Origin of the sequence: Citrobacter sp. CK188 (genome assembly GCF_030333525.1) — a bacterium.
Lineage (GTDB): Bacteria > Pseudomonadota > Gammaproteobacteria > Enterobacterales > Enterobacteriaceae > Citrobacter_B > Citrobacter_B koseri.
The window spans coordinates 115,194-172,864 of record NZ_JAOWFU010000029.1 but is presented as its reverse complement, the minus strand read 5'-3'; the positions used below and the strand labels follow the sequence as shown (position 1 = coordinate 172,864).

Genomic DNA, 57,671 nt, shown 5'->3' with positions numbered 1-57,671 from the left:
ATTATCGGCTGTCGTGCATCTGCTTGATGAAGCGCTGGGCGACAGCTTCACCCAGCAGGAAAATCTGCCGCGCGATGAGCGTATCCGCGCGATGAATGCGCAGTTATCACCGGTCACTGAGCGTATCACCCGCGCGTTTCCGGGAATTGGCGCGGGCTATTACAATAAGGCGCTGGACGCCATTATCACCTACGCTCCTTCGGCACTGTATCAGAACAACGTCGGGGTCACTATCGCTCCCGATCATCCTGGCCGGGAGGTCATGAGTACCAACGCCCCGGTGGTATTTTCAGGCCGGCAGGTGCGCGGCGATATCCTCAACTCAATGATTCCGATAGCGCGGCATGGCGAGGTCATTGGTTATATCTGGGCGAATGAGTTGACCGAAGATATTCGCCGACAGGCCTGGAAAATGGATGTTCGTATTATTGCCGTTCTGGCGGCGGGGCTTATCAGCAGCCTGTTACTGATCATTCTCTTCTCACGCCGCCTGAGCGCCAATATCGATATCATTACTGAAGGCTTGCCTACTCTTGCGCAGAAAACGCCGGCCCAGTTACCCGATCTCCCCGGTGAACTGGGGCAAATCAGCCGCAGCGTCAACGCTCTGGCGCAGACACTGCGGGAAACCAAGACGCTGAACGATCTGATTATTGAGAACGCCGCCGATGGGGTTATCGCAATCGACAGACAAGGTAATGTCACCACGATGAATCCTGCCGCAGAGACCATCACGGGTTATACGCTGCATGAACTGGCCGGGCGCCCCTACTCAACGCTGTTCGCCGATCCTCATTTTTCCAGCCCTGTGCTTGACACTCTGGAGAACGGCACTGAACATCTGGCTCAGGAAGTCAGCTTCCCCGCGCGTGACCGGACAATTGAACTCAGCGTCACCACCAGTCGCATTCATAACGCTGACGGTGAGTTGATTGGCGCGCTGGTGATGTTTTCCGATTTAACCGCCCGTAAAGAGGCGCAGCGCCGTCTGGCGCAAACGGAGAGACTCGCCACGCTGGGTGAACTGATGGCAGGCGTGGCGCATGAAGTGCGCAACCCGCTCACCGCCATCCGGGGTTATGTGCAGATTATTCGCCAGCAAATCAATCTGCCTGTCCATCAGGAGTACCTGTCCGTCGTACTGAAAGAAATTGATTCTATTAATAAAGTCATCCAGCAACTATTGGACTTCTCCCGACCGCGACAAAGTCAGTGGCAGCAGGTATCCATTAATACACTGATCGAGGAGGCGTTGATCCTGGTGCAGACTTCCGGGGTGCAGGCGCGAATCAACTTCAACACGGAATTCAACGCCGCATTGCCCACGATCGTCGCCGATCGCGAACTGCTCAAACAGGTGCTCCTGAACATGCTTATCAACGCGGTGCAGGCGATAGGCGCGCGCGGCGAAATTCGTATCCGAACCTGGCGCTACACGACCACGCATCTGGCGATCGCCATTGAAGATAATGGCTGCGGTATTGACGTCGCTTTGCAGAAAAAAATCTTTGATCCGTTCTTCACCACCAAAGCGTCAGGAACCGGCCTCGGGCTGGCGTTAAGTCAGCGCATCATCAATGCGCATCAGGGCGACATATACGTTACCAGTATGCCCGGATGCGGCGCGACCTTTACCCTTATTTTACCGATTAACCCGCAGGAAACCTCGTCAGAATGAAAACTCGCTACCGTATTCTCATCGTTGATGACGAAGATAATGTTCGCCGTATGCTCGCCACCGCGTTTTCGCTGCAAGGGCATGAAACCCAGTGCGCCAGTAACGGTCAGACAGCGCTGCAACATTTTGCCGACACGCCGCCCGACGTGGTGCTGATGGACATCCGCATGCCGGAGATGAACGGCATTGAAGCGCTGAAAGTGATGCGCGCACAGCATCCACGGGTCCCCATTATTCTGATGACAGCCTACGCTGAAGTGGAAACCGCCGTAGAAGCACTGCGCAGCGGCGCATTTGATTATGTGATTAAACCGTTCGACCTCGATGAACTGAACTTATTGATTCAGCGGGCCTTGCAGCTCCAGGCCATGAAACAGGAGATCCGCAGCCTGCATCAGGCGCTGAGCACCAGCTGGCAATGGGGACATATCCTGACCAACAGTCCGGGGATGATGGATATCTGCAAAGATACCGCGAAAATCGCGCTTTCCCAGGCCAACGTGCTCATTAGCGGCGAAAGCGGCACTGGAAAAGAGTTGATCGCCCGCGCCATTCACTATAACTCACGCCGGGCAAACGGCCCCTTCATCAAGATTAACTGTGCGGCGCTGCCAGAATCACTGCTGGAAAGCGAACTGTTCGGCCACGAAAAAGGGGCGTTTACCGGCGCACAAACGCGACGCCAGGGGCTGTTTGAGCGCGCTCATCAGGGAACGCTGCTGCTGGACGAAATAGGCGAAATGCCACTGGTGTTACAGGCTAAGCTGCTGCGAATCCTCCAGGAGAGGGAGTTTGAACGCATTGGCGGGCATCAAACCATTCAGGTTGATATCCGCATTGTCGCCGCCACCAACCGGAATTTGCAGGAAATGGTGAAAGAAGGCACCTTTCGTGAAGATCTGTTTTATCGGCTGAATGTGATTCATCTGACGCTTCCTCCTTTGCGTGAGCGGCGGGAAGATATCCCCCTGTTGGCCAACCACTTTTTGCAGAAATTCAGCTCAGAAAACCAGCGGGATATTATTGAAATCGACCCTTCCGCCATGTCACTCCTCACCGCCTGGCCGTGGCCTGGTAATATCCGCGAATTATCCAATGTGATTGAGCGCGCGGTAGTGATGAACACCGGGGCGGTGATTTTTGCCGAAGACCTCCCTACCCAGTTCCGCCAGTCGGTGAGTCACGCCAGCGGAATAAAGCCAGCCCAACCCGGTGAACGGAACCTGAAAGAAGAGATTAAACGCGAAGAACGCCGAATCATTATGGAAGTTCTGGAGCAGCAGGAGGGAAACCGCACGCGCACCGCGTTAATGCTGGGCATCAGCCGACGCGCGTTGATGTACAAATTGCAGGAGTACGGCATCGATCCGGCAGGCCTCTGATACCAGAAGTTGCTATGCAGAATTTTGCACAGTGCGCAAAATTCTGCATAGCGCCTCACGCCCTCTCATCCCCCTTCCGTGAAAATTAATTTTTATATTCATCAGGTTAACCCTTCTCTTCCCGGTTTATTAATCCTGGCATCCCGCTTGCTATTCCCTTTGCGTACCCAAAATGGAGTATGCAAAAGGGAAACATAATGAAAACAAAACTGATTACCTTACAGAACGCCTCAGGCTTCTTTCGTGACGGCATGACCATCATGGTTGGCGGTTTTATGGGGGTAGGCACCCCGCCCCGCCTTGTTGAAGCCTTACTTGAATCCGGTGTCAGGGACCTGACGTTGATCGCCAACGATACCGCATTTGTCGATACCGGCATCGGCCCGCTTATTGTAAATGGCCGGGTGCGCAAGGTCATCGCCTCCCATATCGGCACCAACCCGGAAACGGGTCGGCGAATGATTGCCAAAGAGATGGAGGTTCAACTGGTTCCGCAAGGCACCCTGATTGAACAAATCCGCTGCGGCGGCGCCGGGCTGGGCGGTTTTCTGACCCCGACTGGCGTCGGCACCGTGGTTGAAGAGGGAAAGCAAACGCTTCAGCTCGATGGCAGAACCTGGCTGCTGGAGCGTCCACTGCGTGCAGATCTGGCGCTTATTCGAGCCCACTGCGCCGACCCGCTTGGTAACCTGACCTACCAGCTCAGTGCCCGTAATTTTAACCCCCTCATTGCTCTCGCCGCAGACATCACCCTGGTTGAGCCTGACGAAATGGTTGAAACAGGCGATCTACTGCCTGACCAGATTGTCACCCCCGGCGCCGTTATCGACCACATCGTTATTCCACAGGAGAGCAAATAATGGATGCTAAACAACGTATTGCGCGCCGCGTGGCGCAAGAGCTGCATGATGGCGACGTGGTTAACCTGGGAATTGGTTTGCCGACGATGGTCGCAAACTACCTGCCGGATGACATTCACATCACCCTGCAATCTGAGAACGGCTTTCTGGGACTGGGGCCGGTCACGACGGCCCACCCGGATCTGGTGAACGCTGGCGGTCAACCCTGTGGCATTTTGCCCGGCGCGGCAATGTTCGACAGCGCCATGTCGTTCGCATTGATTCGCGGGGGCCATGTTGACGCCTGCGTACTCGGCGGGCTACAGGTGGATGAGCAGGCAAACCTCGCCAACTGGGTGGTTCCCGGCAAAATGGTTCCCGGCATGGGGGGCGCAATGGATCTGGTCACCGGCGCGCGCAAAGTGATCATTGCAATGGAACATTGCGCGAAAGACGGCTCGGCGAAAATTCTGCGCCAGTGCACCATGCCGCTCACCGCCCAGCACGCGGTGCATATGCTGGTTACCGAACTGGCTGTATTTCGCTTTATCGACGGCAAGATGTGGCTGACAGAAATCGCCGAAGGGTGTGATTTGGAAACCCTGCGGGCAAAAACTGAAGCGCACTTTGAGGTTGCGGCCGATCTGGTCATTCAGAGAGGTGACGCATGATTGGGCGTATTTCACGCTTTATGACGCGGGTCGTCAGCCGCTGGCTTCCTGATCCGCTGATCTTCGCAATGCTGTTAACCCTGCTGACGTTCGGGATCGCTCTCTGGCTGACGCCGCAAACGCCGGTCAGTATGGTGAGGTTCTGGGGCGACGGCTTCTGGAACCTGCTGGCTTTCGGTATGCAAATGGCGCTGATTATCGTGACGGGCCACGCCCTGGCCAGTTCCGGCCCGGTTAAAAGCCTGTTGCGTACCGCCGCTTCAGCCGCTAAGACGCCCGCCCAGGGCGTCATGCTGGTGACCTTCTTTGGCTCGGTCGCCTGCGTGATCAACTGGGGCTTTGGTCTGGTGGTCGGCGCAATGTTTGCCCGTGAAGTGGCCCGTCGCGTGCCGGGTTCCGATTATCCGCTGCTTATCGCCTGCGCCTATATCGGTTTTCTCACCTGGGGCGGCGGCTTCTCTGGCTCTATGCCCCTGCTGGCCGCAACGCCAGGCAACCCGGTAGAACACGTCGCGGGGTTGATTCCGGTTAGCGATACTCTGTTCACCGGGTTCAATATTTTCATCACGCTCGGCCTCATCGTGGTGATGCCGTTTATTACCCGGATGATGACGCCAAAACCCTCCGACGTGGTCAGCATCGATCCGAAACTGCTGCTGGAAGAGGCTGATTTTCAGAAGAAATTGCCGGCTGACGCGCCACCGTCGGAAAAACTGGAAGAGAGCCGCATTCTCGCGCTGATCATTGGCGCATTAGGGATTGCCTATCTGGGGCTTTACTTCGCCGAGAAGGGATTCAACATCACCATCAATACCGTCAATCTGATGTTTATGATCGCCGGTCTGCTGCTGCACAAAACGCCAATGGCCTACATGCGCGCCATCAGCGCCGCAGCGCGCAGTACCGCCGGTATTCTGGTGCAGTTCCCCTTCTACGCCGGGATCCAACTGATGATGGAACACTCCGGCCTCGGTGGCCTTATCACTGAATTCTTCATCAACGTCGCCAACAAAGACACCTTCCCGGTGATGACCTTTTTCAGCTCTGCGCTGATTAACTTTGCCGTGCCATCAGGTGGCGGCCACTGGGTTATCCAGGGGCCATTTGTCATGCCTGCGGCTCAGGCGCTGGGGGCGGATCTCGGCAAGTCAGTCATGGCAATCGCCTACGGTGAACAGTGGATGAATATGGCGCAGCCATTCTGGGCGCTGCCCGCCCTGGCAATCGCCGGACTCGGGGTACGCGACATTATGGGCTACTGCATCACCGCCCTGCTCTTCTCCGGGATCATTTTTGTCATCGGTTTGACCTTTTTCTGACGGCAACCACGCACTTTTAAGGAACAGAAGATGAAAAACTGTGTCATCGTCAGCGCGGCGCGTACCGCAATCGGCAGTTTTAACGGCGCACTGGCAACCACCAGCGCCATCGACCTTGGCGCCACCGTGATTAAAGCGGCGCTTGAACGCGCGCAGCTCGACCCGCAACGGGTGGATGAAGTGATTATGGGCAATGTGCTACAGGCTGGTCTTGGGCAAAACCCGGCGCGTCAGGCACTGCTCAAAAGCGGCCTCGCAGAGACGGTCTGCGGCTTTACCGTTAACAAAGTATGCGGCTCCGGCCTCAAAAGCGTGGCGCTTGCCGCACAGGCGATTCAGGCCGGACAGGCACAGGCGATTGTCGCAGGCGGTATGGAAAATATGAGCCAGGCGCCGTATCTGCTGGATGCCAAAGCCCGCTGGGGCTATCGCCTTGGCGACGGACAGCTCTCCGATGTGATCCTGCGCGACGGTCTGATCTGCGCCACTCACGGCTACCATATGGGGATCACGGCAGAAAACGTCGCCCGGGAATACGGCATCAGCCGGGAGATGCAGGATGAGCTGGCGCTGCTCTCACAGCGCAAAGCCGTTGCCGCTATTGATTCCGGCGCATTCCAGGCCGAAATTGTGCCGGTTAGCGTCACATCCCGTAAGAAAACCGTGGTGTTTGAGCGCGACGAGTTTCCGAAAGCCGATTCAACGGCGGAAGGTCTTGCAGCATTACGCCCGGCCTTCGACAAGGCGGGTACGGTAACGGCAGGAAACGCCTCTGGGATCAATGACGGCGCAGCAGCGCTGGTAGTGATGGAAGAATCCGCAGCGCTGGCGGCGGGCCTGACCCCACTGGCTCGTATCAAAGCCTATGCCAGCGGCGGCGTCGCCCCGGCGTTAATGGGGATGGGGCCGGTTCCCGCCACGCAGAAGGCGCTGCAACTGAGCGGTTTAACGCTTTCGGATATCGATCTGATCGAAGCCAACGAGGCGTTTGCCGCACAGTTCCTTGCCGTAGGTAAGACGCTCGGTTTTGATCCGCAGAAGGTGAACGTCAACGGTGGGGCTATCGCCCTGGGACACCCCATCGGCGCCAGCGGCGCGCGTATTCTGGTGACGCTGCTGCACGCCCTCTCTGCACACGATAAAACGCTCGGGCTGGCCACGCTCTGCATCGGCGGCGGTCAGGGTATTGCGATGATAGTGGAAAGGATGAATTAAGGATTTGCGCCTTTGCCGGGTGGCGGCCTGATAAGGCGTTTACGCCGCCATCCGGCAAAAAAAAGGAGGCGCAATGGCCTCCTTTCACACACGATTTACAACGCCGAATTACTCGTCAGCGTCATCCGCTGCATCGTCATCGGTTTCCGCTTCCGGGGCGATATCCTCGTCCCCTTCCGCTACGCTGCCGTCGATGGAGTCGAGTTCCTCATCATCCACCGGCTCAGCAACACGTTGCAGACCCACCACGTTTTCATCTTCCGCCGTGCGGATGAGGATTACGCCCTGGGTGTTACGGCCAACGACGCTGATTTCCGATACGCGGGTACGAACCAGCGTACCGGCATCGGTGATCATCATGATCTGGTCGGCATCATCCACCTGTACCGCGCCAACAACGGAACCGTTGCGCTCGGTGACTTTAATGGAGATAACGCCCTGCGTGCCACGAGACTTGGTTGGGTATTCGCCTTCCGCCGTACGTTTACCGTAACCATTCTGCGTCACGGTCAGGATAGCGCCTTCACCACGCGGAATAATCAGGGAAACGACGCTGTCTTCGCCCGCCAGTTTGATGCCACGTACGCCGGTCGCGGTACGACCCATCGCACGAACGGCATCTTCTTTAAAGCGCACCACTTTACCGGCAGCGGAGAACAGCATGACTTCGTCGGAACCGGAGGTCAGATCCACGCCGATCAGCTCGTCGCCTTCGTTCAGGTTCACCGCGATGATACCGGCGGAACGCGGACGGCTGAACTCGGTCAGCGCCGTTTTCTTCACCGTACCGCTGGCGGTCGCCATAAAGACGTTAACGCCCTCTTCGTACTCGCGTACCGGCAGAATGGCGGTGATACGTTCATCGGCTTCCAGCGGCAGCAGGTTGACGATCGGACGGCCACGCGCGCCACGGCTCGCTTCCGGCAACTGATAGACCTTCATCCAGTACAGACGGCCACGGCTGGAGAAGCAGAGGATCGTGTCGTGGGTGTTAGCCACCAGCAGACGGTCGATAAAGTCTTCTTCTTTTATACGCGCGGCAGATTTACCTTTCCCGCCACGACGTTGCGCTTCGTAATCGGTCAGCGGCTGATATTTGACGTAACCCTGGTGAGACAGCGTTACAACCACATCTTCCTGGCTGATCAGATCTTCGATATTAATATCGGCGCTGTTAGCGGTGATTTCAGTGCGACGCTCATCGCCAAACTGATCGCGGATCAGTTCCATCTCTTCGCGAATCACTTCCATCAGACGATCGGCGCTGCCCAGAATGTGCAGCAGTTCTGCGATCTGTTCCAGCAGCTCTTTGTACTCGTCGAGCAGTTTTTCATGCTCCAGGCCGGTCAGTTTCTGCAAGCGCAGATCCAGAATCGCCTGTGCCTGTTGTTCAGTCAGGTAATACTGACCATCACGCACGCCAAACTCCGGCTCCAGCCACTCAGGACGGGCAGCATCATCACCGGCGCGTTCCAGCATAGACGCCACGTTGCCCAGATCCCATGAACGGGAGATTAACGCCGCTTTTGCCTCTGCCGGCGTTGGCGCACGGCGGATCATCTCGATGATCGGATCGATGTTCGCCAGCGCAATCGCCAACGCTTCAAGGATATGCGCGCGATCGCGGGCTTTACGCAGTTCGAAAATAGTACGGCGCGTCACCACTTCGCGGCGGTGACGCACGAACGCGGAAATGATCTCTTTCAGGTTCATGATCTTCGGCTGGCCGTGGTGCAGCGCAACCATGTTGATACCGAAAGAAACCTGCAACTGGGTCTGGGAATAAAGGTTGTTAAGCACCACTTCCCCGACGGCATCGCGTTTCACTTCAATCACGATGCGCATCCCGTCTTTATCAGACTCGTCGCGCAGCGCGCTGATGCCTTCAACGCGTTTGTCTTTCACCAGTTCAGCGATTTTCTCGATCAGGCGCGCTTTGTTCACCTGGTACGGAATTTCATGAACGATGATGGTTTCGCGGCCGGTTTTCGCATCAGCTTCCACTTCCGCGCGAGCGCGAATGTACACTTTCCCGCGACCGGTACGATAGGCTTCTTCAATACCTCGACGACCGTTGATGATCGCGGCGGTCGGGAAGTCCGGGCCAGGAATGTATTCCATCAGCCCTTCAATGCTGATGTCTTCATCATCGATATACGCCAGGCAACCGTTGATCACTTCCTTCAGGTTGTGCGGCGGGATGTTGGTGGCCATACCTACCGCGATACCGGACGAGCCGTTTACCAGCAGGTTAGGAATTTTGGTCGGCATGACGTCAGGAATTTTTTCCGTACCGTCATAGTTGTCAACGAAATCCACCGTCTCTTTTTCGAGATCGGCCATCAGTTCATGGGCAATCTTCGCCAGACGGATTTCCGTATAACGCATTGCCGCGGCAGAGTCGCCGTCGATAGAACCAAAGTTGCCCTGACCATCCACCAGCATGTAACGCAGCGAGAAAGGCTGCGCCATACGGACGATAGTGTCGTACACCGCGAAATCACCATGAGGATGGTATTTACCGATTACGTCACCAACAACACGGGCAGATTTTTTATAGGCTTTATTCCAGTCATTGCCCAATACGTTCATGGCGTATAGTACGCGACGGTGTACCGGCTTCAGGCCATCTCGGACATCCGGCAGCGCACGGCCAACAATGACCGACATCGCATAATCCAGATAAGAGCTCTTCAGCTCTTCCTCAATGTTGACCGGTGTAATTTCTCTCGCAAGGTCGCTCATCTAACCGCTATCCCTCTACTGTATCCCGGATTCAAAGGTCGCAAATTATAACACAATCGCAATGAGACAGGTAAATGGAATGGTCTTCTACGGAGGCTTTATTCATCCCGTCGTGCTGATATACTCAGGCGACTTGCCAAATAAGGAGTAAAAGCGCCAATGAATGCCGAAAAACCCCCGGTGACGCATAACGTTGATCACGAAGAAATCGCCAAATTTGAAGCTGTCGCGTCACGCTGGTGGGATCTTGAGGGTGAATTTAAGCCTCTGCACCGCATTAACCCGCTGCGCCTGGGCTACATTGCCGAGCGTTCCGGCGGCCTGTTCGGCAAAAAGGTGCTCGACGTTGGCTGCGGCGGCGGCATTCTGGCTGAGAGCATGGCGCGTGAAGGTGCGACGGTAACGGGCCTGGATATGGGCTTTGAGCCTTTGCAGGTCGCGAAACTGCACGCGCTGGAAAGCGGTATTCAGGTTGATTACGTGCAGGAGACGGTTGAAGAGCACGCGGCGAAACATGCGCACCAGTACGACGTCGTGACCTGTATGGAGATGCTGGAGCACGTACCGGACCCGCAATCGGTCGTCAGGGCCTGTGCGCAATTAGTTAAACCGGGCGGTGAAGTCTTTTTCTCGACCCTTAATCGCAACGGCAAGTCGTGGCTGATGGCGGTGGTAGGAGCGGAGTATATTTTACGCATGGTGCCGAAAGGCACGCACGATGTGAAAAAATTTATTAAGCCTGCGGAGTTGCTGAACTGGGTCGATCAGACCGTGTTGAAAGAGCGTCACATGACCGGGCTGCACTACAATCCGATTACCAACACCTTCAAGCTCGGGCCGGGCGTTGATGTTAACTATATGGTTCACACTACCGCACAAGTTGACTAACTGCGTCTGTAGGCCGGATAAGGCGTTTACGCCGCCATCCGGCAATTTTGCCCGGGGCGCTGCGCTTGCCGGGCCTACAAACCATCACAGGCCGGATAAGGTGTTTATGCCGCTATCCGGCAATTTTGCCCGGGGCGCTACGCTTGCCGGGCCTACAAACCATCACAGGCCGGATAAGGCGTTTACGCCGCCATCCGGCAATTTGCCCGGGGCGCTGCGCTTGCCGGGCCTACGCATCGCCTACCAATCCTGAGTAGGATCGTCGGGGCAATTTTTGCGCCAGATCATAAGAACTTTTCCTGCCTTAGATGAAGAAATCAGCACTCGATCAAATTTTCATTTTTTTTTATGAATTATTGACATGCCCTCCAGGCCTTATAAGACGCGCACTTAGCGATTATCACCCTTTTGCAACCTCAATTTAACCTCAAAATCAACTCTTGTACTGAAAAGAATCCCTACTAGAATACTCACCATATAGCGTTTCATTTATCAGTTACCCCCTATATATAGTATTTATCCACAGACTTAGTCACAACGTGGCATTGTGGATAAACGGGGGATATTTTTTCTTTCACGGACAGGTAAAACCCACATGAATCAGAGTCTGCTGGTGACAAAGCGTGATGGTCGTACTGAACGCATCAATCTCGACAAAATCCATCGAGTTCTGGATTGGGCGGCAGAAGGACTGAATAACGTATCCATCTCCCAGGTTGAACTGCGTTCTCATATCCAGTTCTACGACGGCATCAAGACGTCCGATATCCATGAGACCATCATTAAGGCCGCTGCCGACCTGATCTCCCGCGATGCGCCGGATTATCAGTACCTGGCCGCGCGCCTGGCGATTTTCCACCTGCGTAAAAAGGCTTACGGCGAGTTCGAACCGCCAGCGCTTTACGATCATGTAGTGAAAATGGTTGAGCTGGGTAAATACGACAATCATCTGCTGGAAGACTACACGGAAGAAGAGTTCAAGCAGATGGATTCGTTCATCGTACACGACCGTGATATGACCTTCTCCTACGCTGCCGTTAAGCAGCTGGAAGGTAAATATCTGGTACAGAACCGTGTAACCGGCGAGATTTATGAAAGCGCGCAGTTCCTTTATATTCTGGTTGCCGCTTGCCTGTTCTCTAACTATCCGCGTGAAACCCGTCTCGACTACGTGAAACGTTTCTACGATGCGGTTTCTACATTCAAAATTTCTCTGCCGACGCCAATCATGTCCGGCGTGCGCACCCCGACTCGTCAGTTCAGCTCCTGCGTGCTGATCGAGTGCGGCGACAGCCTGGACTCTATTAACGCCACCTCCAGCGCGATCGTGAAATATGTTTCTCAGCGTGCCGGTATCGGCATCAACGCCGGTCGTATTCGCGCGCTGGGTAGCCCGATTCGCGGCGGCGAAGCGTTCCACACCGGCTGTATTCCGTTCTACAAACACTTCCAGACGGCGGTGAAATCCTGCTCTCAGGGCGGCGTGCGCGGCGGTGCGGCGACGCTGTTCTACCCGATGTGGCATCTGGAAGTGGAAAGCCTGCTGGTACTGAAGAACAACCGCGGCGTGGAAGGCAACCGCGTGCGTCACATGGACTACGGCGTACAGATCAACAAGCTGATGTACACCCGCCTGCTGAAAGGTGAAGACATCACCCTGTTCAGCCCGTCCGACGTTCCGGGTCTGTACGACGCTTTCTTCGCCGATCAGGACGAGTTCGAGCGTCTGTACACCAAATACGAAAAAGACGACAGCATTCGTAAGCAGCGCGTGAAAGCCGTGGATCTGTTCTCGCTGATGATGCAGGAACGCGCATCAACTGGCCGTATCTACATTCAGAACGTGGATCACTGCAACACCCACAGCCCGTTTGATGCGCAGGTTGCGCCGGTACGCCAGTCCAACCTGTGCCTGGAAATCGCCCTGCCGACCAAACCGCTGATGGACGTTAACGACGAAAACGGTGAAATCGCGCTGTGTACGCTTTCCGCCTTCAACCTGGGCGCAATTAACAGCCTGGAAGAACTGGAAGAGCTGGCGGTGCTGGCGGTACGCGCGCTGGATGCGCTGCTGGATTACCAGGATTACCCTATTCCGGCGGCTAAACGCGGCGCAATGGGCCGCCGTACGCTGGGTATCGGCGTGATTAATTACGCTTACTATCTGGCGAAACACGGCGTGCGTTACTCTGACGGCAGCGCGAACAACCTGACGCACAAAACGTTTGAAGCCATTCAGTACTATCTGCTGAAGGCCTCTAACGAGCTGGCGAAAGAGCAAGGCGCATGCCCGTGGTTTAATGAAACCACTTACGCTCAGGGCATTCTGCCGATCGACACCTACAAAAAAGATCTGGATGCGATCGCCAACGAAGCGCTGCACTACAACTGGGAAGCGCTTCGTGAGTCCATCAAAACGCACGGTCTGCGTAACTCCACGCTTTCCGCCCTGATGCCGTCTGAGACCTCTTCGCAGATCTCCAACGCCACTAACGGTATTGAACCGCCGCGCGGCCATGTCAGCATCAAAGCGTCGAAAGATGGCGTACTGCGCCAGGTGGTGCCGGATTACGAAGGGCTGAAAGACCGCTATGAGCTGCTGTGGGAAATGCCGAGCAACGACGGCTACCTGCAACTGGTCGGTATCATGCAGAAATTCATCGACCAGGCGATTTCAGCCAACACCAACTACGATCCGACGCGCTTCCCGTCTGGTAAAGTACCGATGCAGCAATTGCTGAAAGATCTGCTCACCGCCTATAAATTTGGCGTGAAAACCCTGTACTATCACAACACCCGTGACGGTGCGGAAGATGCGCAGGACGATCTGGTGCCGTCTATTCAGGACGATGGCTGCGAAAGCGGCGCATGTAAGATCTAAGTTATTTTTGCCGGGTAGCGCTACGCTTACCCGGCCTACGGTTTTGTAGGCCCGGCAAACGAAGTACCGCCGGGCGATACAATCTCAACAGGACTCACTTCAATGGCATACACCACTTTTTCACAGACGAAAAACGACCAACTCAAAGAGCCGATGTTCTTTGGCCAGCCGGTCAACGTGGCACGCTACGACCAGCAAAAATATGACATCTTCGAAAAACTGATCGAAAAACAACTCTCCTTCTTCTGGCGCCCGGAAGAAGTTGACGTTTCACGCGATCGTATCGATTTCCAGTCATTGCCGGAACACGAAAAGCATATTTTCATCAGCAACCTGAAGTACCAGACGCTGCTGGACTCCATTCAGGGACGTAGCCCGAACGTGGCATTACTGCCGCTGATCTCCATCCCGGAGCTGGAAACCTGGGTAGAAACCTGGGCGTTTTCTGAGACGATCCATTCGCGCTCGTATACCCATATCATCCGCAACATCGTTAACGATCCGGCGGTGGTATTTGACGACATCGTCACCAACGAACAAATTCAGAAGCGCGCGGAAGGCATTTCTCACTACTACGATGAGCTGATTGAAATGACCAGCTACTGGCATCTGCTGGGGGAAGGTACGCACAACGTGAACGGCAAAACCGTCACCGTGAACCTGCGTGCGCTGAAAAAACAGCTCTACCTGTGCCTGATGAGCGTTAACGCGCTGGAAGCGATTCGTTTCTACGTCAGCTTCGCCTGCTCCTTCGCTTTCGCGGAACGTAAGCTGATGGAAGGTAACGCCAAAATCATCCGTCTGATTGCCCGCGACGAAGCGCTGCACCTGACCGGCACGCAGCATATGCTGAACCTGCTGCGTAGCGGCATAGACGATCCAGAAATGGCGGAAATCGCCGAAGAGAGCAAGCAGGCGTGCTATGACCTGTTTGTACAGGCCGCGCAGCAAGAAAAAGAGTGGGCGGATTACCTGTTCCGCGACGGTTCCATGATCGGCCTGAACAAAGATATTCTGTGCCAGTACGTCGAGTACATCACCAATATCCGTATGCAGGCGGTCGGCCTGGAGCTGCCGTTCCAGACGCGCTCCAACCCGATCCCGTGGATCAACACCTGGCTGGTTTCCGATAACGTCCAGGTGGCGCCGCAGGAAGTGGAGGTCAGTTCTTACCTGGTCGGCCAGATTGACTCGGAAGTTGATACCGACGATCTGAGTAATTTCCAGCTCTGATGGGACGCGTGACGCTACGTCTTTCCGGCACCGAAGTGCTGTGTCGGGAAGAACACCCTTCTCTGCTGGTGGCGCTTGAGGCGCATCAGGTTGAAGTGGAGTATCAGTGTCGTGCGGGCTATTGCGGCTCCTGCCGCTGCCGTCTGGTCGCAGGCCAGGTTGACTGGCTGACCGAACCGCTGGCTTTTATCAGCGAAGGGGAAATTTTGCCCTGCTGTTGCAGGGCAAAAGGCGATATTGAGATAGAGATGTAGCCTTGTCGGATGGCGCTACGCTTACCCGACCTACAAAACCGCAGTTCACAGGCCGGGTAAGGCGAAGCCGCCACCCGGCTTTTTAGTGCTTATCCTTCAAAAACACCACCGCTTTATCCGGGAAATCGGTGAACAATCCATCCACACCCGCCTTGTTGTACAGGATGTCATAAAGCTGATTAACATCCGTGGCGTAGTCAGGAAGCTGATCGGCGCGTACGGTGTAAGGGTGTACCACCATCTTGTTCTGCTGCGCCTCTTTCACCATGCCGGTCAGCGTGATATGCCCGACCTTCGATTTTTCATCAATCAGCATATGGTAGTCCGGGCCGATCCCGTCAGCATAGCTGGCGATTTCTTTCATCGCGCCAGGCTTGAACATCCAGTCGTAGTTATAGTTAACCCAACTGCCGTCCGGCTGTTTTTGCTGAGTTTCATTCCAGTCGGTATACGCAATCAACTGCACCAGATTGAGATCCATCCCTCTCTTCGGTTCCAGCTCATTCTTAATGCGCTTCAGCTCCGCGGCATCGAAACACTGCAAATAAACGTTATCTTTTTTACCGGTATAACCATACTTTTTCAGCACATCCAGCGTCTTAGCCGCAATATCCTTCCCTTCCTGATGATGGAACCACGGCGCTTTGATTTCTGGATAAATACCGATATTTTTTCCGGTCGAATGATTCAGCCCCTGAACAAACTCAATCTCTTCCTCAAAGGTATGCACGCGGAAATCTGATTTTCCCATCGGGAAACGGCCAGGGTAAGTCTGTACTTTCTTGCCGTTCTCAATATCAAAACCTTCGGTGAACTTCAGGGATTTAATTTCATCCAGTGTGAAATCAATGGCGTAGTAACGCCCGTCCTTGCGGGCGCGATTCGGAAAACGTTCGGCAACGTCGGTAACCCGATCAAGGTAGTGGTCATGCAGGACGACCAGATGGTCGTCCTTCGTCATCACTAAATCCTGCTCCAGATAATCGGCGCCCTGCGCATACGCCATCGCTTTCGCTGGCAGTGTGTGCTCCGGCAGATAGCCGCTGGCGCCACGGTGCGCAATCACGATTTTATCCGCAGCGATTGCCGCGCTGCTCACGACCATACCCGCCAGCATCAATGCCACGCTGAGATTTTTCAGTGTCGTCTTCATTCACTTAAGCTCCGTTGCGTTTCAACATCAGCTCTTCATGGTGGCGTTTTTCACCAATCATCACGATAATCAGCAGGATAACCGCCAGAACGCTGCCGCCGATCATCACCATGAAGCCGCCGTCCCAGCCGAAGAAGTCAACGGTATAGCCAACAATGGCGCTCGCCGCGACGGAACCGCCGAGATAACCAAACAGGCCGGTGAAGCCCGCCGCCGTACCTGCCGCTTTTTTCGGCGCCAGTTCCAGCGCGTGCAGGCCAATCAGCATGACCGGGCCATAAATCAGGAAGCCGATAACGATCATACAGGCCATATCCACGGTCGGATTTCCTGGAGGGTTCAGCCAGTAAACAACTGTGGCAATGGTCACCAGCGTCATAAAGAACACGCCCGTTGCGCCACGGTTGCCACGGAACACTTTATCCGACATCCAGCCGCACAGCAGCGTACCCGGGATACCGGCATATTCGTACAAGAAATACGCCCAGGACGATTTATCCAGCGCAAAGTGTTTCACTTCTCTCAGGTAGGTCGGCGACCAGTCGAGGATGCCGTAACGCAGCAGGTAAACGAACACGTTAGCAATCGCGATGTACCACAACAGTTTGTTCGGCAGCACGTACTGCATAAAGATCTGTTTTGCAGTCAGCTCTTCTTCCGCTTTTTCGTTGTAATCATCCGGGTAGTCGTTTTTGTACTCTTCAATCGGCGGCAGACCGCAGGACTGCGGCGTATCGCGCATCAGCGCGAAAGCGAAAATCGCCACCAGGATCGCACCAAACGCCGGCATGTAGAGCGCGGCTTTCCAGTCATTAAACCAGGCCATCCCCAGCAGGAACAGCAGCGGAGGAATACCGCCGCCAACGTTATGCGCGCAGTTCCAGACGGAGACGATACCGCCACGTTCTTTCTGTGACCACCAGTGCACCATTGTACGACCGCACGGCGGCCACCCCATTCCCTGGAACCAGCCGCAGAGGAACAGCAGCACGAACATCACGGCAATGCTGGACGTGGCCCACGGCACAAAGCCCATAAACAACATCACGGCCGCCGCCAGAATCAACCCTGCGGGCAGGAAAACGCGCGGATTCGAGCGGTCAGAGACCGACCCCATGATAAATTTCGAAAAACCATAGGCGATGGAGATCCCGGACAGCGCAAAACCCAGATCGCCGCGCGAGAATCCCTGCTCTACCAGGTAAGGCATCGCCAGCGCAAAGTTCTTACGCACCAGATAGTAAGCGGCATAACCAAAGAAAATCCCCAGGAAAATCTGCCAGCGCAGCCGACGATATGCCGGATCAATCTCCGCTGCTGGCAAGCGCGTTTTATGTTGCGCAGGTTTAAAAATACTTAACATATGTAGCCTCCGTGGCCGTGTCTTATTAGAGGTAAACACCGCAGTTCGTTTAACTAACCAACCTCGCTGCTCCCAGTGTGGGCGCGATGTTAAGTAAAGATACCTGTCGTTAATGTGAATTACAGCACAGATTGTTACACATTTATGACAAATGTTCAGAAAAGCGCACGAAATCACGTTTCATTTTCGAATCATGAGCGATTATGCGCGAAATCAAACAAACCATGCTTTTTATGTGGCTAAATGATAAAAAACGAACTGTGAGGGATAACCATGAAAACTCGCGACTCGCAAACAAGTGACGTGATTATCATTGGTGGGGGAGCCACAGGCGCAGGGATCGCCCGAGACTGTGCGCTACGCGGATTGCGCGTTATCTTAGTTGAGCGCCACGATATCGCGACCGGCGCAACCGGCCGTAACCACGGCCTGCTGCATAGCGGCGCCCGCTATGCCGTTACCGACGCGGAATCTGCCCGCGAATGCATCAGCGAAAACCAGATTCTGAAACGGATCGCCCGCCACTGCATTGAGCCAACGGACGGTCTGTTCATTACCTTGCCGGAAGACGAATTATCCTTCCAGGCCACCTTTATTCGCGCCTGCGAAGAGGCGGGTATTCGCGCCGAAGCGATTGATCCGCAACAGGCGCGGCTGATCGAACCGGCCGTCAATCCGCAGCTGATTGGCGCGGTGAAAGTGCCTGACGGCACTGTCGATCCCTTCCGGCTGACCGCCGCGAATATGCTGGATGCCAGAGAACATGGCGCAATCATTTTAACGGCGCATGAAGTCACCGGACTTATTCGCGAAGGCGCGACCATTTGCGGCGTGAACGTGCATAACCATCTCACAGGGGAAAGCCAATCGCTGCATGCGCCGGTCGTGGTGAATGCCGCAGGCATCTGGGGTCAGCGCATTGCGGAATACGCCGATCTGAGCATCCGCATGTTCCCGGCGAAAGGGTCGCTGCTGATTATGGATCATCGCATTAACCAGCATGTGATTAACCGCTGCCGCAAGCCGTCCGACGCCGATATTCTGGTGCCCGGCGATACCATCTCGCTCATCGGCACCACGTCGACCCACATTGATTACAACGAGATCGACAGCAACCGCGTCACTGCGGAAGAGGTTGATATTCTGCTGCGTGAAGGGGAAAAACTGGCGCCGGTGATGGCGAAAACGCGTATTTTGCGCGCCTACTCGGGCGTGCGTCCGCTGGTCGCCAGCGATGACGATCCGAGCGGTCGTAATGTCAGCCGCGGCATTGTGCTGTTTGACCATGCTGCACGCGACGGGCTGGACGGGTTTATCACCATTACGGGCGGTAAGCTGATGACCTACCGCCTGATGGCGGAATGGGCAACCGACGCGGTATGCCGAAAACTGGGCAACACTCGCCCCTGCGTCACCGCGCAAACCGCCCTTCCCGGCTCGCAGGAACCCACGGAAAACACGCTTAAACGCGTGATCTCGCTGCCCGCCCCGCTACGCGGTTCCGCCGTCTATCGTCACGGCGATCGTACTCCGGCCTGGCTCAGCGAAGGTCGCCAGCACCGCAGCCTGGTCTGTGAATGCGAAGCGGTCACCGCAGGCGAAGTGCAGTACGCCGTCGAAAATTTAACCGTCAACAGCCTGCTGGATCTGCGCCGCCGTACCCGCGTAGGCATGGGCACATGTCAGGGAGAACTGTGCGCCTGCCGCGCCGCCGGGCTGCTGCAACGTTTTAATATCACTACCGCCGCTCAGTCCATCACTCAGCTTTCTGCGTTCCTCAATGAACGCTGGAAAGGCGTACAGCCTGTCGCCTGGGGAGACGCGCTGCGCGAAAGCGAGTTCACGCGCTGGGTTTATCAGGGATTGTGCGGTCTGGAGAAGGAGCACCAGGATGAAATTTGATACGGTCATTATGGGTGGCGGTCTCGCCGGATTACTGTGTGGCCTGGAATTGCAAAAACACGGTTTGCGCTGTGCGATCGTCACTCGCGGCCAAAGCGCGCTGCACTTCTCCTCCGGCTCGCTGGATCTACTCAGCACCCTGCCGGACGGTCAGCCCGTCACAAATATCACTGAAGGTCTGAATGCGTTACGCGAACAAGCGCCGACGCACCCTTACACCACAATTGGCGCGTCAACCGTTCTGGAACTGGCGCAGCAGGCGCAAGCGTTGCTGGAAGCGTCTGGCGCGCATTTACAGGGCGATGTACAACAGTCGCATCTGCGCGTCACGCCGTTGGGAACATTGCGCGCCACCTGGCTAAGCTCGCCAGAAGTGCCCGTCTGGCCGCTGGCCGCGCAACGCATTTGCGTCGTCGGCATCAGCGGTTTACTGGACTTTCAGGCGCACCTCGCGGCGGCGTCGCTGCGTCAGCACCATCTCACGGTAGAGACGGCAGAGATCGACCTGCCTGAACTGGACGTATTACGCGATAACCCGACGGAGTTTCGTGCGGTGAATATTGCGCGTTTGCTCGATAACGAAGAAAAATGGCCGTTGCTCCACGACGCGCTCTTACCGATAGCAAAAACCTGCGACATGATCATCATGCCCGCCTGTTTCGGCCTGGCGGATGACAGCCTCTGGCGCTGGCTCAATGAACGCCTGCCCTGCTCGCTGAATTTGCTGCCGACGCTGCCGCCTTCCGTGCCGGGTATTCGCCTGCACAATCGCTTGCAGCGCCAGTTTGTTCGTCAGGGCGGGATCTGGATGCCGGGCGACGAGGTGAAAAAAGTGACCTGCCGTAACGGCGTCGTGAGCGAAGTCTGGACCCGCAACCATGCCGACATTCCTCTGCGCCCGCGCTTTGCGGTACTCGCCAGCGGCAGCTTCTTCAGCAGCGGCCTGGTCGCCGAACGCGACGGTATTCGCGAACCCATTATGGGACTGGACGTTCAGCAAACGGCCACCCGCGCCGAATGGTATCAGCGTGATTTCTTTGATGCGCAACCCTGGCAGCAGTTTGGCATCACGACCGATGATGCGCTGCGCCCCTCACTGGCGGGGCAGACCGTAGAAAATCTGTTTGCCATCGGCTCGGTGCTCGGCGGATTCGATCCGATAGCCCAGGGATGCGGAGGCGGCGTATGTGCAGTCAGCGCCTTACACGCCGCACGTCACATTGCAGAACGTGCAGGAGGTCAGCAATGAACGATACGAGTTTCGAGAGTTGTATCAAATGCACGGTGTGCACCACCGCCTGCCCGGTCAGCCGGGTGAATCCTGGCTACCCAGGCCCCAAACAGGCAGGGCCGGACGGCGAGCGCCTGCGCCTGAAAGACGGCGCGCTGTACGACGATGCGCTGAAATACTGCATTAACTGCAAACGCTGCGAAGTGGCCTGCCCGTCAGACGTTAAAATTGGCGATATCATCCAGCGTGCGCGCGCCAGATATGACACTTCGCGCCCGTCGCTGCGCAACTTTATCTTAAGCCACACCGATTTAATGGGCAGCGTCTCTACGCCGTTCGCCCCGGTCGTCAATACCGCGACGTCGCTGAAACCGGTTCGTCAGTTGCTCGACTATGCGTTGAAGATCGACCATCGCCGTACGCTGCCGAAATACTCCTTCGGCACCTTCCGCCGCTGGTATCGCAGCGTTGCGGCACAGCAGGCGCAGTACAAAGATCAGGTCGCCTTCTTCCACGGCTGCTTCGTCAATTACAACCATCCGCAGCTCGGTAAGGATTTAATTAACGTCCTGAATGCAATGGGCACCGGCGTGCAGTTGTTAAGTAAAGAGAAGTGTTGCGGCGTGCCGCTGATCGCCAACGGTTTTACCGATAAAGCGCGCAAGCAGGCGGTGAGCAATGTGGCGTCGCTCAGAGAAGCGATTGGCGTAAAAGGCATTCCGGTTATCGCAACCTCATCAACCTGCACCTTTGCCCTGCGTGATGAATACCCGGAAGTGCTGGACGTGGATAACAGCGGGCTGCGTGAGCATATCGAACTCGCGACCCGCTGGCTGTGGCGTAAGATCGATGCAGGCCAGACGCTGTCGCTGAAAAAATTACCGCTGAAGGTGGTTTACCATACGCCGTGTCATATGGAGAAGATGGGCTGGACGCTCTATACGCTGGAGTTGCTGCGCCAGATCCCAGGTCTGGAACTGACCGTGCTGGACTCCCAGTGCTGTGGGATTGCCGGAACCTACGGTTTTAAAAAGGAAAACTACCCCACCTCGCAATCCATCGGCGCCCCGCTGTTCCGCCAGATTGAAGAGAGCGGCGCGGATATTGTGGTGACCGACTGTGAAACCTGTAAGTGGCAAATTGAGATGTCGACAAGCAAACGCTGCGAACATCCGATTACTCTGCTTGCCCAGGCATTAGGTTAAGCGCGTTAACGTCTTATCGGGCCTGCAAACCACGGCAGGCCCGATAAGCGCAGCGCCATCAGGCACCAAAATACGCAGACGTTCAGGCTACAGGGTTAACGACTCCACCACCTCAATCCAGCCATGTTCACTGGCAATATCCTGACCGTTTAACCACCGACGCACCATATTCAGCGCCATCATGGCGCAAACTTCCTGCCGCACCGCCAGACTGTAGCGGCTGGCGCTGAAATGCACGCGCAGAGCAAATGTCCCATCCGGCGTCGCCAGCGCGAAATTAAGGTGGTCGTTTTCCAGCCCGGATACCGCCAGCGCCAGTCCGGCGTAGTGGTTGCTCCGTCGCTCTGTCGTCCAGTGCGCGGTCTGAGCCAGCGTCTCTTCCTGGGAAGGCACCACTTCGCTGGCAAGAATCGGCGCATTCGCACGGGAAAGCTGCAAAGCCAGCAGCCCGCTGGTGAACTGTTCGCTGAGTGTCAGGCTGAGCTGGCGCGTCTGCAAACAACGGGCGATTTGCGCAGGCAGTCCTTCCGTCCCTTCAAAAATCAGGTTCTGCCCTGCCACCCGCTTCACCTCCGGCCATAGCGCCAGCATCGCGTCACGCTGCGCATCCGGGCCGGTGAGTTTCAGTTCAATAATCGGCATTGAAGAGCGATATCCCATCGTCACGCCCGCCGGTAGCGGCAGCGAATCGAGGCTCTGCGCCAGATCGCTTTCCGAACGACCAAACGTGGTGAGTCGCAGACAAACCGGCGGTTCAGGAAGCGCAAAACGCGCACGCAGACGCGGCATAATTTCATGCTCGACCATCACCTTAAATTCAGACGGGACGCCCGGGGTAAAGAACATCAGGCAGCGATTTAGCTTCACCGCAAACCCACAGGCGGTGCCAACCGGGTTATTAATAAACTCGGCGCTGGCGGGCAGTTCTGCCTGCTTACGGTTACTCGGCGCCATAACCCGTCCGCGCTCATGGAAAAAACGCTCCATCTCAGCCAGCCACGCGTCATGAAGCACCAGACCTTCACCTTTCGCCGTGGCGGCGGCCAGCGCGCTTAAATCATCGCTGGTCGGCCCCAGGCCGCCATTCACAATCAGCACGTCAGCATGTTCGCTACGTTCGCGTAAAATGGCGACCAGCGCATCCAGATTATCTCCCACCGTATTTCGGCGTGATAACGGCAACCCCTGATTAAAGAAAAAATCGGCCAGCCAGGCGGCATTCGTGTCGACGATTTGCCCGTGCAACACTTCATCCCCGGTGGATAACATCTCCACGTTTAACATCGTGTTCTCCTGCTTCTATGATGAAAACACTATAACGCAAAGCCCGCTGGGGCGGAGTAAGAAACTCAGAGGAAACAAACCGGGAAAGAGGGCGATAGCATACAGGAAACGGCGCGACGGACGCCGCGCCCGAAAATCAGAAGCTGGCGTTAACGCCGACGTACGGGCCATCGGCAATCGCGTTGTCACGGTTGCCGTCTTTACCCGCCAGGTTCAGATAGCGATAGCCCGCTTCAATGCTCAGCGGGCGCATAATGGTAAAGCGCGCTCCGGCATTGGCTTCTTCATAGCTGTCGATGCCGCTGGACAGTGAATCTGGAGAGTAGTAATACTCGCCAAACAGACGGAAGCTGTCGCCGATTTTCCACTGTAACCCGCCGCCTACCGCCGCCGCATAGCCTTCATCGCCGTCGTTCGGATTGGTATAAACGCCTTTCCCACCAACCGTTGCCAGCAACGGCCCAAGCGGAATATTCAGGCCGAGCCCCACGCCGGCAGCGTCGCCATCGTCGTCGTTATGCATCCAGTTGCCGCTCAACGCCAGCCCGGTGGATTCAGTACCGAAACCTACGCCAACGTTGGTGTAATCTTTACCCGCCTGGCCGCTAATGCTCATCGCATTCGCCGATGCAGAAGCGAACAACAGTCCGGCAACGCCTAATAAAATGCTTTTTTTCATTTTTACCCTTTCCAGCAAAGAAATAAACAAAAGACCCCAAAACCGCAGGATTGTACTGCCAGGCGCAACAGAATCAATGAGCTAAAAAAGCGATCTAATAACATATTGTAACTAAACACTACCTTTCAGGTTTATTAAACGTTACAAGAAGAGGCGTTTAGCGCAGCAGTCATTGCCCGAGATCAATATTTCATTCACAAATATTTTCTACATTAGTTTCCGAAATTAAACGGAAATTAAACATTTTTTCTAACGATCGTCGGGAGATAAAGATGAGCAAAAAAGGACTCACCACCGCAGCAGGCGTGCCTGTCGCCCATAATAACAACGTTGCAACCGCAGGCCCGCGCGGCCCCATGCTGCTACAGGACATCTGGTTCCTGGAAAAACTGGCCCACTTCGATCGTGAAGTGATCCCTGAGCGCCGTATGCATGCCAAAGGCTCAGGCGCGTACGGCACCTTCACCGTCACGCACGATATTTCACGTTACACTCGCGCAAAAATCTTTTCGGAGCCCGGTAAAAAAACGGACCTGTTCCTGCGTTTTTCCACCGTGGCGGGAGAGCGCGGCGCGGCGGATGCCGAGCGCGATATTCGCGGGTTTGCGATCAAGTTTTACACTGAAGAGGGCAACTGGGATCTGGTGGGTAACAACACGCCCGTTTTCTATCTGCGCGATCCGCTGAAATTCCCGGATCTGAACCATGTCGTGAAGCGCGACCCACGCACCAACTTGCGCAATCCGACCTACAAATGGGACTTTTTCTCCCATCTGCCGGAATCGCTGCACCAGTTGACTATCGACTTTAGCGACCGGGGTTTGCCTTTCTCTTACCGTACGATGCACGGTTTCGGTAGCCACACATTCAGCTTTATCAACAGCGACAACGAACGTTTCTGGGTGAAATTCCACCTGAAATCGCAGCAGGGCATCTCCAACCTGATGGATGACGAAGCGAAACGCCTGGTGGCGGACGATCGCGAAAGTTCTCAGCGCGACCTGTACAACGCCATTGAACAGGGCAACTTCCCCCGCTGGAAATTCTACGTGCAGATCATGCCGGAAGCCGAAGCCTCGCAGGTGCCGTACAACCCGTTTGATCTGACCAAAGTATGGCCGCACGGCGATTACCCGCTGATTGAAGTCGGCGTGCTGGAACTGAACCGCAACCCGGAAAACTATTTCTCCGAAGTGGAACAGGTGGCGATGAACCCGGCGAACGTCGTGCCGGGGATTAGCTTCTCCCCTGACCGTATGTTGCAGGGGCGTCTCTTCTCCTATGGCGATGCGCACCGCTATCGTCTGGGCGTTAACCATCAGCAGATCCCGGTCAACGCCCCGCGCTGCCCGTTCCATAACTACCATCGTGACGGCGCGATGCGGGTGGACGGCAACAGCGGCAACGGCCCAACCTATGAGCCAAACAGCTTTGGCGTCTTCCAGGAACAGCCTGATTTCAGCGAACCGCCGCTCTCTGTCGAAGGCGCTGCCGCACACTGGGATCACCGGGAAGATACGGACTACTTCAGCCAGCCGCGTAAGCTGTATGAGTTGCTGAGTGATGAAGAACATCAGCGTATGTTCGCGCGCATCGCCGGCGACATGAAAGATGTGCCGGAATTTATTCAGCAGCGTCAGATTGGCTTGTTTAGCGAAGTTCATCCTGACTATGGCGCGGGCGTCGCCGCTGCCCTGCGGGCGTTAAAAGAAGCGAAATAACCGTTTCCACGGGAGCTGCGGCTCCCGTGTTGCTTACATTACGGACGGTTAGCGCGCACCCACTCCTGCAATGCCCGGCGCGAAACTTTGATCCCGCCGTTTTTCAGCGCTGATGGCAACGTCAACCAGCGTACCGGCTGCTGAAAACGCGCCAGCTTGTCTTTCACCCATTCCGCGAGATCGACGTTCCCGGCCTGCGCGTCATATTCCACCACCGCCACCGGACGATGGCCGAACTCCCTGTCCTCTACCGGCACCACGAACGCCTGTAGAACATGTGGATGCGCCGAGATAACGCGTTCCACCTCTTCCGGCTGAATGCCTTCCCCGCCGCTGAAGAACAGATTATCCAGCCGACCGGCAATCGTCAGCTTACCGTCGTTCAGTTCGCCGCGATCGCGGGTAGCAAACCAGCCTTCACCATTCACCAATGGGATCAGCTTACCGTCGCGCCAGTAGCCTTCTGCCATGCTGGCGGCGCGTAGCCAGACTTCACCATTCACGATTCGGACTTCCCGCCCCGGTAACGCCGCGCCGACATCGCCCAGGCCGTCGGCCTCTTTCGCGCACACCGTCGAGGCAAATTCCGTCAGGCCATAACCGCACCAGCAGCGAATACCCTGCGCGCGAGCCTGCTCCGTCAGTTCAACCGGGATAGCCGCGCCGCCCAGCAGTACCGCTTTCAACGTTACCGATGCCGGATTCTCCAGCAGCCGCCACAGCTGAGTGGGAACCAGAGACGCATGCGTACACCCTTGCAGCATCGCTTCCAGCGGCTGCTTCTCACGCACGGTCATTCGGGCGCCCGCAAACAACCAGCGCCACATAATGCCCTGGCCGGAAACGTGAAACAGCGGCAGCGATAATAGCCAGTCATCCCCATTGGCAAACGGCATCAGGGACAGCACCCCTTCCGCGCTGGCCAGATGCGCCTGGCAGGTATGCACTGCGGCCTTGGGTAATCCGGTTGAGCCAGAGGTCAGCGTCATTGAACTCAGCCGCGTCGGCTGCCAGTCTGCGGCGTGTTCGCCTGCCTCTTGCTGCATTTGCAGCGGTTGTAACGCCGGGAAGGTATTCTCCCCCTCCAGCAGCAAAGCAAACCGGAGCGTTAAGTCCGGCAGCAGCGCGTCGAGCAGCGGTTGCGGAAGCTGCGGGTTAACCGGCAGGATTCTTGCCCCGCATTGCAGTAAAGCCAGCCAGGCCAGCAGCGTTTGCGGGTGATTCCAGGCGCGCAGCATCACGCCGCAGCCTTCAGAGACACCCTGAGCGGCAAAACCGCTCGCCAGCGCGTCAATACGGGTACAGAGTGTGCGCCAGCTTAGCACTTCATCATTAAGGCGTAAGGCAGGCGCATCTCCCCGCATCTGCCGCCAGTGACGCCACGGCCAGTCATTAAAAGATGACGGCTGGAGGCCCGATACGCTTGCGCTATCGGGCATTTCCCGGAGGCTCATAGCAGCCGTTCCAGCGCATCGTCGCTAACACACGGCAAAGCGCTGCCCGGCCAGCGGCGCACCTGCTGGGTTTGCATCAGGCTTAGCGTATCCAGACCCGGAATAGTCTGCGGCGTCAGCCACGCGGCAATACGCGCCAGTTGCGTTAAGCCGAGGCTCGACTCGATGGAAGAGCTGATCACCGCCGTCAGTCCCAGCGTATGCGCGGCCTGTACCTGCTCGCGAACCTTTTCCAGGCTTCCGGTGAGCGTCGGTTTGATGACCACCGCGCTGACGCCCGCTTCCGCCGCAAAGACAAAATCGTCTTCACGCAGACTTTCATCCCAGGCAATCGCAATCCCGGTTTCACGCGCAAAAGCGCGGGAGTCGTCGCGGGTTTTACACGGTTCTTCGAGGAAGGCGATGCGGGCACGGTAGTCCGGGTTGACGTATTTCGCGAACTGCTGCGCTTTCAGCGGCGTCCAGGCGCGATTGGCATCCAGACGCAGATGCAGATCGGGAACCGCCTCCAGCAGCAGGTTGACCACCATTCCGTCGCGTACCGCTTCGTACAGACCGACTTTGATCTTGGCGACTTTCTCGCCAGGCATATCAGCCAGTTGTAGCACCAGATCGTCTGGATCGCCCGTACACAGCGGCGCGACGCGGTAATCCGCCGCCTCTGGCAACGTCCCCGCCGCCTCCGCCAGCGCGCAGCTAACGCCAAACGCCACGGAGGGCACTTCAGGCAACGTTGACTGGCCTTGCAGCCAGCCGTTAACCCAGTCCAGCAGCGCGGCCTGCGCCTCTTCCAGGGTTTCCTGGCTGAAACCCGGAAGCGGGGAGATCTCCCCCCACCCTTCGCGCTCGCCGTCGCACAGACGGACATACAGCCCGTCGCGAGTTTTTAACCGCCTGTCGCGCAGAACCACCCCCGCGTCCATGGGGATCTGCCAGCGGTACACCTGCGCGCTACGCATTACGGATTCCGTTTGAATTTGCTGAAATCAGGCTGACGTTTCTGGTTGAAAGCGTTACGGCCTTCCTGACCTTCTTCCGTCATGTAGAACAGCATCGTGGCGTTGCCCGCCAGCTCCTGTAGACCCGCCTGACCGTCGCAGTCGGCGTTCAGCGCCGCTTTCAGGCAGCGCAGCGCCATCGGGCTGTTCTGCAACATTTCGCGGCACCAGCGCACGGTCTCTTTTTCGAGGGAGTCCAGCGGTACGACGGTGTTGACCAGCCCCATATCCAGCGCCTGTTTAGCGTCATACTGACGGCACAGGAACCAGATTTCACGCGCTTTTTTCTGCCCGACGATACGCGCCATATAGGAAGCGCCCCAGCCGCCGTCGAAGGAGCCGACTTTCGGGCCCGTCTGGCCGAAGATGGCGTTTTCCGCCGCGATGGTCAGGTCACACATCATGTGCAGTACGTGACCGCCGCCGATAGAGTACCCTGCGACCATCGCCACAACCGGTTTCGGGCAGGTACGGATTTGGCGCTGGAAATCCAGTACGTTCAGGTGATGCACACCGGAATCATCCTGGTATCCGCCGTAGTCGCCGCGTACCTTCTGGTCGCCGCCCGCACAGAAGGCTTTCTCGCCTTCGCCGGTCAGAATAATGACGCCCACGTTGTCGTCATACCGGGCATCCGCCAGCGCCTGGATCATCTCTTTGACGGTCAAAGGACGGAATGCGTTGCGCACCTGTGGACGGTTAATGGTGATTTTTGCAATACCATCGGTGGATTTTTCATAACGAATGTCCGTGTAACCTTCGGAGCAGTCGTGCCATTCAACCGGTGCGTAAAGCATTGTTTCATCAGGATAGATCATAGTGTGTCCTTTAGTCAGAGACGCAGAATCTGAGCCAGACTGTCCACCACGCCTGCGGGGTTTTCCCGATGCGCGTTGTGTCCGGCGTTACGAATCATATGGCAAGGTACAGACAACTCCGCCGCCAGCGCGCGGAATTTGCTGTCGCGTTCACCACATAAATAATAAAACGGAAATGTGCGCGCATTTAGCCGCACGCGTAAATCAGGCTGTACGGCAAGCGAGGTTGCCTCCAGCATCGCCGCCAGCGTTTCGCCATTGTTCTGGCTGCGCAGCGCGACTAACGCTTCTCTTTGCGAAGCATCCAGCGAAGCGAAAACCGGTTGCTGATACCAGTCAGTAAACACGTCGCGCAGCGGTTCACGGCGAAAGCGCGCTGCCCAACGACCGTCAGACCGTCGGCGCGCGTCACGCTCAGCCTCGCGTTGCAGTCCCGGGTGGCCGCCTTCAACCACCAGCCCGCAAAGACCCGGCAGAGTCTGGCACGCCGCCATCATCGCCACTCTGCCGCCGAGCGAGTAGCCGACCAGCCAGTATTTAAGTATGTTGTAACTAAATAATGTGTTACGCAATAAGTCGCACACATCAGCAAAGCCGCTGACACGAATATCGGCAGAATCGCCGTGACCAGGCAAGTCGATATACAGGCGCGAAAAGTCAGGAAACTGCTCACCGATCTGCTGCCATTCCCGGCAATCACCGGAAAATCCATGCAGGAAAACCAGCCAGGGAGACCCCGGCTGACCACCGTTCGCCTGCGCGCGCAGGATCATAGATGGCTCACCTGCGCCAGCAGCTGTTGCAGGGTTTGCGCCCCGTCCGTATCGTTCACGACCAGCTCAATCACCGTGGTTGTCGGCGTTCGCCAGGCGCCAGCCAGCGCCGCATCCAGCTCATCCCAGCTTTGCGGGCGGTGATATTTGAGGTTAAACATGGCCGCCGCGTGTTCAAAATGGACGTTTTGCGGCATCAGGTAAAACCGCTCGCGCTCGCTTTGCGGCGTCGGCAGCAGAGAGAAAATTTGCCCGCCGTTGTTATTCACCACAATCAGCACAAACGGCGCGGACACCTGGCGCAATAGCGCCAGCGCATTGAGATCGTAGAGCGCAGACAGATCGCCGACGATAGCCAGCGTCGATTTCGCGCTGGCGCGCTGAACGCCCGCCGCCGTCGAGATCAAACCATCAATACCGCTGGCACCCCGGTTGCTGTACACCGGGTAGCCCGCCGGTAGCTGCGACAGCGCGTCAATCAGGCGCACCACCAGGCTGTTGCCGACAAACAGTTGCCCTTGTTCCGGCAGATAGTCGCGAATGCGGTGCGCCAGTTGCGCTTCGCCGAACATATCGCGGCGCGCGACAACCGCCTGCCACGCCTGCTCTGCCAGGCGCGGGATATCGACGCACCAGGGATGGCGTTTCTCCGCCGGATGCAGCTCCAGCCAGTCGGCGATTTTCGCCACCAGCCTGCGTCCGCGATGATGCGCCGGGTCCAGGCGACCTTCGATATTATCAATAATCCAGTACTCTTCCGGCTCGCAAGCGGCCTGCCATTGCAGCAGGCGCTTTCCGGTCAGGCTGCTGCCGAGTTGCACCACAATTTGCGCCTGCTGAAGCTCAGTGACGGCCTTCGCATTGCCCAGCCAGAGATCGGCGCACGGTAGCGGCTGCCCGGTTTGCGACAGCACGTCGCCAATCAGCGGCCAGCCCAGCGTCTGCGCCCAAAGCGCGACTTTCTTGCCCTCTTCCGCGCTCATGCGCCCGGCCACCACTACGCCGCGTTTTTGCCGCCAGAAGAACCAGTCGCGCTGTTTGTCGCTTTCCAGCCGACGCGCTTCGCGCAGCCAGGGTTTGTCATCCTGCCACCAGTCGCCAAGGCTCTGCTGCCAGGCAAGCCCCGTGTCGTCCATATCGCCATACAGCGGTTCCGCAAATGGACAGTTGATGTGTACCGCGCCGGCATGCAACGTCGCCAGGACGTTATCAAGGGTGGAGACCAGCCAGCGCGCGGAAATATCCTGCGTCGGGCGCGGCAAAGAGAGCGTTTGAGAAGGATGAGAAGCGAACATCCCGGCCTGACGAATCGCCTGATTCGCGCCGCAGTCAATCAGTTCCGGCGGACGGTCCGCAGTCAATAAAATCAGTTTTTCACCGGTAAGCCCCGCTTCAATCAGCGCCGGATAGAGATTTGCCACCGCCGTACCGGAAGTAACAATAACGGCAACGGGCTGCTTACTGACTTTCGCCAGCCCTAACGCCAGATGACCAAGACCACGCTCATCAAAGTGCGTGTGATGAATAAAGGCTGAATTTTCCGCTGCCGCCAGGGTTAAAGGCGTGGAGCGGGAGCCAGGGGCAATGCAAACATGCCTGACGCCGTGGCGAGTGAGTGCTTCCAGAATGACCGCCGCCCAGCGTCGGTTAAATGCGCTTACTGACATGAGATTGTCCGGTATCAATATTGCGACTCAGTATAAGGATCAGAAAAAATGGATTATTGATATGAGTCGGGAATATACACAAAATCATTCAGCAGACCGCCTGAAGGATGAGGTGTATGTGCGACTCATTAGCTTTCCATCTGTAATAACGTGCGTAGCCCGGCTGCTTTGTTGTCGATCTCTTGCCATTCCTGTTCCGGGTCAGACCCGCGCACAATGCCTGCCCCGGCATACAGACGAACAACGTTCGCCGCGACTTTCGCCGAGCGCAGCGTCACGCAGAATTCGCTTTGTTGTAAAGACAGATAACCCGCCGACCCGGCATACCACTCACGTTCAAACGGTTCATGTTGCTGAATAAACGCGCGCGCCCGTTCACGCGGGATCCCCGCGACGGCGGCCGTGGGCTGTAGCTGTAGCAAACAGAGCGTGTCGTCAGCCTGATTGAGCGCCGTCCAGATACAGCGGCGCAGATGCTGTACTTTGCGTAATCTGAGCACCTGCGGCGGCAAAACATCGAGCGAGTGGGTGCAGCTTTGCAGGCGTTGACAAATATCTTCCACCACCAGCATGTTTTCACGCTGGTTTTTATCATCCTTCATCAACCATTCGCCCAGTTGCCAGGCCTGATGATCGTCGGGATGATTCGCCACCGTGCCGGCCAGCGCCTCGGTGCGCAATGCCGTTTCACGTCGCCGCCAAAGGCGTTCCGGCGACGAGCCAAGAAAGGCGCTTCCGGCGGAGAACGCCATAAAAAAATGGTAGCAGTTAAGGTTTAAACGGCGACTGGATGCCATCACGGCGGCGGCATTCACCGAATGGGAAAACTGCAAATCCGTCGCCCGCGCCAGCACCACTTTGTCGAGATCGTCTTCAGCGATAGTCTGCGTGGCAAGCTGAATCAGGCTGGTCCAGCCCGCTTTATCCGGCCAGTGCTGCTCGCCCGTCAGGTGCAGGCGCAGCGCCGGTATCGGCTTTACGCCCCTTAATGAAGAGAGAAACGCGATCGCCCGCCCGGCGTCTTCACGCAGTGAAACCGGGCTGTAGAGATACAGCCGCAGCGTTGCCACTGCGCCAGCGCGTCGCCATTCAAGACGCGGCAGCAGCAAATGCCCCTGCTGCGGTTCAAACGCATTCAGTCCCCAGATACGCAAATCGGATTGTGATTCATGTTGGCGGAGAAAGCGTTGCGCCTGTTCGAGAGAGGGGAACGTTTCAACGGCGCCAAGCACCGCGGCTTCTTCATCGCCGTTACGCTGTTGCCAGTAAAATTGCGGCCAGATGGCCTGACTGGCCAGCCAGCTTAATGCGTCAAACGCATCATTCAGAGGGAAAGGCACATCAACAATACGCATTCCTGGCGCCGCCGGTATCTCCTGCGATAACTGGCGCCGCAGATTTTCCAGCGCAGTAGTGATTGAATGCACGCGGACCTCTCCCTGTTAAAAACCTCACATTATACGGGGTACAGCGGAGAAAAAGCAGTACCCCCGTTTAGGGAGGAAATGCGATCCCGGTTACATTACCGCCGCGCCAGCAGTAATCCCAGCACCAGGCCGACCGCCGCACCTGCGCCAATCCCTTGCCAGGGTTTTTCATGCACGTAATCATCCGCTTTATAAACCGCCTGTTTTGCACGGTAATAGTAGCTGTCAGACGCATGGCTGACGCGATTTTTTACCTCTTCAAGCGCCCGTTCTGCGCGTGCTTTTAACTCAACATATTTTTGATCGGCAGGATCGCCGGAGGAACGCAGCACCTCTTCCAGCGTTTCGCTCAGAAGTTCCAGGTCGTCATCAATACGTGAACCATAAGAATGAAAAGACATTATATTCTCCCTTTCGATTAACGTTCCCACTAACTATAGACAAAACCGGAACATCACACCTGGCTAACCTCGCGCGCCATACCCATGTGCGGGATACCGTCTTCGTCATAAACGTCCGTCACCGGAACAAAACCGAATCGCGCATAGAAGGATTGCAGATGCGCCTGCGCACCGAGGTAAAGCGCCTTCTCCGGCCAGTGTTGCTCGCAGGATGCCAGGGTCTGCGCCATAAGCTGTTGCCCCAGTTTTTCGCCGCGCAGCGCTTCGCTGACGATCACGCGCCCAATCACCACCGGCTCCAGTTCGTCGTCGCTTTTCAGAATCCTCGCATACGCTACCAGCTCATCGTTATGCCAGCCCAGGATATGACGGTTCTCCCCCACCAGGTCATCGCCGTCCACATCCAGATACGGACACTGTTGTTCAACCACAAATACCGCGCAGCGCAATTTCAGTAACGCATAGAGTTGCGGGACGGATAATTCAGAATGATGCAGGTCTTGCCAGTGAATCATGGTGCGCTCCTTTTACGTATTCGCTTTATACTAGCCAGAATATTTTTTAAACGTGTAATGAAATAATGGAATTAATTTTTTTAGGTACTTCTGCCGGCGTTCCTACCCGCACGCGTAATGTCACGGCCATATTACTGAATTTACAGCACCCGACGCAGGCAGGGCTATGGTTATTCGACTGCGGTGAAGGCACCCAGCACCAGATGCTCAACACCGCGTTCAACCCAGGTAAGCTCGATCGCATTTTCATCAGCCATCTGCATGGCGATCACCTTTTCGGTTTGCCCGGTCTGCTGTGCAGCCGTTCAATGGCGGGAAACGCACAGCCGCTGACGATTTACGGCCCCAAAGGCATTCGCGAGTTCACCGAAACCGCATTGCGCCTTAGCGGCTCCTGGACTGATTATCCGCTGGAGATCGTTGAAATTACCGTCGGCGAAATTCTGGACGACGGCCTGCGCAAAGTGACCGCCTTTGCGCTTGAGCATCCGCTTGAATGCTATGGCTATCGGATTGAAGAGCATGACAAGCCCGGCGCGCTGGATGCCAGTGCGCTAAAAGCGGCAGGCGTGAAGCCCGGCCCGCTGTTTCAGGATCTGAAAGCGGGTAAAACCGTCACCCTGAACGATGGTCGCGTTATTAACGGCGCCGATTTTCTCGCGCCAGCCACGCCCGGGAAATCGGTGGCGATATTTGGCGACACCGCGCCATGCGCGTCGGCCATCACGCTGGCAAAAGGCGTGGACGTAATGGTGCACGAAGCAACGCTGGATACCTCAATGGAAGAAAAAGCCAACAGCCGTGGGCACAGCTCCACCAGGCAGGCCGCGCAGCTGGCGCACAATGCCGAGGTAGGCCAGCTCATCATTACTCACGTCAGCTCGCGTTACGACGACAGAGGCTGTCAACGCCTGCTGGCAGAATGCCAGGCGATCTTCCCCGCAACTGCGTTGGCTCACGATTTCGCCGTTTTCACGGTTTAACGCTCCATTTTTCTTCCTCAGTGCCGATAACAGAGAAAAGGCTGGCTTTCATATTGAGGATGCGATGGATAATTTCCAGAAAGATATTGATGACAGGGCTAACTTAACCCTGTCTAACCGCTTTGAACTGCTGTTATTCCGTCTCGGCACATCGCTGCATGAGCAGAAGTCGGAGCTATTTGGCATCAACGTATTCAAACTGCGCGAAATTGTGCCAATGCCCACATTTACGCGCCCTGCCGGAATGAAAGCCCCGCTTTTAGGTATGGTCAACATCCGCGATCAGGTGATCCCGGTCATCGACCTGCCCGCCGTGGCCGGATGTAAACCGGAGAACGGGCTTAACATCCTGCTGATCACCGAATATGCGCGCAGCGTACAGGCATTTGCGGTGGAGTCCGTCGAGAATATTATGCGTCTGGACTGGCAGCAGGTGCATACCGCCGAGAAAGCGGTTAACGGCCGCTATATCACCAGCATTGCCTGTCTGGATGAAGACAAAGAGACCAACAACCTGGCGCTGGTGCTCGACGTAGAGCAAATTCTCTATGATATCGTGCCGTCAAATCACGACTTGCGCGCCACCAATTTGAAAACCAGCAAGTTCAACATCACGCCGGGTGCGGTGGCGATTGTGGCGGAAGATTCTAAAGTTGCCCGCGCCATGCTGGAGAAAGGGCTGAATGCGATGGAGATCCCGCATCAGATGCACGTTACCGGTCAGGATGCCTGGGAGAAAATCCAGCAACTGGCGAAAGAAGCGGAGGCGGAAGGCAAACCGATTAGCGAGAAAATCGCTCTGGTGCTGACCGACCTCGAAATGCCGGAGATGGACGGTTTCACCCTGACGCGTAAGATCAAAACCGACGAGCGCCTGAAGAAAATTCCGGTGGTGATCCACTCTTCCCTTTCCGGCAGTGCCAACGAAGATCATGTGCGTAAAGTCAAAGCGGATGGTTATGTCGCGAAGTTTGAAGTCAACGAACTGTCGTCGGTGATTCAGGAAGTAATGGAACGCGCCGCGCAAAACGTCAGCGGGCCGCTGGTCAGCCGTCAGTTGCTGAGTTAACGTCCTGACGTTCAGGGCATAAAAAAACCCGCCACGGCGGGTTTTTTCGTTTCTGCTTTCGCTTACATCAGCGGCGTAGCTAACTGCACGATGCTAATCAGCGGTTGCGGGTAGATACCCAGCACCAGAACCAGCAGCGCGGAGATCAGAACCACAATACCGCCCGCGCTGTACTGCCAGTTAGACGGCGCATCGCGGTTAAGCTGCTGCGGCGCGCTCAGATAGAGGCTTACCGCAACACGCAGGTAGTAGTAGAGACCAATCGCGGAACCAACCACCACTGCGGCAACCAGCCACCACAGGCTGGCCTGCACACCGACCGCCAGGACGTAGAATTTACCGATAAAGCCCAGCGTCATCGGGATACCCGCCAGAGAGAGCATCATCACGGTCATCACCGCCGCGAGGATCGGACGATGCCAGAACAGACCACGGTAGGAGAACAGCGAATCGGCATCCGGGCCACGGAACGGGCTGGACATCAGGCTGACCACGCCGAACGCGCCGAGGCTGCTGAACAGATAACCGGCCAGATAGACGCCAACGGCTTCCATCGACATCTCGCCGCTTTGCAGGGCGATCAACGCCACCAGCAGATAGCCGAGGTGAGAGATAGAGGAGTAACCGAGCAGACGCTTAATGTTGGTCTGGCTCAGCGCCATCAGGTTACCGAAGATGATGGAGGCAAAGGCAATCACGCCCAGCACGATACGTACCGCTTCGCTGTCGCCAACCGGCGCGTACAGGAACAGACGCATCACCACGCCGAAGATAGCGATTTTGCTCGCCGTCGCCAGGAAGGTGGAAACCGGCGCAGGCGCGCCCTGGTATACGTCTGGCGTCCACAGGTGGAACGGCACCAGCGAGAGTTTAAAGCCGAGACCAACAATCATCAGACCGAAGCCCGCCAGCAGCAGCGGTTCGTGCAGCATGCCGTCGCCGAGGCTCTTACCAAGCGCGACAAACGACAGGTTGCCAGACTGCGCGTACACCAGCGCCATACCGAACAGCAGGAAGGAAGACGCTGCGGCAGACAGAATGGTGTATTTGATACTGGCTTCCAGCGAGCGTTTCTGACGGAAGGCGTAACCAATCAGGCCAAACAGCGGCAGAGAGATCAGCTCAATACCGAGGAACAGCGCCGCCAGGTGGTTGGCGTTCGCCAGCAGAATACCGCCCAATGCGGCAATCAGCACCAGCAGGTAGAACTCTTCCTGGTTGTCGTTATAGCCTTCAAGCCACGGATAGGCAAAGGTACAGGTGGCAAGACTCGCCAGCAGAACCAGCCCGGTGTAAAGCATGGCGAAACCGTCAACGCGCATCAGCGGAGTGACGTCCATCGCGCCCGCCTGGCCAACAAACCAGAGCGAAACCAGCGCGGCGTTAAGCCCAATGACCGACAGCGTGGCATTGAGGAAGTGATTGCGTCGCCACGCAATGGAGAGCATCACAACCACCACCGTCAAGCCGACGATCAGCAGCGGTAGCAGCGCAATCAGGTGTTGTGGAGTTATTGTCATGGCGATTTACGGCCTTGTAGTAGTAACGGAATTAACAAACCACTGCTGGATGTTGCTCATCGCAGAATGCGAGGTATCCAGAATCGGCTGCGGATAGAAGCCAAGCAGTACCAGAAGCACGACCAGCAACAGGATGATAAACAGCTCTCGCAGCGACATCCCTGGCATGTCCTGGCTGGCAATCTGGCTCTTCGCTTTACCGAAGTAAGCGCGATGCAGCATCGCCAGCGAGTAAACGGAAGCAAACACCAGACCAAAGGTTGAGATCACGGTAATGACCGGAACCACCTGGTAGCTACCGAACAGAATCATAAATTCGCCAACGAAGTTACCGGTGCCCGGCATACCGAGCGTCGCCACCGCGAAGAACATCGACAGCGCAGGCAACCATTTAATTTTGCTCCACAGACCGCCCATCATACGCATATCACGCGTATGCAGACGTTCGTACAGCTGACCACACAGGATGAACAGACCCGCTGCCGACAGACCGTGCGCAATCATCTGGATTACAGCGCCCTGGTAAGCCAGCTGGCTGCCGGTGTAGATAGCAATCAGTACGAAGCCCATGTGCGAAACGGAAGTGTACGCAATCAGACGTTTAATGTCGTACTGGGTGAAGGCCATCCACGCGCCGTAGAAGATGCCAATCACACCCAGCCACATCGCAATCGGCGCAAACTCAGCGGAGGCGTTCGGGAACAGCGGCAGCGAGAAGCGCAGCAGACCGTAAGCCGCCGTTTTCAGCAAAATACCGGCGAGGTCAACGGAACCTGCGGTCGGCGCCTGGGAGTGCGCATCCGGCAGCCAGCCGTGCAGCGGAACCACCGGCATTTTCACCGCAAACGCGATGAAGAAGCCCAGCATCAGCAGGTATTCCACCCCGTGCGACATCGGCGTTTTCAGCAGGTCTTCGTAGTTGAAGGTCCAGACGCCGGTCGCATTGTGGTGTACAAACACCAGCGCCAGGATGGCAATCAACATCACCAGACCGCTCGCCTGGGTATAGATGAAGAACTTGGTAGCCGCCGTGATACGCGTTTTACCGTCAGAGGCTTTGTGCCCCCACAGCGCGATCAGGAAGTACATCGGCACCAGCATCATTTCCCAGAAGAAGAAGAACAGGAACATGTCGATGGCAAGGAACACGCCGATAACGCCGCCCAGAATCCACATCAGGTTCAGGTGGAAGAAGCCCTGATATTTTTCGATTTCATTCCAGGAGCAGAGTACCGCCAGAACGCCCAGCAGACCGGTCAGCACCACCATCAGCAGCGACAAACCGTCGATAGCCAGATGGATAGAGATGCCGAAGCGCGGGATCCACGGCAGAATGAACTCAGACTGCCACTGCGGAATGCCAGCGGCTTGCGTCAGTGAATAGCCGCCCTGCAACCACAGTTGCAGGCCAAGCGCCAGCGTCAGTCCCATGGTGATCAGCGCAATCCAGCGCGGCACCTTCACGCCGAAGCGTTCGGTCTGCCAGCACAGAAAGCCACCGATAAAGGGAATTAATATTAGCCAGGGTAGTAACATGGCGATCTTTATTCCTTGTTAAAGTCCCATCAGGACCTGATTTTCAACGAATTCTCACAACAGAAAATTCACTTCGGATTGCGGCCTTTTTTGCCCGGTGGCGCTAACGCTTACCGGGCCTACAGATTCCCGTAGGTCGGATAAGCGCCAGCGCCATCCGACATCAACCCCACAATCCTCAAACTCAACGCAGTACCATCAACAGCGCCAGCACAACGACCGCACCGATGCTCATGGATGCCACATACCAGCGCAGATATCCGTTCTCGCTGAGCAGCAGGCCTTTACCTGCAAAGCGGGAAAGGATAGCCGGAATGTTCATCAGCGCATTGAGCGGGTCGCGTTTCAGCAGCCAGGCGACGCCGAGGAACGGCTTCACGAACACTTTGTCGTACAGCCAGTCGAAGCCCCAGGCGTTATACCACCAGGTGCCCAGCAGACGGCCCGGCGCACTGTTGGCGACAGAAGTCACCAGAGTACGTTTACCCAGCCACAGCCATGCGGCAATCAGGATGCCGACAATCGCAACCACGCCGGAGGCAATTTCCAGGGTCATCACGCGGCTATGCTCAAGCTCGGTCGTCTGCGGCAGCACACCCTGCAACGGCGGCACAATCAGCGCGCCAACAAAGGTGGACAGTACCATCAGCACAATCAGCGGCAGGTGATGAGTAATCCCCTTCCCTGCATGAGCGTGAATTTGTTCTTTACCGTGGAACACGATGAAAATCATACGGAAGGTGTACAAGGAGGTCATGAACGCACCGACCAGACCTGCAACCATCAGATTGATATGACCATTCGCCATCGCGCCAGCCAGAATCTCATCCTTACTGAAGAAGCCGGCGGTAATCAGCGGCAGAGCCGACAGCGCCGCGCCGCCCACCAGGAAGCAGAGATACACCAGCGGAATGGATTTACGCAGACCGCCCATCTTGAAGATGTTCTGTTCGTGGTGGCAGGCCAGAATCACCGAGCCGGACGCCAGGAACAGCAGCGCTTTAAAGAAGGCGTGCGTCATCAGGTGGAAAATCGCCGCATCCCACGCCTGGACGCCCAGCGCCAGGAACATGTAGCCAATCTGGCTCATGGTGGAGTAAGCGAGAACACGTTTGATGTCGGTCTGCACCAGCGCGGCGAAACCGGCCAGCACCAGCGTAATCGCCCCAACGATCCCCACCAGATGCAGCACTTCCGGCGTCATCAGGAACAGGCCGTGGGTACGGGCAATCAGGTAAACACCGGCGGTAACCATCGTCGCGGCGTGGATCAGCGCGGAGACAGGCGTCGGGCCCGCCATCGCGTCTGCAAGCCAGGTCTGCAACGGCAGCTGCGCAGATTTACCTACCGCACCGCCCAGCAGCATCAGCGTCGCCCACATCAGCATGTTGTTGCCGTCGGCGAAGTGCGCGGGCGCCAGTTCCACCATTTCGCGGAAGTTCAGGGTGCCCAGTTCGTTGTACAGAATGAACAGCGCAAACGCGAGGAACACGTCGCCCACACGGGTAACAACAAACGCTTTCATTGCCGCTGCGCCATTCTTCGGATCGGTGTAGTAGAAACCGATCAGCAGATAGGAGCACAGACCCACGCCTTCCCAGCCGAGGTACATCAACAGCAGGTTATCGGACAGCACCAGAATAACCATGCTGGCGATAAACAGGTTGGTGTAGGCGAAGAAGCGGGAGTACCCCTCTTCACCGCGCATATACCAGGAGGCGAACATGTGGATCAGGAAACCCACGCCGGTCACTACCGAGAGCATGGTCAGCGACAGGCCGTCCAGCACCAGGTTGAAACCGATGTTGAAATCACCCACCGACATCCACGTCCACAGCGGCTGGCTGAACGCCTGCTTGCCGTTAGCGAAGAAGTCAACGCCGACAAACGCCGTCACCAGCGCCGCCAGGCCAATGGAGCCGACGCCAACGGTCGCGGAGAGGTTTTCCGACCAGCGACCGCGAGAGAACGCCAGTAATACAAAGCCAATCAATGGCAGAATAATGGTTAAGGCAAGCATGTTCATCCACGCATCTCACTTACTGAATCGATGTTCAGGTTCTGGCGACGGCGATGAAGTTGCAGTAACAGCGCCAGGCCAATACTCGCCTCCGCAGCCGCAAGGCTGATGGCGAGAATGTACATCACCTGACCATCCGTCTGGCCCCAGTAGCTTCCGGCGACCACGAAGGCCAGCGCGGAGGCGTTAATCATGATTTCCAGTCCAATCAGCATAAACAGCAGATTGCGGCGGATAACCAGACCGGTTAAGCCCAGCACGAATAAAATCGCCGCGAGGATCAGTCCATGTTGTAAGGGGATCATGCGTGCTCCTCCGTTTTTCTTTTCGCGCTGTCACCAGGACGGTTGCTCAGCACTTCGCCCACACGCTCTTCGCGACCGACGTGGAAGGCGACAACCAGACCGGCCAGCAGCAGCATAGAGGCCAGTTCGACCGCCAGAACGTAAGGCCCAAACAGCGAGATACCGACCGCTTTGGCGCTAATTGGCGTACCGTCGATACCCTGGTCGTTGACGCCCAGAATGGCGTACACGATCACCACCAGCATGATGGCCGACAAAATCGCCGGGCCAATCCACACCTGCGGTTTCAGCCACTGGCGTTCCTGTTCGATTTCCGAACCGCCGAGGTTGAGCATCATGACCACGAACACGAACAGCACCATGATGGCGCCCGCATAAACGATAATTTCCAGCGCACCGGCAAAGTAAGCGCCCAGCGAGAAAAACACCCCGGAAATCGCCAACAGCGAAATAATCAGATACAGCAGCGCGTGTACCGGATTGGTATGGGTGATGACTCGCAAGGTTGCGAGAATGGCGATCAGGCCACAGATATAAAAAGCGAACTCCATTGCCCTTCTCCTTACGGTAACAGGCTCTTGACGTCGATAGGCTTGGCTTCGTTCTCTGCTTCGCCCTTATCTTTGCCGTCGATTGCCATACCTGCCATCCGGTAGAAGTTATATTCCGGGTATTTGCCCGGACCGGAGATCAGCAGATCCTCTTTCTCATAAACCAGGTCCTGGCGCTTGTACTCACCCATTTCAAAATCGGGGGTGAGCTGAATGGCCGTCGTCGGACAGGCTTCTTCGCACAGGCCGCAGAAAATGCAGCGTGAGAAGTTGATACGGAAAAACTCAGGATACCAGCGACCATCTTTCATCTCTGCTTTTTGCAGCGAGATACAGCCTACCGGGCAGGCTACCGCACACAGGTTACAGGCAACGCAACGCTCCTCGCCGTCCGGGTCGCGCGTCAGCACGATACGGCCACGGTAACGAGGCGGTAGATAGACCGGCTCTTCCGGGTACATCTGCGTTTCGCGTTTCGCGAACGCATGCAGGCCGATCATCCAGATACTGCGTACCTGGGTGCCGAAGCCTACTAACAATTCTTTTAAGGTCATGGTCTTTGTGCCCCTTATTGCGCCTGCCAGAGAATGACAGCCGCCGTTACCAGCAAGTTGATGAGCGTCAACGGCAGGCAGACTTTCCAGCCGAAGGACATTACCTGGTCATAACGAGGACGCGGTAACGACGCACGAATCAAAATGAACATCATCATAAAGAACGCGGTTTTCAGCGCGAACCAGATGAATGGCGGTAAGAACGGGCCATGCCAGCCACCGAAGAACAGCGTCACCATCAGCGCGGAGATAGTAACGATACCGATGTATTCCCCCACGAAGAACAGACCGAATTTCATACCGGAATATTCAATGTGATAACCATCGGCCAGTTCCTGCTCGGCTTCCGGCTGGTCAAACGGATGACGGTGACACACCGCCACGCCCGCGATGGCAAAGGTGACAAAACCAAAGAACTGCGGAATAACGTTCCAGATATCAGCCTGGTTGTTGACGATGTCGGTCATATTAAATGAACCGGCCTGCGCCACCACGCCCATCAGGGAAAGCCCGAGGAACACTTCGTAGCTGAGCGTTTGTGCTGATGCACGCATCGCCCCCAGCAGCGAGTATTTGTTGTTGCTCGACCAACCGGCGAACAGCACCGCATACACCGCCAGACCCGCCATCATCAGGAAGAACAGAATCCCGATGTTCAGGTCAGCGACAACCCAGGTCGGGCTAACCGGAACGATAGCGAACGCCAGCAACAGCGAGGTAAAAGCGATCATCGGTGCCAGGGTAAAGATGACGCGATCCGAGAATTTCGGGATCCAGTCCTCTTTAAAGAACATTTTGATCATGTCCGCGACCAGCTGGAGCGAACCGCCCCAGCCAACGCGGTTTGGCCCATAACGGTTCTGGAACAGACCCAGCAGACGACGTTCGCCAAAGCTCATGAATGCCCCGCAGGTGACCACCACCAGCAGGATCACCACCGCTTTGAGAATGCTCAGCAGGATCTCGATCAGATCCGGTGTAATCCAACTCATTGTTGCGCCTCCTGCAGATTCTCAAGACGACCACCCGCCAGAACCGGCGCGATGCCAGGCATACCCATCGGCAATCCGACCTGCCCTGCCGTTAAGCCTTCAGCGATTTCAACCGGCAGCGTTACCGTATTGCCGTCGTAGCTGAAGGAAACGCGCGTTCCCGCATTCACGCCCAACTTCGCGGCATCAGCCGGGTTGAGTTTGATGTACGGTTGCGGCATACGGCTCTGGAAGACCGGAGAGCGCTGCGACATTTCGTCACTGCCAAACAGGTGATAGTACGGCGCGATACGCCACTGACCATCCTGCGCCTGGAAGCTGGCCGGAACGGTAGTGAAGTAATCAAGACCGTTTTCAGATGCTTCAATCAAACGCACGCCCGGATCGCCATGACGCAGTTTGCCGCCCACTTCATCCTGGAACTTGTTCCACGCCTGTGGGGAGTTCCAGCCTGGCGCCCAGGCAAACGGAATCTGCGAACGCGGCGCGCCCGGCTGGTTGTTCCCTTCCATTGAGAAGGCGAACATGGTGTCTTTATCCTGCGGCTGACGCGGCTCGTGAACGCTGATGTTAGCGCGCATCGCGGTACGACCGCTGTAACGGTGCGGCTCACGCGCCAGTTTCTGCCCGCGAATGCGGAAGGTCGCGTCCGGCGCGGCATCTTTAATGCCCGCCAGTTGCGGCATTGCGGCGATCGCGGCGTCAATAACGTGGTCCAGTTGCGTCCAGTCCACCTCGCGGTTCTGCACGGTGCTGTGCAGCGAGTGCAGCCAGCGCCAGCTTTCCAGCATCACGGTGTTGCTGTCGTAATAGGCCGGGTCATAAACCTGGAAGAAACGCTGCGCGCGGCCTTCGTTGTTGATGACCGTACCGTCGCTTTCCGCAAAACTTGCGGCGGAGAGCACCAGATGCGCATTCTCCATAATCGCCGTGCGCTGATGGTCAACCACCATCACCAGCGGCGCTTTTGCCAGCGCGGCATTTACGCGAACGGCGCTTGCATGGCGGTGCAGATCGTTTTCCAGCACCACGACAGCGTCGGCACGACCGGTTTCCAGTTCGGTCAACGCGTCATCCAGCGAACCGCCGCCCATCATGCCCAGCCCCATGCTGTTGACCGAGCGGGCAATCATGGTGATGCCGACATCCGAACCACGGCCTTTCAGCGCTTTCGCCACGTTGGCGGCCGCCTGAATCACTTCCGCGCTACCAGCGTTGGTGCCGGAGATAATCAGTGGTTTCTTCGCACCCGCCAGCGCCTGAACGATGACGTCGATTTTGTTCTGCAAATCGCTGCTGATGCCGTCGACCACCGGTGCGCTGTCGTCCAGCGCATGAGCGATGGCAAAGCCTAAACGCGCCTGATCTTCCACCGGCGCACGGTAAGTCCATGCCGCGATGTCGTCCAGACGGGTGTTGTCAACGTTGGTCACAAACAGCGGATGCTTAGCGCGCTGGCCGATATTGAGGATGGCCGCAATCTGCCAGTCGGCCACTTTCTGGGCCGCCGCCATTTCACGCGCTTTGCCTTTCACCGCCTGGCGAACCGCCAGCGCAACGCGCGCGCCGGTCTGGGTAATATCTTCGCCCAGCACCAGTACCGCATCGTAAGATTCGATGTCACGCAGCGCCGGAGTATGAATGCCGCCTTCGCGCAGCACTTTCAGCGCCAGTTGCAGACGTTCCTGCTCGCCCTGAGCGATACCGGTATAGAAGTTATCCGCGCCCACCAGTTCACGCAGCGCGAAGTTGCTCTCAACGCTGGCGCGCGGAGAACCGATGCCGATCACTTTCTTCGACTGACGCAGAATATCCGCCGCGCCCTGCATCGCCTGTTCGGCGTTGAGGGTGATCAGGTCATCGCCACGACGCTGAATCGGCTGACGAGGCCTGTCTTTCAGGTTCACATAACCATAACCGAAACGACCACGGTCGCAGAGGAAGTAGTGGTTAACGGTCCCGTTGTAACGGTTCTCGATACGACGCAGTTCGCCGTAGCGCTCGCCCGGGCTGGTGTTACAACCGATGGAGCACTGCTGGCAGATGCTTGGCGCAAACTGCATGTCCCACTTACGGTTATAACGCTCGGAGTGCGTTTTGTCGGTGAATACGCCGGTCGGGCAGATTTCCACCAGGTTGCCGGAGAATTCGCTTTCAAGCGTACCGTCTTCAGGACGACCGAAGTAGACGTTGTCATGCGCGCCATATACGCCCAGATCCGCGCCGTCTGCGTAGTCTTTGTAGTAACGCACGCAGCGGTAGCAGGCGATGCAGCGGTTCATTTCGTGAGAGATGAACGGCCCCAAATCCTGGTTGCGGTGAGTACGCTTAGTGAAACGGTAACGACGGAAGTTGTGGCCCGTCATCACGGTCATATCCTGAAGGTGGCAGTTACCGCCCTCTTCACAGACCGGACAATCGTGCGGGTGGTTGGTCATTAACCATTCCACCACGCTTTCGCGGAACTGTTTCGCTTCTTCGTCATCAATAGAAATAAAGGTGCCGTCGGTGGCAGGCGTCATACAAGACATCACCAGGCGACCACGCGTATCTTCCGCGTTTTGATATTGCTTCACCGCACACTGGCGGCAAGCACCGACGCTACCCAGCGCCGGGTGCCAGCAAAAGTACGGAATATCAAGGCCGAGGGACAGACATGCCTGTAGCAGGTTGTCTGCGCCGTTGACCTCATATTCTTTGCCGTCTACATGAATCGTAGCCATAGTCAGCATGCTTCCAGTTGGCTTAGTCAGGGACTAAGCGTTAATCGAATGACTTATCGCGATGCAGGGGTAAGCCTGCAATTACCAGCGCTCTTTCAGCAGGTTCGGCTGTATACCACCAATCACATGGGTATTGCTGAACGGCTGCTTGATGCCAGCTTCGAATTCTTCGCGGAAATATTTAATGGCACTCTGCAACGGTTCGACCGCGCCTGGCGCATGCGCACAGAAGGTTTTACCCGGCCCGAGGAAACGACACAGTTGCTCAAGTGTCTCGATATCCCCAGGCTGGCCTTCGCCGCGTTCCAGCGCACGCAGAATTTTTACACTCCACGGCAGACCGTCGCGGCACGGCGTACACCAGCCGCACGATTCACGCGCAAAAAACTCTTCCAGGTTACGCACCAGCGACACCATGCCAATTTCGTGGTCAACGGCCATCGCCAGCGCCGTACCCAGACGGCTGCCCGCTTTACCGATGCTTTCAAATTCCATCGGCAGGTCGAGGTGCGCTTCAGTCAGGAAGTCGGTTCCCGCGCCGCCTGGCTGCCAGGCTTTGAATTTCAGGCCATCGCGCATGCCACCGGCGTAATCTTCGAGGATCTCACGCGCGGTAGTGCCGAACGGCAGTTCCCACAGTCCCGGATTTTTCACGCGACCGGAGAAACCCATCAGCTTGGTGCCCGCATCTTTGCTCTTCGAAATGTTCTGATACCACTCCACGCCGTTCGCGAGGATCGCCGGGACGTTACACAGCGTTTCCACGTTGTTGACGCAGGTCGGCTTGCCCCATACGCCGGAGCTTGCCGGGAACGGCGGCTTAGAGCGCGGGTTGGCGCGACGACCTTCGAGGGAGTTAATCAGCGCGGTTTCTTCACCGCAGATGTAACGCCCTGCCCCGGTGTGGACAAACAGTTCGAAGTCGAAACCGGTGCCCATGATGTTTTTGCCGAGCAGACCGGCTTCGGTCGCTTCCGCGATTGCGCGGCGCAGATGCACAGCCGCTTCGATGTATTCGCCACGCAGGAAGATGTAGCCACGGTACGCTTTCAGGGCAAAGGCGGAGATCAACATACCTTCCACCAGCAGGTGCGGCAGTTGCTCCATCAGCAGACGGTCTTTATAGGTGCCCGGCTCCATTTCATCGGCGTTACACAGCAGGTAACGGATGTTCATGGATTCATCTTTCAGCATCAGGCTCCACTTCAGACCGGTGGAGAAGCCCGCGCCGCCGCGCCCTTTCAGGCCAGCGTCTTTCACCTGATTGACGATCTCGTCAGGAGACAGCCCGGTCAGCGCTTTACGCGCGCCTTCGTAGCCGTTTTTACTACGGTATTCGTCCAGCCATACCGGCTGCTTGTCATCACGCAGACGCCAGGTCAGCGGATGCGTTTCGGGAGTACGGATAACGTTTTTCATTTATACCGCTCCAGTAGTTCAGGAATGGCTTCCGGGGTCAGATGGCTGTGAGTATCCTCATCAATCATCATGTTCGGCCCTTTGTCGCAGTTCCCCAGGCAACAGGTCGGCAGCAGCGTAAAGCGACCGTCAAAGGTCGTCTGCCCCGGCTTGATATTGAGTTTTTTCTCCAGCGCGGCCTGGATCCCCTGATAACCGGTGATATGGCACACCACGCTGTCACAGTAGCGGATCACATGGCGACCGACCGGCTGGCGGAAGATCTGGCTGTAGAATGTGGCGACGCCTTCGACATCGCTCGCCGGAATACCCAGCACGTCGGCGATCGCGTAGATCGCGCCATCCGGCACCCAGCCACGCTGCTTCTGTACGATTTTCAGCGCTTCAATGGACGCCGCACGCGGGTCTTCGTAGTGGTGCTTCTCGTGCTCAATGGCTTCACGCTCTGCCGCACTCAGCTCAAAAGCCTCGGTTTGTGGTTGTTGATTCTCGTGCATAATTAGCGGTCCACATCTGACATAACAAAATCGATACTACCTAAATGAACGATCAGGTCAGACACCAGGCTGCCGCGCACCGCCACCGGAATCTGCTGCAAATGCGCATAGCTCGGGGTACGGATACGAGTACGGTAACTCATAGTGCTGCCATCGCTGGTCAGGTAGTAACTGTTAATACCCTTGGTCGCCTCTACCATCTGGAAGGATTCATTCGCAGGCATGACCGGGCCCCACGACACTTGCAGGAAGTGGGTGATCAGGGTTTCGATATGTTGCAGCGTGCGCTCTTTCGGCGGCGGCGTCGTCAGCGGGTGATCCGCTTTGAACGGGCCTTCCGGCATGTTATTGAGGCACTGCTCAAGGATGCGCAAACTCTGACGCAGCTCTTCGACTTTCAGCATCACGCGGGTATAGCAGTCGGACACGCCGCCGCCAACCGGGATTTCAAAGTCAAAGTTCTCGTAGCCAGAGTACGGACGTGATTTACGCACGTCGAAATCAATACCGGTCGCACGCAGCGCGGCGCCTGTACAGCCCCAGTCCAGCGCTTCTTTCTTGCCGTAAGCGGCAACGCCCTGGGAACGCCCTTTCAGGATGGTGTTGCGCAGCGCCGCTTTCTCGTAGGAGTCCAGACGCTTCGGCATCCAGTCCAGGAAATCACGCAGCAGGCGATCCCAGCCGCGCGGCAGGTCGTGCGCGACGCCGCCGATACGGAACCAGGCCGGGTGCATACGGAAACCGGTGATTGCTTCCACCACATCGTAAATTTTCTGACGGTCGGTAAAGGCGAAGAAGACCGGGGTCATCGCGCCGACGTCCTGAATAAACGTCGAGATGTACAGCAGGTGGCTGTTAATGCGGAACAGTTCGGAGAGCATAACGCGAATCACGTTTACGCGATCCGGTACGGTGATACCCGCCAGTTTTTCTACCGCCAGTACGTACGGCATTTCGTTGACGCAGCCGCCGAGGTATTCGATACGGTCGGTATACGGAATGTAGCTGTGCCAGGACTGGCGTTCGCCCATTTTCTCAGCGCCACGGTGGTGGTAGCCGATGTCAGGCACGCAGTCGACAATTTCTTCGCCGTCAAGCTGAAGTACGATACGGAATGCGCCGTGTGAGGACGGGTGGTTCGGACCGAGGTTGAGGAACATAAAGTCCTCGTTTTCGGTGCCGCGTTGCATACCCCAGTCTTCCGGTTTGAAGGTCAGCGCTTCCATCTCCAGATCCTGCTTGGCTTTGGTCAGCTCAAACGGATCGAATTCGGTGGCGCGCGCCGGGTAGTCTTTACGCAGCGGATGCCCTTCCCAGGTCGGCGGCATCAGCAGACGCGTCAGGTGCGGGTGGCCGTCAAACGTGATACCAAACATTTCCCAGGTTTCACGCTCGTACCAGTTGGCGTTCGGGAAGAGTTTGGTAAACGTCGGCACATGCAGGTCGTTTTCAGACAATGCCACCTTGAGCATGATGTCGCGATTGCGGTCTATTGAGATCAGGTGGTAGAAAACGGAAAAATCCGCAGCGGGTAACCCGTCGCGGTGCGTGCGCAGACGCTCGTCCATGCCGTGTAAGTCAAACAGCATGACGTAAGGTTTCGGCAGTTTCTTTAAGAAATCGCCAACTTCCAGTAATTGTTCACGCTTGACCCAAACAACGGGTACCCCGGTGCGGGTCGCCTGAACGGTAAAGGCATCCGGCCCAAAACGGTTGCGCAGTTCGCCAATGACCGGGTCATCCAGATGATCCCGGGTTTGCCATACAGCGTCTTGCGCGGTTAAGTCGGTCATATTGTTCACCATTGCAAATGGTCCGTGGTAGTCGGCAGTGCTTCGCGTTATTTATGTAGTGATAAGCGAAGTGAAGTCTGCTGCCGACAGGCGCAAATTAAATCTCGTCTGGTGTACGTAGATTCGTTACTGCAATGCGTTCGCCGCGTTTACGTTCGCGCTCTGACTGCATATTGGCGCGATAAACGCCCTGATCGCCAACCACCCAGGAGAGCGGACGACGTTCTTTGCCAATTGATTCCTGCAACAACATCAGCGCCTGCATGTACGCTTCGGGGCGCGGCGGGCAGCCCGGGATATACACATCTACCGGGATAAATTTATCAACGCCCTGCACAACCGAATAAATATCGTACATACCGCCAGAGTTAGCGCATGCCCCCATGGAAATCACCCACTTCGGCTCCAGCATCTGGTCATACAAACGCTGAATAACAGGCGCCATCTTGGTAAAGCATGTTCCCGCTACCACCATCAGGTCGGCCTGACGCGGCGAAGCACGCAGTACTTCCGCGCCGAAGCGCGCCACGTCATGCACAGCGGTAAAAGAGGTCACCATCTCGACATAGCAGCAGGAAAGGCCGAAGTTATACGGCCAAATTGAATTCTTACGACCCCAGTTAACCATGTCATGCAGCGCATGTTCGAGCTTGCCCATGTACACGCTTTTGTTGATTTCTTGCTCCAGGGGGTCGGTTACGATCTCCTGTTTTTGCAGGGGGTAACGGTCATTCTCACCGTTGGGATCTATGCGGGTGAGCGTATAATCCATCTTAATGCCTCGCGGTTAGCGTTGACGATTAGCGATACTGTTCGTTTCCGGGTTCATACGCTCGCGGCGTGAACGCGCGGGCGTCCAGTCCAGCGCGCCAATACGCACCAGATAAACCAGACCAGCCAGTAACACAAAAATAAAAATTGCAGCTTCCACAAAGCCTACCCAACCGCTTTCACGGATAGAGGTCGACCATGCGAACAGATACAGCGCTTCAACGTCGAAGATAACGAAGAACATGGCTACCAGGTAAAACTTGGCAGACAGGCGTAAGCGGGCGGAGCCGACCGAGTCGATACCTGATTCAAACGGGGTGTTTTTCGACCTCGCGCGTGCGCGACCGCCTAAAAACCAACCGCCGACGAGCATCAGGCAGCACAGGCCAATGGCAATAATAAGAAAGATAGCGAATGCCCAGTGATGAGCGATGATTTCAGTGGATGTTGACATACTCATTGCTTACTCATCAAAAGTAGCGCCAAATTCTCTGCTCTTTTCGGCAGATGAACGCCACATCGATTCATGGGGAGGAATAAAAAAAACCTTACAATCACTGTAGAAAATGATTAAACAGCTAATTGATGTGGTTTTTTACTCCTTTCTATAACCTTTTGTCAACTTTAACAAAAGTTCCCTCACATTAATTTACATCGACCCAACACCATTAACATTTAATGCCATTTTGACTGATTTCGATCGCATCACCAGCCCGAATTTAATGTTGTTGAATCGTGTCCGTTGTGAAGTAAATGAGATAATACACTCCTATTTTGACAGGATTTTACGCAGATGCCTCCCCCTAAATGGGAGTATTTTCTTGATCTGTGACACGCTTTTGTTAATCCGCCATAAAAAACAGCAACAATTTCTCTAGTTTTTTAACATGGAAACAAAACCAGACCGTCAGTGCCTATTTTTCATCCAAATTAACAGGTTAATGACTACTTACTGATTTTTTAGGCTTTTTCCCACATTTACGTCCGAAATGCCGGTAAATTGTATAAAAAAAGAACCGCTGGATGTTTTTTCAGCATCAGCGGCCCTTTTTTACACTTACATTTTATAACGTTTTTTTTGTGACTGACTACTCAAAGTCACCTTCAACCATCAGCGAATCGTCTCCTCCTTCGGGAGTAAACTGACTGTATTGCCAGGGGTTTTGGTAACTGTCCATCGCCTGATAGATAACCTGCGCCAGTTCGTTCTGGCCTGATGGATCGCGACACAGTAAGTATTCCGTATCTGGCAACGGCGGTAATCCATCCGCAGCGCCGAGTACGCGTAAATCCGGGCTCATCATCTCAACCGGTCGCGCGGTGATCCCCAGTCCGGCTTTTACGGCCGCGCGTACTGCCGCTAACGTTGAGGCCACATAGGCAAGGCGCCAGGGAATATTCGCCGCATTCAACGTCGCTAATACGATATCGCGGAACGGGCTGGGATCGTCTAACAACACCAGCGGGATCGGTTCTCCCTTCTGTAACACATATTCCGCCGCGCAGTACCAGTGTGTCGGCGATGTGCGCAGGTTCAGGAACTCGAAAGATCCCGGACGGTGCGTAGTGACAATCAAATCCACTTCCTGCGATTTCAGCATATCCACCATAAAGGCGTTACGTTTCACCCTCACATCCAGAGCAAGCTTCGGGTAAACCGAACTGATCCGATTGAGCAGGAAAGGCAATATCGTATCGGCGGATTCATCAGAAGCGCCAATTGTTAATACGCCCTGAAGATTGCTAAACATCAATGATGAGCACGCCTCATCATTAAAGCGCAGGATTTTTCTGGCGTAACCCAGAAGCTGAATACCGTGTTCAGTCAACAGCTTGTTACGACCATGACGGGCGAACAACTCCTTACCCACAAGCTGCTCAAGACGCTGCATTTGCTGGCTCACCGCAGACTGAGTACGACATACCGCCGCCGCCGCAGCGGCGAACGTGTTCAGATCGGCAACAGCAACAAACGTTCTCAGCAGATCGAGGTCGAGGTTAATTATCGGACGATTTGCATTTATCATAATTTTTCACTTACTGGCGGGTCATACCATGCTGACCTGGTTAATGCTGTGTGTTCATAAACAAACAATTCCATTTGTAATGTGCTTCCCTCGCCGTTTCACTTGCGTAACCAAGTGAAAGTAAAAATGTATTTGGTGCTGCTAACAACCTCTTCTCCTTTCTTTTCGAATAATCCCAGAGGTCATTACCAGGGATATATCGAGGAGAAGACGCATACCTTTTTAGGTAACAACGGAATTCTGCTAAGGATAAACGTGTAATTTTGTAAATGTAAAAGAAGTTAACGGACATTTACCGACACAAAAAAAGCCTACTGAGCAACAAGTTAGTTATAGATGCTCGTCATAAAAATTAGCAGACAACGCAGACTGCGCACCATTTCCTGGGGCTTATCTTAACCCAAAACCACTATATTTATAAGCCTTAATACGAATAATCTGAAGCGTGATTATGTTATCTTAACTAAGAAAATTATGTATTATTAATCTCACCAGCAGGTGCTTTTTAAATATTAAATAATAATTAATTAAGATCGCCACTACTCATTAATTCTACTTAACAATAGATTTACACCCTAACGTTTACAGATCATGGCGATAACAGTAGTTTCGTAAAAGCATTCAGTATTTTCCTGATAATTGAGTTATGCTGACGCCGCTAACACTTTCCTCCCTGAGTTTAGACTATTTTTTAACAAAACATACAACCACACAAAAGACTGATACTAAAAATAAAAAACCAATAAAATAAATAAAAGCAGTAATAAAAACTGCAATAATGGCATTAAAGCAGGACTTAACAGCACAATCCCACACTAAGCCTGAGCAAAATCTTCTACTGCTGACCCTTCAAAACTCACCGCTGTGGGAGTACATTGTTCCGTGCTGACTTCCACGGCAGGGAGTGGCGATAACAGCTAAAAAGGTCAAGATTCATGTCCCCCATTGAAAAATCCAGCAAACTAGAAAATGTCTGTTATGACATCCGCGGCCCTGTTCTGAAAGAAGCGAAACGCCTGGAAGAAGAAGGCAATAAAGTTCTGAAACTGAACATCGGCAACCCCGCCCCTTTTGGTTTTGAAGCGCCTGATGAGATCCTGGTCGATGTCATCCGCAATTTGCCAACGGCGCAGGGGTATTGCGATTCAAAGGGTCTGTATTCCGCACGCAAAGCGATCATGCAGCATTACCAGGCGCGCGACATGCGCGACGTCACCGTAGAAGATATCTATATTGGTAACGGCGTATCCGAATTGATCGTGCAGGCAATGCAGGCGTTGCTGAACAGCGGGGACGAAATGCTGGTTCCCGCGCCGGATTACCCGCTGTGGACAGCGGCAGTCTCGCTCTCCAGCGGCAAAGCGGTACACTATCTTTGCGATGAATCTTCTGACTGGTTCCCGGATCTCGACGACATCCGCGCCAAAATCACGCCGCGTACCCGTGGCATTGTGATAATCAACCCGAATAACCCAACCGGCGCGGTTTACTCCAAAGAGCTGCTGATGGAGATCGTTGAGATTGCCCGTCAACATAATCTGATCATTTTCGCCGATGAGATTTACGACAAGATCCTCTACGACGACGCTGAGCATCATTCTATCGCCGCGCTGGCGCCGGATCTGCTGACCATTACGTTCAACGGGCTGTCCAAAACCTATCGCGTCGCCGGATTCCGCCAGGGCTGGATGGTGCTGAATGGGCCAAAAAAACACGCCAAGGGCTACATTGAAGGGCTGGAGATGCTGGCGTCAATGCGTCTGTGCGCCAACGTTCCGGCACAGCACGCGATCCAGACGGCGCTGGGCGGCTACCAGAGTATTAGCGAATTCATCATGCCGGGCGGGCGTTTGTATGAACAACGTAACCGCGCGTGGGAGCTGATTAACGATATTCCGGGCGTTTCCTGCGTGAAACCGCGCGGCGCACTGTATATGTTCCCGAAAATAGATGCGAAGCGCTTTAACATCCACGATGACCAGAAGATGGTGCTCGACTTCCTGTTGCAGGAAAAAGTGCTGCTGGTGCAGGGAACCGCGTTCAACTGGCCCTGGCCGGATCACTTCCGCATTGTAACGCTGCCTCGTATTGACGACATCGAAATGTCGCTGAGTAAATTCGGGCGCTTCCTGTCAGGGTATCATCAGCTGTAACCGTAAACTGGCCGTCGGATGCAACGTGAGAAAGACGAGTATTTGCATCCGATGGCCTTCTCTGCGCACAATGACCCTCAGGTTGTCATCATGAAAAGGTCACTATGAAGCAGAGCCATTTTTTTGCCCACCTCTCCCGCCTGAAACTGATTAACCGCTGGCCATTGATGCGCAACGTGCGCACCGAAAACGTCTCCGAACACAGTTTGCAGGTGGCGATGGTCGCCCACGCGCTTGCCGCTATCAAAAATCGCAAATTCGGCGGCCAGGTCAATGCCGAGCGTATTGCGCTACTGGCGATGTACCACGATGCCTCTGAAGTGTTGACCGGCGATCTCCCGACCCCGGTGAAATACTTCAATTCGCAAATCGCGCAGGAATACAAAGCGATTGAGAAAATTGCCCAACAAAAACTGGTGGATATGGTTCCTGACGAACTGCGCGATATTTTTGCACCGCTGATCGACGAACATGCTTACAGCGAAGAAGAGAAATCGGTTGTGAAGCAAGCCGACGCGCTTTGCGCCTATCTGAAGTGTCTGGAAGAGTTATCGGCGGGCAATAATGAATTCCTGCTGGCAAAAACGCGACTGGAAAAAACCCTGGCGTCGCGCCGCAGCGAAGAGATGGACTATTTTATGGCGGTGTTTGTGCCCAGTTTTCACCTCTCGCTGGATGAAATCAGCCAGGATTCGCCGCTATAAATCGTTTTGCCGGATGGCGACGTAAACGTCTTATCCGGCCTACTGCTACATTTGTAGGCCGGATAAGCGAATAGCGCCATCCGGCAAAAAATCAAAACGGAAACAGCACCGGGATCATCACCACGCATACCGCCATAACGATTATCGTAAACGGCACCCCGATCTTAACAAAGTCACTAAAACTGTAGTTCCCCGGCCCCAGAACCAGCGTGTTTACCGGCGAGGAGACCGGCGTCATGAACGCCGCCGACGCCGCCATTGCCACCACCATCGCGAAAGGATACGGTGACACCCCCATCGACTTCGCTGCCGCAAGGGCTATCGGCGCCATCAGTACGGCGGTCGCGGTATTGGAAATAAACAGCCCGATGGTGGCGCACAGCACAAACAGACATGCCAGCATCATATAGGGGCCATAACCGCCGCCGACATCCATCAATCCTTTAACGACCAGATCAACGCCGCCGGTCTTTTGCAACGCCAGCGCAAAAGGCATCATCCCGACAATCAGGATAATGCTCGGCCAGTGAATCGCTTTGTAGGAGCTTTCTGCATCAATACAGCGGAATTTCCCCATCAGCAGGCAAGCAATGATTGCCGCGATCGGGTTAGGGATCTCATCGGTCAGCATCAACGCAACCATCAGCACCAGACAGAAGATCGCATGCGGCGCCTGGCTGTGCGCCGGGGAGGCGTCGCTCACTTCCACAGGCATATTCAGCACCACGAAGTCACGGCCCTGTTTCGCCAGTTGACCAATCAGCTTCCAGTTTCCTACTACCAGAATAATGTCGCCCATTAACAGCGCTTCATCCGCAAGCGACCCTTCGATTGCCACGCCGTCACGCTTCAGACCGACGACATTCAGGCCATAGCGTGTACGAAAACCGATCTCGCGCACCGATTTGCCAATCAGTTCCGATTCGGGAATCAGGGAGATTTCCGCCATCCCCACATCCAGCGCCTGATCGGAAAAATACTCGCCGCGTAAAACCATCGGCTCCAGCAGTTGCTCGCTGCAAAATTCCCGGAGATCCACCTCGGCGGCAGACATATCGATCAGTAACACATCGCGGGCGCGAAATTCCGACACCCCATTGACGTTAACAATAACGCGCCGAAAGCGCCGCCAGCGTTCAACGCCGATCACGTTCGCGCCATAGCGCTCACGCAGCTTGAGGTCATCCAGACGCTGGCCGACCATCGGCGAACCCGGGCGAATGGCAAGCCGACGAGCGCGACCGGTCAGACGGTACTCTTTGATTAAATCGCGAAAGGCGCAACGCTTCCAGCCATCACGCTGCTGCGACGCATCATCCCCTTTCAACATAAAGCGCATCACCAGCATGTAGATAATGCCGAGGAACAGCACCACCAGCCCAATCGGCGTGACGCTAAAGAAGCTAAAACCGTGCAGCCCTTCGCGCAGCAGTTCACTGTTCACCACCAGGTTGGGCGGCGTCGCCACCAGCGTCATCATGCCGCTGATAAGACCGGCAAAACTGAGCGGCATCATCAGGCGTGAAGGCGAGGTCTGCATACGCATAGAAACGCTTAACACCACCGGGATGAAAATCGCGACCACGCCGGTTGAACTCATAAACGCGCCAAGCCCGGCGACGGTGATCATCAACAGCACCAGCATTTTGACTTCGCTGCTACCGGCCATTTTCACCAGCCAGGCGCCCATGACCGTCGCGACGCCGGTACGCACCAGACCGTCGCCGATAATGAACAAGGCGGCAATCAGAACAACGTTAGGATCGCTGAAGCCGGAAAAGGCCTCTGAGATGCTCAATGTTCCACTCAGAACAAAGGCGACAATGACCAGCAAAGCAATCGCGTCCATGCGCACTTTGCCCGTCGCAAACAAGATAACGGCAATCGCCAGTAAGGAGAGAACCCATATCAATTCACCGTTCACAACATATCCTTGTTAAATGAGAGGGATGGACTGATTCTGCCATAAAAAAGCCCCAACAATGCGGGGCTAAATCATGTTCAGGTATTTCTAAGAACGACCACGTTTCCGTTGGGCTGTTTGGTCACGGAAATGTGCTCAAGGCTGCTCAGGGCAAAATCGACGTCCGCAATGCGGGGCGTGTCCTCAGGCGCATTGACCGCAATGACATGACACCCGGCGGCCAGCCCGGAGAGAATCCCGGCAGGCGCGTCTTCCACCACCGCGCATTCCTGCGGCGAGAGGCCGAGCAGTTGAGCGCCCAGCAGATAGGCATCCGGTTCCGGTTTGCCGCGCTTCACGCGCTCAGCAGTAACAAACACCTCTGGCGCAGGAAGGCCGGCCGCCTGATGGCGCGCCCGCGCAACCGGCATCGAGCCTGAAGTAACGATAGCCCA

47 protein-coding genes (2 of these 47 cut by a window edge) are annotated in these 57,671 nt (G+C 55.8%); 18 read left to right on the top strand and 29 right to left on the bottom strand.

From position 1 onward, the window contains the following. The 6 genes from atoS to OGV67_RS06120 all read left to right on the top strand — a co-directional run. Positions 1–1,678 carry the 3' portion of a two-component system sensor histidine kinase AtoS gene (atoS, locus tag OGV67_RS06145; RefSeq protein WP_049011320.1) on the top strand. Its footprint begins 149 nt before the window's first position, so the window shows 1,678 of its 1,827 coding nt (coding positions 150–1,827); its start codon lies beyond the left edge, outside the window; the stop codon is at positions 1,676–1,678. Beyond that, positions 1,675–3,060: an acetoacetate metabolism transcriptional regulator AtoC gene (atoC, locus tag OGV67_RS06140; RefSeq protein WP_101744037.1), complete on the top strand. Its 1,386-nt coding sequence runs from the start codon at positions 1,675–1,677 to the stop codon at positions 3,058–3,060. Before atoS ends, atoC begins: the two co-directional genes overlap by 4 nt. 197 nt (positions 3,061–3,257) lie before the next feature. Further along, positions 3,258–3,920 (top strand): acetate CoA-transferase subunit alpha, encoded by a 663-nt coding sequence (gene atoD / locus OGV67_RS06135; RefSeq protein ID WP_024130160.1) that lies wholly within the window; start codon positions 3,258–3,260, stop codon positions 3,918–3,920. Next, entirely contained in the window at positions 3,920–4,570 is a 651-nt protein-coding gene (locus OGV67_RS06130) for a 3-oxoacid CoA-transferase subunit B (RefSeq protein ID WP_012131528.1), read from the top strand. The genes atoD and OGV67_RS06130 overlap by 1 nt, the downstream gene beginning before the upstream one ends. Beyond that, positions 4,567–5,889, top strand: a complete 1,323-nt coding sequence (locus OGV67_RS06125) for a TIGR00366 family protein (RefSeq protein ID WP_012131527.1) — start codon at positions 4,567–4,569, stop codon at positions 5,887–5,889. The genes OGV67_RS06130 and OGV67_RS06125 overlap by 4 nt, the downstream gene beginning before the upstream one ends. A 30-nt stretch (positions 5,890–5,919) precedes the next feature. Beyond that, the gene (locus OGV67_RS06120; RefSeq protein WP_012131525.1) at positions 5,920–7,104 is read left to right on the top strand and encodes an acetyl-CoA C-acetyltransferase; all 1,185 of its coding nucleotides are present in this window, start codon (positions 5,920–5,922) and stop codon (positions 7,102–7,104) included. A 108-nt stretch (positions 7,105–7,212) separates the two neighbouring features. Here OGV67_RS06120 and gyrA read toward each other — a convergent pair whose 3' ends face one another. Continuing rightward, positions 7,213–9,849, bottom strand: a complete 2,637-nt coding sequence (gene gyrA / locus OGV67_RS06115) for a DNA topoisomerase (ATP-hydrolyzing) subunit A (RefSeq protein WP_275155008.1) — start codon at positions 9,847–9,849, stop codon at positions 7,213–7,215. Positions 9,850–10,008: 159 nt separating this feature from the next. Here gyrA and ubiG point away from each other — a divergent pair, with 159 nt between their 5' ends. The 4 genes from ubiG to yfaE all read left to right on the top strand — a co-directional run bounded on the left by ubiG (position 10,009) and on the right by yfaE (position 15,105). Further along, positions 10,009–10,737: a bifunctional 2-polyprenyl-6-hydroxyphenol methylase/3-demethylubiquinol 3-O-methyltransferase UbiG gene (gene ubiG / locus OGV67_RS06110; RefSeq protein ID WP_012131523.1), complete on the top strand. Its 729-nt coding sequence runs from the start codon at positions 10,009–10,011 to the stop codon at positions 10,735–10,737. Positions 10,738–11,332: 595 nt separating this feature from the next. Beyond that, positions 11,333–13,618, top strand: coding sequence for a class 1a ribonucleoside-diphosphate reductase subunit alpha (gene nrdA / locus OGV67_RS06105; RefSeq protein ID WP_058667741.1), 2,286 nt, complete (start codon positions 11,333–11,335; stop codon positions 13,616–13,618). A gap of 102 nt (positions 13,619–13,720) precedes the next feature. Continuing rightward, positions 13,721–14,851 (top strand): class Ia ribonucleoside-diphosphate reductase subunit beta, encoded by a 1,131-nt coding sequence (gene nrdB / locus OGV67_RS06100; protein WP_012131521.1) that lies wholly within the window; start codon positions 13,721–13,723, stop codon positions 14,849–14,851. Next, the gene (gene yfaE, locus OGV67_RS06095) at positions 14,851–15,105 is read left to right on the top strand and encodes a class I ribonucleotide reductase maintenance protein YfaE (protein ID WP_012131520.1); all 255 of its coding nucleotides are present in this window, start codon (positions 14,851–14,853) and stop codon (positions 15,103–15,105) included. The genes nrdB and yfaE overlap by 1 nt, the downstream gene beginning before the upstream one ends. Positions 15,106–15,187: 82 nt before the next feature. On the opposite strand, the gene glpQ is transcribed toward yfaE, so the two are convergent. Both glpQ and glpT read right to left on the bottom strand, forming a co-directional pair. Next, a complete protein-coding gene (gene glpQ / locus OGV67_RS06090; RefSeq protein ID WP_012131519.1) occupies positions 15,188–16,258 on the bottom strand; it encodes a glycerophosphodiester phosphodiesterase in 1,071 nt (356 codons plus the stop codon). A 4-nt stretch (positions 16,259–16,262) separates the two neighbouring features. Beyond that, a complete protein-coding gene (gene glpT, locus OGV67_RS06085; RefSeq protein WP_286465106.1) occupies positions 16,263–17,621 on the bottom strand; it encodes a glycerol-3-phosphate transporter in 1,359 nt (452 codons plus the stop codon). 273 nt (positions 17,622–17,894) lie between these two features. Between glpT and glpA the strand changes: the two genes are divergently transcribed. From glpA to glpC, 3 genes are read left to right on the top strand one after another with little or no spacing between them, the layout of a single operon-like run. Then, the gene (gene glpA, locus OGV67_RS06080; RefSeq protein ID WP_115614665.1) at positions 17,895–19,523 is read left to right on the top strand and encodes an anaerobic glycerol-3-phosphate dehydrogenase subunit A; all 1,629 of its coding nucleotides are present in this window, start codon (positions 17,895–17,897) and stop codon (positions 19,521–19,523) included. Further along, entirely contained in the window at positions 19,513–20,772 is a 1,260-nt protein-coding gene (gene glpB, locus OGV67_RS06075) for a glycerol-3-phosphate dehydrogenase subunit GlpB (protein WP_115614664.1), read from the top strand. Before glpA ends, glpB begins: the two co-directional genes overlap by 11 nt. After that, entirely contained in the window at positions 20,769–21,959 is a 1,191-nt protein-coding gene (gene glpC / locus OGV67_RS06070) for an anaerobic glycerol-3-phosphate dehydrogenase subunit GlpC (protein WP_115614663.1), read from the top strand. The genes glpB and glpC overlap by 4 nt, the downstream gene beginning before the upstream one ends. 87 nt (positions 21,960–22,046) lie before the next feature. Here glpC and OGV67_RS06065 read toward each other — a convergent pair whose 3' ends face one another. Both OGV67_RS06065 and OGV67_RS06060 read right to left on the bottom strand, forming a co-directional pair. Further along, the gene (locus OGV67_RS06065) at positions 22,047–23,243 is read right to left on the bottom strand and encodes a nicotinamide mononucleotide deamidase-related protein YfaY (RefSeq protein WP_012131514.1); all 1,197 of its coding nucleotides are present in this window, start codon (positions 23,241–23,243) and stop codon (positions 22,047–22,049) included. Between the two features lie 136 nt (positions 23,244–23,379). Then, positions 23,380–23,922 (bottom strand): YfaZ family protein, encoded by a 543-nt coding sequence (locus OGV67_RS06060; RefSeq protein WP_012131513.1) that lies wholly within the window; start codon positions 23,920–23,922, stop codon positions 23,380–23,382. 272 nt (positions 23,923–24,194) lie between these two features. Between OGV67_RS06060 and OGV67_RS06055 the strand changes: the two genes are divergently transcribed. Continuing rightward, the gene (locus OGV67_RS06055) at positions 24,195–25,643 is read left to right on the top strand and encodes a catalase (protein ID WP_115614662.1); all 1,449 of its coding nucleotides are present in this window, start codon (positions 24,195–24,197) and stop codon (positions 25,641–25,643) included. 38 nt (positions 25,644–25,681) lie between these two features. Here OGV67_RS06055 and menE read toward each other — a convergent pair whose 3' ends face one another. From menE to OGV67_RS06015, 8 genes are all read right to left on the bottom strand, one after another. Then, entirely contained in the window at positions 25,682–27,097 is a 1,416-nt protein-coding gene (gene menE, locus OGV67_RS06050; RefSeq protein ID WP_115614661.1) for an o-succinylbenzoate--CoA ligase, read from the bottom strand. Next, entirely contained in the window at positions 27,094–28,056 is a 963-nt protein-coding gene (gene menC, locus OGV67_RS06045) for an o-succinylbenzoate synthase (protein ID WP_110494006.1), read from the bottom strand. The genes menE and menC overlap by 4 nt, the downstream gene beginning before the upstream one ends. Beyond that, the gene (gene menB, locus OGV67_RS06040) at positions 28,056–28,913 is read right to left on the bottom strand and encodes a 1,4-dihydroxy-2-naphthoyl-CoA synthase (protein ID WP_012131509.1); all 858 of its coding nucleotides are present in this window, start codon (positions 28,911–28,913) and stop codon (positions 28,056–28,058) included. The genes menC and menB overlap by 1 nt, the downstream gene beginning before the upstream one ends. A 14-nt stretch (positions 28,914–28,927) precedes the next feature. Beyond that, a complete protein-coding gene (gene menH / locus OGV67_RS06035; RefSeq protein WP_115614660.1) occupies positions 28,928–29,686 on the bottom strand; it encodes a 2-succinyl-6-hydroxy-2,4-cyclohexadiene-1-carboxylate synthase in 759 nt (252 codons plus the stop codon). Continuing rightward, a complete protein-coding gene (gene menD, locus OGV67_RS06030; RefSeq protein ID WP_071260232.1) occupies positions 29,683–31,353 on the bottom strand; it encodes a 2-succinyl-5-enolpyruvyl-6-hydroxy-3-cyclohexene-1-carboxylic-acid synthase in 1,671 nt (556 codons plus the stop codon). The genes menH and menD overlap by 4 nt, the downstream gene beginning before the upstream one ends. Positions 31,354–31,481: 128 nt before the next feature. Further along, positions 31,482–32,780 (bottom strand): isochorismate synthase MenF, encoded by a 1,299-nt coding sequence (gene menF, locus OGV67_RS06025; protein WP_115614659.1) that lies wholly within the window; start codon positions 32,778–32,780, stop codon positions 31,482–31,484. Positions 32,781–32,875: 95 nt separating this feature from the next. Further along, the gene (gene elaB, locus OGV67_RS06020; RefSeq protein WP_012131505.1) at positions 32,876–33,181 is read right to left on the bottom strand and encodes a stress response protein ElaB; all 306 of its coding nucleotides are present in this window, start codon (positions 33,179–33,181) and stop codon (positions 32,876–32,878) included. Between the two features lie 53 nt (positions 33,182–33,234). Continuing rightward, the gene (locus OGV67_RS06015; protein ID WP_047462350.1) at positions 33,235–33,696 is read right to left on the bottom strand and encodes a GNAT family N-acetyltransferase; all 462 of its coding nucleotides are present in this window, start codon (positions 33,694–33,696) and stop codon (positions 33,235–33,237) included. A 65-nt stretch (positions 33,697–33,761) separates the two neighbouring features. Between OGV67_RS06015 and rbn the strand changes: the two genes are divergently transcribed. Further along, positions 33,762–34,679 (top strand): ribonuclease BN, encoded by a 918-nt coding sequence (gene rbn / locus OGV67_RS06010; protein ID WP_115614658.1) that lies wholly within the window; start codon positions 33,762–33,764, stop codon positions 34,677–34,679. 64 nt (positions 34,680–34,743) lie between these two features. Then, positions 34,744–35,748, top strand: a complete 1,005-nt coding sequence (locus OGV67_RS06005; RefSeq protein ID WP_012131502.1) for a chemotaxis protein — start codon at positions 34,744–34,746, stop codon at positions 35,746–35,748. Positions 35,749–35,810: 62 nt separating this feature from the next. Here the strand turns inward: OGV67_RS06005 and nuoN are convergent, their stop codons facing one another. The 14 genes from nuoN to lrhA all read right to left on the bottom strand — a co-directional run bounded on the left by nuoN (position 35,811) and on the right by lrhA (position 52,456). After that, positions 35,811–37,268 carry an NADH-quinone oxidoreductase subunit NuoN gene (nuoN, locus tag OGV67_RS06000; protein ID WP_012131501.1) on the bottom strand — a complete coding sequence of 486 codons (1,458 nt, stop codon included), beginning with the start codon at positions 37,266–37,268 and terminating at the stop codon, positions 35,811–35,813. A gap of 6 nt (positions 37,269–37,274) precedes the next feature. Next, positions 37,275–38,804 carry an NADH-quinone oxidoreductase subunit M gene (gene nuoM, locus OGV67_RS05995; RefSeq protein ID WP_012131500.1) on the bottom strand — a complete coding sequence of 510 codons (1,530 nt, stop codon included), beginning with the start codon at positions 38,802–38,804 and terminating at the stop codon, positions 37,275–37,277. A 184-nt stretch (positions 38,805–38,988) separates the two neighbouring features. Beyond that, positions 38,989–40,830: an NADH-quinone oxidoreductase subunit L gene (nuoL, locus tag OGV67_RS05990; RefSeq protein ID WP_049011527.1), complete on the bottom strand. Its 1,842-nt coding sequence runs from the start codon at positions 40,828–40,830 to the stop codon at positions 38,989–38,991. Beyond that, positions 40,827–41,129, bottom strand: a complete 303-nt coding sequence (nuoK, locus tag OGV67_RS05985) for an NADH-quinone oxidoreductase subunit NuoK (RefSeq protein ID WP_000612644.1) — start codon at positions 41,127–41,129, stop codon at positions 40,827–40,829. The genes nuoL and nuoK overlap by 4 nt, the downstream gene beginning before the upstream one ends. Further along, on the bottom strand, positions 41,126–41,680 hold the full coding sequence (gene nuoJ / locus OGV67_RS05980) for an NADH-quinone oxidoreductase subunit J (RefSeq protein WP_012131498.1): 555 nt from the start codon (positions 41,678–41,680) through the stop codon (positions 41,126–41,128). Before nuoJ ends, nuoK begins: the two co-directional genes overlap by 4 nt. Before the next feature lie 11 nt (positions 41,681–41,691). Then, positions 41,692–42,234 (bottom strand): NADH-quinone oxidoreductase subunit NuoI, encoded by a 543-nt coding sequence (gene nuoI, locus OGV67_RS05975; RefSeq protein ID WP_012131497.1) that lies wholly within the window; start codon positions 42,232–42,234, stop codon positions 41,692–41,694. A gap of 14 nt (positions 42,235–42,248) precedes the next feature. Then, the gene (gene nuoH / locus OGV67_RS05970; RefSeq protein ID WP_012131496.1) at positions 42,249–43,226 is read right to left on the bottom strand and encodes an NADH-quinone oxidoreductase subunit NuoH; all 978 of its coding nucleotides are present in this window, start codon (positions 43,224–43,226) and stop codon (positions 42,249–42,251) included. Next, complete coding sequence (gene nuoG, locus OGV67_RS05965; RefSeq protein ID WP_047463972.1) at positions 43,223–45,949, bottom strand: NADH-quinone oxidoreductase subunit NuoG; 2,727 nt, start codon at positions 45,947–45,949, stop codon at positions 43,223–43,225. The genes nuoH and nuoG overlap by 4 nt, the downstream gene beginning before the upstream one ends. Before the next feature lie 81 nt (positions 45,950–46,030). Beyond that, positions 46,031–47,368: an NADH-quinone oxidoreductase subunit NuoF gene (nuoF, locus tag OGV67_RS05960; RefSeq protein ID WP_286465104.1), complete on the bottom strand. Its 1,338-nt coding sequence runs from the start codon at positions 47,366–47,368 to the stop codon at positions 46,031–46,033. After that, on the bottom strand, positions 47,365–47,865 hold the full coding sequence (nuoE, locus tag OGV67_RS05955; protein ID WP_012131493.1) for an NADH-quinone oxidoreductase subunit NuoE: 501 nt from the start codon (positions 47,863–47,865) through the stop codon (positions 47,365–47,367). The genes nuoF and nuoE overlap by 4 nt, the downstream gene beginning before the upstream one ends. A 2-nt stretch (positions 47,866–47,867) precedes the next feature. Continuing rightward, a complete protein-coding gene (nuoC, locus tag OGV67_RS05950) occupies positions 47,868–49,670 on the bottom strand; it encodes an NADH-quinone oxidoreductase subunit C/D (RefSeq protein ID WP_012131492.1) in 1,803 nt (600 codons plus the stop codon). 85 nt (positions 49,671–49,755) lie between these two features. Beyond that, positions 49,756–50,430 (bottom strand): NADH-quinone oxidoreductase subunit NuoB, encoded by a 675-nt coding sequence (nuoB, locus tag OGV67_RS05945; RefSeq protein WP_012131491.1) that lies wholly within the window; start codon positions 50,428–50,430, stop codon positions 49,756–49,758. 15 nt (positions 50,431–50,445) lie between these two features. Beyond that, positions 50,446–50,889 carry an NADH-quinone oxidoreductase subunit NuoA gene (nuoA, locus tag OGV67_RS05940; protein ID WP_012131490.1) on the bottom strand — a complete coding sequence of 148 codons (444 nt, stop codon included), beginning with the start codon at positions 50,887–50,889 and terminating at the stop codon, positions 50,446–50,448. Positions 50,890–51,517: 628 nt separating this feature from the next. Then, positions 51,518–52,456: a transcriptional regulator LrhA gene (gene lrhA / locus OGV67_RS05935; protein WP_012131489.1), complete on the bottom strand. Its 939-nt coding sequence runs from the start codon at positions 52,454–52,456 to the stop codon at positions 51,518–51,520. Positions 52,457–53,391: 935 nt separating this feature from the next. Here lrhA and alaA point away from each other — a divergent pair. Beyond that, positions 53,392–54,609: an alanine transaminase AlaA gene (alaA, locus tag OGV67_RS05930; RefSeq protein WP_115614657.1), complete on the top strand. Its 1,218-nt coding sequence runs from the start codon at positions 53,392–53,394 to the stop codon at positions 54,607–54,609. Between the two features lie 104 nt (positions 54,610–54,713). After that, the gene (yfbR, locus tag OGV67_RS05925) at positions 54,714–55,313 is read left to right on the top strand and encodes a 5'-deoxynucleotidase (RefSeq protein WP_012131486.1); all 600 of its coding nucleotides are present in this window, start codon (positions 54,714–54,716) and stop codon (positions 55,311–55,313) included. A 91-nt stretch (positions 55,314–55,404) separates the two neighbouring features. Here yfbR and OGV67_RS05920 read toward each other — a convergent pair whose 3' ends face one another. Continuing rightward, positions 55,405–57,237 carry an SLC13 family permease gene (locus OGV67_RS05920; RefSeq protein WP_286465103.1) on the bottom strand — a complete coding sequence of 611 codons (1,833 nt, stop codon included), beginning with the start codon at positions 57,235–57,237 and terminating at the stop codon, positions 55,405–55,407. A gap of 77 nt (positions 57,238–57,314) precedes the next feature. Then, on the bottom strand, positions 57,315–57,671 hold the 3' portion of the coding sequence (locus tag OGV67_RS05915; protein WP_115609065.1) for a sugar phosphatase. 321 nt of this gene lie beyond the right edge of the window; the window shows 357 of its 678 coding nt (coding positions 322–678); the start codon falls outside the window, past its right edge; the stop codon is at positions 57,315–57,317.

Excerpts from the sequence above, each read along its gene's own strand:
- OGV67_RS06120 (WP_012131525.1), top strand. The coding sequence starts at position 5,920 with ATGAAAAACTGTGTCATCGTCAGCGCGGCGCGTACCGCAATCGGCAGT.
- elaB (WP_012131505.1), bottom strand. The coding sequence starts at position 33,181 with ATGTCTTTTCATTCTTATGGTTCACGTATTGATGACGACCTGGAACTT.
- atoD (WP_024130160.1), top strand. The coding sequence starts at position 3,258 with ATGAAAACAAAACTGATTACCTTACAGAACGCCTCAGGCTTCTTTCGT.
- glpC (WP_115614663.1), top strand. The coding sequence starts at position 20,769 with ATGAACGATACGAGTTTCGAGAGTTGTATCAAATGCACGGTGTGCACC.
- menC (WP_110494006.1), bottom strand. The coding sequence starts at position 28,056 with ATGCGTAGCGCGCAGGTGTACCGCTGGCAGATCCCCATGGACGCGGGG.
- menH (WP_115614660.1), bottom strand. The coding sequence starts at position 29,686 with ATGATCCTGCGCGCGCAGGCGAACGGTGGTCAGCCGGGGTCTCCCTGG.
- lrhA (WP_012131489.1), bottom strand. The coding sequence starts at position 52,456 with ATGATAAATGCAAATCGTCCGATAATTAACCTCGACCTCGATCTGCTG.
- nuoK (WP_000612644.1), bottom strand. The coding sequence starts at position 41,129 with ATGATCCCCTTACAACATGGACTGATCCTCGCGGCGATTTTATTCGTG.
- menE (WP_115614661.1), bottom strand. The coding sequence starts at position 27,097 with ATGAGCCTCCGGGAAATGCCCGATAGCGCAAGCGTATCGGGCCTCCAG.
- glpA (WP_115614665.1), top strand. The coding sequence starts at position 17,895 with ATGAAAACTCGCGACTCGCAAACAAGTGACGTGATTATCATTGGTGGG.
- glpB (WP_115614664.1), top strand. The coding sequence starts at position 19,513 with ATGAAATTTGATACGGTCATTATGGGTGGCGGTCTCGCCGGATTACTG.
- OGV67_RS06130 (WP_012131528.1), top strand. The coding sequence starts at position 3,920 with ATGGATGCTAAACAACGTATTGCGCGCCGCGTGGCGCAAGAGCTGCAT.
- nuoI (WP_012131497.1), bottom strand. The coding sequence starts at position 42,234 with ATGACCTTAAAAGAATTGTTAGTAGGCTTCGGCACCCAGGTACGCAGT.
- glpT (WP_286465106.1), bottom strand. The coding sequence starts at position 17,621 with ATGTTAAGTATTTTTAAACCTGCGCAACATAAAACGCGCTTGCCAGCA.
- OGV67_RS06015 (WP_047462350.1), bottom strand. The coding sequence starts at position 33,696 with ATGATTCACTGGCAAGACCTGCATCATTCTGAATTATCCGTCCCGCAA.
- OGV67_RS06065 (WP_012131514.1), bottom strand. The coding sequence starts at position 23,243 with ATGTTAAACGTGGAGATGTTATCCACCGGGGATGAAGTGTTGCACGGG.
- yfaE (WP_012131520.1), top strand. The coding sequence starts at position 14,851 with ATGGGACGCGTGACGCTACGTCTTTCCGGCACCGAAGTGCTGTGTCGG.
- nuoE (WP_012131493.1), bottom strand. The coding sequence starts at position 47,865 with ATGCACGAGAATCAACAACCACAAACCGAGGCTTTTGAGCTGAGTGCG.
- nuoG (WP_047463972.1), bottom strand. The coding sequence starts at position 45,949 with ATGGCTACGATTCATGTAGACGGCAAAGAATATGAGGTCAACGGCGCA.
- nuoC (WP_012131492.1), bottom strand. The coding sequence starts at position 49,670 with ATGGTGAACAATATGACCGACTTAACCGCGCAAGACGCTGTATGGCAA.
- OGV67_RS06055 (WP_115614662.1), top strand. The coding sequence starts at position 24,195 with ATGAGCAAAAAAGGACTCACCACCGCAGCAGGCGTGCCTGTCGCCCAT.
- nuoJ (WP_012131498.1), bottom strand. The coding sequence starts at position 41,680 with ATGGAGTTCGCTTTTTATATCTGTGGCCTGATCGCCATTCTCGCAACC.
- nuoL (WP_049011527.1), bottom strand. The coding sequence starts at position 40,830 with ATGAACATGCTTGCCTTAACCATTATTCTGCCATTGATTGGCTTTGTA.
- alaA (WP_115614657.1), top strand. The coding sequence starts at position 53,392 with ATGTCCCCCATTGAAAAATCCAGCAAACTAGAAAATGTCTGTTATGAC.
- nuoH (WP_012131496.1), bottom strand. The coding sequence starts at position 43,226 with ATGAGTTGGATTACACCGGATCTGATCGAGATCCTGCTGAGCATTCTC.
- nuoM (WP_012131500.1), bottom strand. The coding sequence starts at position 38,804 with ATGTTACTACCCTGGCTAATATTAATTCCCTTTATCGGTGGCTTTCTG.
- nuoB (WP_012131491.1), bottom strand. The coding sequence starts at position 50,430 with ATGGATTATACGCTCACCCGCATAGATCCCAACGGTGAGAATGACCGT.
- gyrA (WP_275155008.1), bottom strand. The coding sequence starts at position 9,849 with ATGAGCGACCTTGCGAGAGAAATTACACCGGTCAACATTGAGGAAGAG.
- glpQ (WP_012131519.1), bottom strand. The coding sequence starts at position 16,258 with ATGAAGACGACACTGAAAAATCTCAGCGTGGCATTGATGCTGGCGGGT.
- atoC (WP_101744037.1), top strand. The coding sequence starts at position 1,675 with ATGAAAACTCGCTACCGTATTCTCATCGTTGATGACGAAGATAATGTT.
- menB (WP_012131509.1), bottom strand. The coding sequence starts at position 28,913 with ATGATCTATCCTGATGAAACAATGCTTTACGCACCGGTTGAATGGCAC.
- yfbR (WP_012131486.1), top strand. The coding sequence starts at position 54,714 with ATGAAGCAGAGCCATTTTTTTGCCCACCTCTCCCGCCTGAAACTGATT.
- menD (WP_071260232.1), bottom strand. The coding sequence starts at position 31,353 with ATGTCAGTAAGCGCATTTAACCGACGCTGGGCGGCGGTCATTCTGGAA.
- ubiG (WP_012131523.1), top strand. The coding sequence starts at position 10,009 with ATGAATGCCGAAAAACCCCCGGTGACGCATAACGTTGATCACGAAGAA.
- nuoA (WP_012131490.1), bottom strand. The coding sequence starts at position 50,889 with ATGAGTATGTCAACATCCACTGAAATCATCGCTCATCACTGGGCATTC.
- OGV67_RS06060 (WP_012131513.1), bottom strand. The coding sequence starts at position 23,922 with ATGAAAAAAAGCATTTTATTAGGCGTTGCCGGACTGTTGTTCGCTTCT.
- OGV67_RS06125 (WP_012131527.1), top strand. The coding sequence starts at position 4,567 with ATGATTGGGCGTATTTCACGCTTTATGACGCGGGTCGTCAGCCGCTGG.
- nrdB (WP_012131521.1), top strand. The coding sequence starts at position 13,721 with ATGGCATACACCACTTTTTCACAGACGAAAAACGACCAACTCAAAGAG.
- OGV67_RS06005 (WP_012131502.1), top strand. The coding sequence starts at position 34,744 with ATGGATAATTTCCAGAAAGATATTGATGACAGGGCTAACTTAACCCTG.
- nrdA (WP_058667741.1), top strand. The coding sequence starts at position 11,333 with ATGAATCAGAGTCTGCTGGTGACAAAGCGTGATGGTCGTACTGAACGC.
- nuoN (WP_012131501.1), bottom strand. The coding sequence starts at position 37,268 with ATGACAATAACTCCACAACACCTGATTGCGCTGCTACCGCTGCTGATC.
- nuoF (WP_286465104.1), bottom strand. The coding sequence starts at position 47,368 with ATGAAAAACGTTATCCGTACTCCCGAAACGCATCCGCTGACCTGGCGT.
- rbn (WP_115614658.1), top strand. The coding sequence starts at position 33,762 with ATGGAATTAATTTTTTTAGGTACTTCTGCCGGCGTTCCTACCCGCACG.